This is a genomic window from Microbacterium sp. PI-1 (assembly GCF_004337555.1).
Classification (GTDB): Bacteria; Actinomycetota; Actinomycetes; order Actinomycetales; family Microbacteriaceae; genus Microbacterium; species Microbacterium aurugineum.
Genome location: NZ_SJYZ01000004.1, coordinates 1 through 56,964 on the forward strand (window position 1 = coordinate 1; position 56,964 = coordinate 56,964).

The 56,964-nt window shown below is 68.3% G+C and carries 53 protein-coding genes and 1 pseudogene; 33 read left to right on the forward strand and 21 right to left on the reverse strand.

The window, feature by feature from the left end; all coding sequences use genetic code 11:
* Positions 1 to 97: 97 nt before the first annotated feature.
* The 7 genes from E0W80_RS05225 to E0W80_RS05255 are packed head-to-tail and all read left to right on the forward strand — an operon-like array spanning position 98 to position 6,281.
* Positions 98 to 1,045 (forward strand): AAA family ATPase, encoded by a 948-nt coding sequence (locus tag E0W80_RS05225; RefSeq protein WP_131491718.1) that lies wholly within the window; start codon positions 98 to 100, stop codon positions 1,043 to 1,045.
* Between the two features lie 7 nt (positions 1,046 to 1,052).
* Entirely contained in the window at positions 1,053 to 1,940 is an 888-nt protein-coding gene (locus tag E0W80_RS05230; protein WP_131491590.1) for a DUF58 domain-containing protein, read from the forward strand.
* Positions 1,927 to 2,418, forward strand: a complete 492-nt coding sequence (locus E0W80_RS05235; RefSeq protein ID WP_131491591.1) for a hypothetical protein — start codon at positions 1,927 to 1,929, stop codon at positions 2,416 to 2,418. The genes E0W80_RS05230 and E0W80_RS05235 overlap by 14 nt, the downstream gene beginning before the upstream one ends.
* Positions 2,409 to 3,395, forward strand: a complete 987-nt coding sequence (locus E0W80_RS05240) for a VWA domain-containing protein (protein WP_240740460.1) — start codon at positions 2,409 to 2,411, stop codon at positions 3,393 to 3,395. Before E0W80_RS05235 ends, E0W80_RS05240 begins: the two co-directional genes overlap by 10 nt.
* A complete protein-coding gene (locus E0W80_RS05245) occupies positions 3,392 to 4,444 on the forward strand; it encodes a VWA domain-containing protein (RefSeq protein ID WP_131491592.1) in 1,053 nt (350 codons plus the stop codon). The genes E0W80_RS05240 and E0W80_RS05245 overlap by 4 nt, the downstream gene beginning before the upstream one ends.
* A gap of 2 nt (positions 4,445 to 4,446) precedes the next feature.
* Entirely contained in the window at positions 4,447 to 5,184 is a 738-nt protein-coding gene (locus E0W80_RS05250) for a hypothetical protein (RefSeq protein ID WP_240740468.1), read from the forward strand.
* A complete protein-coding gene (locus E0W80_RS05255) occupies positions 5,184 to 6,281 on the forward strand; it encodes a hypothetical protein (protein ID WP_131491594.1) in 1,098 nt (365 codons plus the stop codon). Before E0W80_RS05250 ends, E0W80_RS05255 begins: the two co-directional genes overlap by 1 nt.
* A 16-nt stretch (positions 6,282 to 6,297) precedes the next feature.
* Here the strand turns inward: E0W80_RS05255 and E0W80_RS05260 are convergent, their stop codons facing one another.
* Together E0W80_RS05260 and E0W80_RS05265 are read right to left on the reverse strand one after the other, a co-directional pair.
* Complete coding sequence (locus tag E0W80_RS05260) at positions 6,298 to 7,293, reverse strand: hypothetical protein (RefSeq protein ID WP_240740461.1); 996 nt, start codon at positions 7,291 to 7,293, stop codon at positions 6,298 to 6,300.
* A 132-nt stretch (positions 7,294 to 7,425) separates the two neighbouring features.
* On the reverse strand, positions 7,426 to 8,397 hold the full coding sequence (locus E0W80_RS05265; protein WP_131491596.1) for an alpha/beta hydrolase: 972 nt from the start codon (positions 8,395 to 8,397) through the stop codon (positions 7,426 to 7,428).
* Between the two features lie 204 nt (positions 8,398 to 8,601).
* Between E0W80_RS05265 and E0W80_RS05270 the strand changes: the two genes are divergently transcribed.
* A complete protein-coding gene (locus E0W80_RS05270) occupies positions 8,602 to 9,009 on the forward strand; it encodes a pyridoxamine 5'-phosphate oxidase family protein (protein WP_131491597.1) in 408 nt (135 codons plus the stop codon).
* Between the two features lie 31 nt (positions 9,010 to 9,040).
* Here E0W80_RS05270 and E0W80_RS05275 read toward each other — a convergent pair whose 3' ends face one another.
* Complete coding sequence (locus E0W80_RS05275; protein WP_227991905.1) at positions 9,041 to 9,757, reverse strand: hypothetical protein; 717 nt, start codon at positions 9,755 to 9,757, stop codon at positions 9,041 to 9,043.
* Between the two features lie 243 nt (positions 9,758 to 10,000).
* On the opposite strand from E0W80_RS05275, the gene E0W80_RS05280 reads away from it, so the two are divergent.
* From E0W80_RS05280 to E0W80_RS05315, 8 genes are all read left to right on the forward strand, one after another.
* Complete coding sequence (locus tag E0W80_RS05280; RefSeq protein WP_227991904.1) at positions 10,001 to 10,231, forward strand: AbrB/MazE/SpoVT family DNA-binding domain-containing protein; 231 nt, start codon at positions 10,001 to 10,003, stop codon at positions 10,229 to 10,231.
* Positions 10,215 to 10,631 (forward strand): PIN domain-containing protein, encoded by a 417-nt coding sequence (locus E0W80_RS05285; RefSeq protein WP_131491598.1) that lies wholly within the window; start codon positions 10,215 to 10,217, stop codon positions 10,629 to 10,631. Before E0W80_RS05280 ends, E0W80_RS05285 begins: the two co-directional genes overlap by 17 nt.
* 63 nt (positions 10,632 to 10,694) lie before the next feature.
* Positions 10,695 to 12,140 (forward strand): argininosuccinate synthase, encoded by a 1,446-nt coding sequence (argG, locus tag E0W80_RS05290; protein WP_131491599.1) that lies wholly within the window; start codon positions 10,695 to 10,697, stop codon positions 12,138 to 12,140.
* 410 nt (positions 12,141 to 12,550) lie between these two features.
* Complete coding sequence (locus E0W80_RS05295; protein WP_131491600.1) at positions 12,551 to 13,186, forward strand: TetR/AcrR family transcriptional regulator; 636 nt, start codon at positions 12,551 to 12,553, stop codon at positions 13,184 to 13,186.
* The gene (locus E0W80_RS05300; RefSeq protein WP_205802306.1) at positions 13,183 to 14,061 is read left to right on the forward strand and encodes a hypothetical protein; all 879 of its coding nucleotides are present in this window, start codon (positions 13,183 to 13,185) and stop codon (positions 14,059 to 14,061) included. The genes E0W80_RS05295 and E0W80_RS05300 overlap by 4 nt, the downstream gene beginning before the upstream one ends.
* The gene (locus tag E0W80_RS05305; RefSeq protein ID WP_131491601.1) at positions 14,058 to 15,893 is read left to right on the forward strand and encodes a YhgE/Pip domain-containing protein; all 1,836 of its coding nucleotides are present in this window, start codon (positions 14,058 to 14,060) and stop codon (positions 15,891 to 15,893) included. Before E0W80_RS05300 ends, E0W80_RS05305 begins: the two co-directional genes overlap by 4 nt.
* 135 nt (positions 15,894 to 16,028) lie before the next feature.
* Entirely contained in the window at positions 16,029 to 18,680 is a 2,652-nt protein-coding gene (locus E0W80_RS05310) for a penicillin acylase family protein (RefSeq protein ID WP_131491602.1), read from the forward strand.
* A gap of 59 nt (positions 18,681 to 18,739) precedes the next feature.
* Complete coding sequence (locus E0W80_RS05315) at positions 18,740 to 19,501, forward strand: alpha/beta hydrolase (RefSeq protein WP_131491603.1); 762 nt, start codon at positions 18,740 to 18,742, stop codon at positions 19,499 to 19,501.
* 82 nt (positions 19,502 to 19,583) lie between these two features.
* Here the strand turns inward: E0W80_RS05315 and E0W80_RS05320 are convergent, their stop codons facing one another.
* The 7 genes from E0W80_RS05320 to E0W80_RS05350 form a co-directional block, all read right to left on the reverse strand.
* Complete coding sequence (locus tag E0W80_RS05320; protein ID WP_131491604.1) at positions 19,584 to 20,465, reverse strand: hypothetical protein; 882 nt, start codon at positions 20,463 to 20,465, stop codon at positions 19,584 to 19,586.
* Between the two features lie 278 nt (positions 20,466 to 20,743).
* Positions 20,744 to 21,133 (reverse strand): monovalent cation/H(+) antiporter subunit G, encoded by a 390-nt coding sequence (mnhG, locus tag E0W80_RS05325; protein ID WP_131491605.1) that lies wholly within the window; start codon positions 21,131 to 21,133, stop codon positions 20,744 to 20,746.
* The gene (locus E0W80_RS05330) at positions 21,130 to 21,399 is read right to left on the reverse strand and encodes a monovalent cation/H+ antiporter complex subunit F (RefSeq protein WP_047523448.1); all 270 of its coding nucleotides are present in this window, start codon (positions 21,397 to 21,399) and stop codon (positions 21,130 to 21,132) included. The genes mnhG and E0W80_RS05330 overlap by 4 nt, the downstream gene beginning before the upstream one ends.
* Entirely contained in the window at positions 21,396 to 21,983 is a 588-nt protein-coding gene (locus E0W80_RS05335) for a Na+/H+ antiporter subunit E (protein ID WP_047523452.1), read from the reverse strand. The genes E0W80_RS05330 and E0W80_RS05335 overlap by 4 nt, the downstream gene beginning before the upstream one ends.
* Positions 21,983 to 23,533, reverse strand: a complete 1,551-nt coding sequence (locus E0W80_RS05340; protein ID WP_047523454.1) for a Na+/H+ antiporter subunit D — start codon at positions 23,531 to 23,533, stop codon at positions 21,983 to 21,985. Before E0W80_RS05340 ends, E0W80_RS05335 begins: the two co-directional genes overlap by 1 nt.
* Entirely contained in the window at positions 23,530 to 24,099 is a 570-nt protein-coding gene (locus E0W80_RS05345; protein WP_052193689.1) for a Na(+)/H(+) antiporter subunit C, read from the reverse strand. The genes E0W80_RS05340 and E0W80_RS05345 overlap by 4 nt, the downstream gene beginning before the upstream one ends.
* Complete coding sequence (locus tag E0W80_RS05350; protein ID WP_131491606.1) at positions 24,099 to 27,068, reverse strand: Na+/H+ antiporter subunit A; 2,970 nt, start codon at positions 27,066 to 27,068, stop codon at positions 24,099 to 24,101. The genes E0W80_RS05345 and E0W80_RS05350 overlap by 1 nt, the downstream gene beginning before the upstream one ends.
* A gap of 120 nt (positions 27,069 to 27,188) precedes the next feature.
* On the opposite strand from E0W80_RS05350, the gene E0W80_RS05355 reads away from it, so the two are divergent.
* On the forward strand, positions 27,189 to 28,691 hold the full coding sequence (locus tag E0W80_RS05355; RefSeq protein ID WP_131491607.1) for a hypothetical protein: 1,503 nt from the start codon (positions 27,189 to 27,191) through the stop codon (positions 28,689 to 28,691).
* A gap of 16 nt (positions 28,692 to 28,707) precedes the next feature.
* Here the strand turns inward: E0W80_RS05355 and E0W80_RS05360 are convergent, their stop codons facing one another.
* Positions 28,708 to 29,769 (reverse strand): LacI family DNA-binding transcriptional regulator, encoded by a 1,062-nt coding sequence (locus tag E0W80_RS05360; protein WP_131491608.1) that lies wholly within the window; start codon positions 29,767 to 29,769, stop codon positions 28,708 to 28,710.
* A 60-nt stretch (positions 29,770 to 29,829) separates the two neighbouring features.
* On the opposite strand from E0W80_RS05360, the gene E0W80_RS05365 reads away from it, so the two are divergent.
* A complete protein-coding gene (locus tag E0W80_RS05365) occupies positions 29,830 to 31,068 on the forward strand; it encodes an MFS transporter (RefSeq protein WP_047523467.1) in 1,239 nt (412 codons plus the stop codon).
* A gap of 3 nt (positions 31,069 to 31,071) precedes the next feature.
* Here E0W80_RS05365 and E0W80_RS05370 read toward each other — a convergent pair whose 3' ends face one another.
* Together E0W80_RS05370 and E0W80_RS05375 are read right to left on the reverse strand one after the other, a co-directional pair.
* Positions 31,072 to 31,728, reverse strand: coding sequence for a response regulator transcription factor (locus E0W80_RS05370; RefSeq protein WP_240740462.1), 657 nt, complete (start codon positions 31,726 to 31,728; stop codon positions 31,072 to 31,074).
* Positions 31,725 to 32,921 carry a histidine kinase gene (locus E0W80_RS05375; RefSeq protein ID WP_131491610.1) on the reverse strand — a complete coding sequence of 399 codons (1,197 nt, stop codon included), beginning with the start codon at positions 32,919 to 32,921 and terminating at the stop codon, positions 31,725 to 31,727. The genes E0W80_RS05370 and E0W80_RS05375 overlap by 4 nt, the downstream gene beginning before the upstream one ends.
* 115 nt (positions 32,922 to 33,036) lie before the next feature.
* On the opposite strand from E0W80_RS05375, the gene E0W80_RS05380 reads away from it, so the two are divergent.
* Both E0W80_RS05380 and nucS read left to right on the forward strand, forming a co-directional pair.
* A complete protein-coding gene (locus tag E0W80_RS05380; protein ID WP_131491611.1) occupies positions 33,037 to 33,861 on the forward strand; it encodes a GAP family protein in 825 nt (274 codons plus the stop codon).
* Between the two features lie 72 nt (positions 33,862 to 33,933).
* Complete coding sequence (nucS, locus tag E0W80_RS05385) at positions 33,934 to 34,629, forward strand: endonuclease NucS (RefSeq protein WP_047522024.1); 696 nt, start codon at positions 33,934 to 33,936, stop codon at positions 34,627 to 34,629.
* A gap of 9 nt (positions 34,630 to 34,638) precedes the next feature.
* On the opposite strand, the gene E0W80_RS05390 is transcribed toward nucS, so the two are convergent.
* Positions 34,639 to 34,899 (reverse strand): response regulator, encoded by a 261-nt coding sequence (locus E0W80_RS05390; RefSeq protein ID WP_131491612.1) that lies wholly within the window; start codon positions 34,897 to 34,899, stop codon positions 34,639 to 34,641.
* Between the two features lie 145 nt (positions 34,900 to 35,044).
* Here E0W80_RS05390 and E0W80_RS05395 point away from each other — a divergent pair, with 145 nt between their 5' ends.
* A complete protein-coding gene (locus E0W80_RS05395; RefSeq protein WP_047522029.1) occupies positions 35,045 to 35,713 on the forward strand; it encodes an HAD hydrolase-like protein in 669 nt (222 codons plus the stop codon).
* Between the two features lie 133 nt (positions 35,714 to 35,846).
* Here the strand turns inward: E0W80_RS05395 and E0W80_RS05400 are convergent, their stop codons facing one another.
* On the reverse strand, positions 35,847 to 36,053 hold the full coding sequence (locus E0W80_RS05400) for a cold-shock protein (RefSeq protein WP_017203899.1): 207 nt from the start codon (positions 36,051 to 36,053) through the stop codon (positions 35,847 to 35,849).
* A gap of 595 nt (positions 36,054 to 36,648) precedes the next feature.
* Here E0W80_RS05400 and E0W80_RS05405 point away from each other — a divergent pair.
* From E0W80_RS05405 to E0W80_RS05420, 4 genes are read left to right on the forward strand one after another with little or no spacing between them, the layout of a single operon-like run.
* The gene (locus E0W80_RS05405) at positions 36,649 to 37,473 is read left to right on the forward strand and encodes a shikimate 5-dehydrogenase (RefSeq protein WP_261811773.1); all 825 of its coding nucleotides are present in this window, start codon (positions 36,649 to 36,651) and stop codon (positions 37,471 to 37,473) included.
* A 32-nt stretch (positions 37,474 to 37,505) separates the two neighbouring features.
* Positions 37,506 to 39,344, forward strand: coding sequence for a substrate-binding and VWA domain-containing protein (locus tag E0W80_RS05410; protein ID WP_131491613.1), 1,839 nt, complete (start codon positions 37,506 to 37,508; stop codon positions 39,342 to 39,344).
* Positions 39,345 to 39,351: 7 nt separating this feature from the next.
* Positions 39,352 to 40,365 (forward strand): hypothetical protein, encoded by a 1,014-nt coding sequence (locus tag E0W80_RS05415; RefSeq protein WP_131491614.1) that lies wholly within the window; start codon positions 39,352 to 39,354, stop codon positions 40,363 to 40,365.
* Between the two features lie 7 nt (positions 40,366 to 40,372).
* Positions 40,373 to 41,077: an aspartate/glutamate racemase family protein gene (locus tag E0W80_RS05420; protein ID WP_131491615.1), complete on the forward strand. Its 705-nt coding sequence runs from the start codon at positions 40,373 to 40,375 to the stop codon at positions 41,075 to 41,077.
* A gap of 57 nt (positions 41,078 to 41,134) precedes the next feature.
* Here E0W80_RS05420 and E0W80_RS19485 read toward each other — a convergent pair whose 3' ends face one another.
* Complete coding sequence (locus E0W80_RS19485) at positions 41,135 to 41,269, reverse strand: hypothetical protein (protein ID WP_256535463.1); 135 nt, start codon at positions 41,267 to 41,269, stop codon at positions 41,135 to 41,137.
* Positions 41,270 to 41,467: 198 nt separating this feature from the next.
* On the opposite strand from E0W80_RS19485, the gene E0W80_RS05425 reads away from it, so the two are divergent.
* Together E0W80_RS05425 and E0W80_RS05430 are read left to right on the forward strand one after the other, a co-directional pair.
* Positions 41,468 to 42,619 carry a calcium:proton antiporter gene (locus tag E0W80_RS05425; RefSeq protein ID WP_131491616.1) on the forward strand — a complete coding sequence of 384 codons (1,152 nt, stop codon included), beginning with the start codon at positions 41,468 to 41,470 and terminating at the stop codon, positions 42,617 to 42,619.
* 46 nt (positions 42,620 to 42,665) lie between these two features.
* A complete protein-coding gene (locus E0W80_RS05430) occupies positions 42,666 to 43,616 on the forward strand; it encodes an isoprenylcysteine carboxylmethyltransferase family protein (protein WP_240740463.1) in 951 nt (316 codons plus the stop codon).
* Here the strand turns inward: E0W80_RS05430 and E0W80_RS19100 are convergent.
* The gene (locus E0W80_RS19100) at positions 43,556 to 49,579 is read right to left on the reverse strand and encodes a DUF5979 domain-containing protein (RefSeq protein WP_165875398.1); all 6,024 of its coding nucleotides are present in this window, start codon (positions 49,577 to 49,579) and stop codon (positions 43,556 to 43,558) included. The two genes, E0W80_RS05430 and E0W80_RS19100, sit on opposite strands and share 61 nt — an antisense overlap.
* A 180-nt stretch (positions 49,580 to 49,759) precedes the next feature.
* Between E0W80_RS19100 and E0W80_RS05440 the strand changes: the two genes are divergently transcribed.
* Positions 49,760 to 50,563 carry an SDR family oxidoreductase gene (locus tag E0W80_RS05440; RefSeq protein WP_131491617.1) on the forward strand — a complete coding sequence of 268 codons (804 nt, stop codon included), beginning with the start codon at positions 49,760 to 49,762 and terminating at the stop codon, positions 50,561 to 50,563.
* Positions 50,564 to 50,641: 78 nt separating this feature from the next.
* Positions 50,642 to 50,842, forward strand: coding sequence for a GNAT family N-acetyltransferase (locus tag E0W80_RS19345; protein ID WP_276320533.1), 201 nt, complete (start codon positions 50,642 to 50,644; stop codon positions 50,840 to 50,842).
* Positions 50,843 to 51,372: 530 nt separating this feature from the next.
* Here E0W80_RS19345 and E0W80_RS19540 read toward each other — a convergent pair.
* The 3 genes and pseudogenes from E0W80_RS19540 to E0W80_RS05455 form a co-directional block, all read right to left on the reverse strand.
* Positions 51,373 to 51,601 (reverse strand): annotated as a pseudogene (locus E0W80_RS19540) (hypothetical protein); the annotation flags it as partial.
* A 348-nt stretch (positions 51,602 to 51,949) separates the two neighbouring features.
* Entirely contained in the window at positions 51,950 to 52,447 is a 498-nt protein-coding gene (locus E0W80_RS05450) for a hypothetical protein (protein WP_131491618.1), read from the reverse strand.
* Positions 52,447 to 53,748 carry a hypothetical protein gene (locus tag E0W80_RS05455; protein WP_131491619.1) on the reverse strand — a complete coding sequence of 434 codons (1,302 nt, stop codon included), beginning with the start codon at positions 53,746 to 53,748 and terminating at the stop codon, positions 52,447 to 52,449. The genes E0W80_RS05450 and E0W80_RS05455 overlap by 1 nt, the downstream gene beginning before the upstream one ends.
* A gap of 293 nt (positions 53,749 to 54,041) precedes the next feature.
* Between E0W80_RS05455 and E0W80_RS05460 the strand changes: the two genes are divergently transcribed.
* The 4 genes from E0W80_RS05460 (at position 54,042) to E0W80_RS05475 (ending at position 56,230) form a co-directional block, all read left to right on the forward strand.
* A complete protein-coding gene (locus E0W80_RS05460; protein ID WP_131491620.1) occupies positions 54,042 to 54,338 on the forward strand; it encodes a hypothetical protein in 297 nt (98 codons plus the stop codon).
* 400 nt (positions 54,339 to 54,738) lie between these two features.
* A complete protein-coding gene (locus E0W80_RS05465; RefSeq protein WP_165875399.1) occupies positions 54,739 to 55,089 on the forward strand; it encodes a helix-turn-helix domain-containing protein in 351 nt (116 codons plus the stop codon).
* A gap of 71 nt (positions 55,090 to 55,160) precedes the next feature.
* Positions 55,161 to 55,748, forward strand: coding sequence for an RNA polymerase sigma factor (locus tag E0W80_RS05470; protein ID WP_131491622.1), 588 nt, complete (start codon positions 55,161 to 55,163; stop codon positions 55,746 to 55,748).
* A complete protein-coding gene (locus tag E0W80_RS05475; protein ID WP_131491623.1) occupies positions 55,745 to 56,230 on the forward strand; it encodes a hypothetical protein in 486 nt (161 codons plus the stop codon). Before E0W80_RS05470 ends, E0W80_RS05475 begins: the two co-directional genes overlap by 4 nt.
* Positions 56,231 to 56,232: 2 nt before the next feature.
* Here E0W80_RS05475 and E0W80_RS05480 read toward each other — a convergent pair whose 3' ends face one another.
* Positions 56,233 to 56,661 carry a hypothetical protein gene (locus tag E0W80_RS05480; RefSeq protein WP_131491624.1) on the reverse strand — a complete coding sequence of 143 codons (429 nt, stop codon included), beginning with the start codon at positions 56,659 to 56,661 and terminating at the stop codon, positions 56,233 to 56,235.
* Positions 56,662 to 56,964: the final 303 nt, after the last annotated feature.

Below are 56,964 nucleotides of genomic sequence, written 5' to 3' on the forward strand. Positions count from 1 at the left end.
CGCCGCGCCCGCCGCACCTGTCCCGTCCGCCGCCCCTGCCGCACCCACAGCGACGAAGGCCGCGCCGACCGACGCCGAGCTCAGGAGAGCCGCCGAGGTGCTGCGGATCATCTCCGACTCCTACTCCGCCAAGATGGTCGGCCAGGATCGGCTGCGCACGAGCCTCCTCGTCTCCCTCATCGCCGGCGGTCACATCCTGCTGGAGAGCGTTCCCGGCCTGGCGAAGACCACGGCCGCCAGCACTCTCGCCGACACCGTGAAAGCGCAGTTCAAGCGCATCCAGTGCACGCCCGACCTGCTCCCCAGCGACATCACCGGCAACCAGATCTACGACGCGGCGACGGGCTCCTTCCGCACCGTGCTCGGTCCGGTGCACGCGAACTTCGTGCTGCTCGACGAGATCAACCGCTCCAGCGCCAAGACCCAGAGCGCCATGCTCGAGGCGATGCAGGAGCACCAGACGACCATCGGCGGCGAGGTCCACCACCTGCCGAAGCCGTTCCTCGTGATCGCGACGCAGAACCCGATCGAGCAGGAGGGCACGTACGAGCTGCCCGAGGCGCAGATGGACCGCTTCCTGCTCAAGGAGATCGTCGAGTACCCGAGCCCCGCCGAGGAGCTCGAGGTCCTCAGCCGTATCGACTCCGGTGTGCTCGACCCCGACCGCCATGTGAGCAGCACGGTCAGCCTCGACGACGTGCACCTGCTGCAGGACGTCGCGAGCCGCATCTACGTCGACCCCGCGATCCGGAACTACATCGTGTCCATCGCCTACGTCACCAGGAACCCGGCGCCGTACATCGGCGAGGAGCGCGCGCGCTTCATCAAGTACGGCGCGAGCCCCCGGGCGAGCATCGCGTTCCTGCAGGCTTCGCGGGCACTGGCGCTGCTCAAGGGGCGCGCACACGTGCTGCCCGAAGACATCCGCGAGCTGCGGCACCTCGTGCTCCGCCACCGCGTGCTCCTGACGTTCGAGGCCGACGCCGAGGGCATCCGCAGCGAGGAGATCATCGACCAGATCTTCGCGTCGGTCCCCACTCCCTGACCCGTTCATGGCCAGCCTGATCACGCAGGTGAAGAGCAAGCTCTTCATCCACTCGACGCGCAAGTCGCTGCACGCGCTGGACGGCGCCTACGCGTCGCTGCTGCACGGGCGGAGCCTCGACTTCGAAGACCTGCGCAAGTACGAGTACGGCGATCAGGTGCGCGACATCGACTGGCGGGCGACCGCGCGGCTGGGCACTCCCCTGGTCAAGCGCTCGCGCGCCACACGGATGCACACCGTGTTGTTCGCCGTCGACACCGGCCGCTCGATGTCGGCCCTCGCCGCCGACGAACGCTCGAAGAAGGAACTGGCGATCCTCGCCACGGGGATGCTCGGCGTGCTGACGCTGCGCCACGGCGACGATTTCACCACGGTCTACGGCGACTCCGCGAAGGTGCGTCGACTCGCGCCGGGCCGCAGCGAGGGGGCGCTCGAACATGCCCTGCGCACGATCGACCGCGCGATCGACGAGACCTCCGCACCGAGCGACCGGGATGCACTGCTGTCGTTCATCACGCGCACGATCTCGCGCCGGATGATCGTGGTCGTCGTCACCGATGAGGCCCCCGTGACGAGCGAGACCGAGCGGATGCTGCGGCGCCTGCGCGTGCAGCACGACGTCCTGTGGCTCACCGTGCGCGACGCCGACCCCGTGCTCGACCACGCGACCGGGCGCATCCGCAGCGACGTGGACAGCCGCTGGCAGGTGCCGGACTTCGTGCAGGGCGACCGTGGCATCGTGCGAGAGCTGACCGCGCAGCGCGACGCCGACGCCGCGCACCTCGCCGAGCTCCTCACGCGGATGGAGATCAGCCACGCCTCTCTGGACGGACAGGACGACGCCGTCACGCAGCTCCTGCAGCTGCTGAATCGGAGGTCGAATGCCCGGCTCTGACGAGCTCTACCCGCCGGCACAGTACGGCTGGGGATGGATGCTGCTCGCGATCGGCATCCTGCTCCTGCTGATCGCGGGGGCCTGGCTCCTGATCCTCCTCACTCGCCCCCGGCGCACCCTGTCCGTCGGCGAGCACAATGCCGGACAGACACCGCTGATCGTCGACGTGCTCTCGCAGCTGCGCACCGAGTACCTGACGCGCATCCAGCAGATCGAGACCGACTACCGCGAGCGCCGCCTCTCCCCGCGGCAGGCGAACCTCGAGCTCAGCCGCGTCGTGCGGACGTTCGTCAACGAGTACAGCGGCTTGGAGGCTCCCGTTCTCGCGCTCGATGACCTCGTGGCACGGGGCGTCCATCCCGCGCTCATCGATGCGATGGGCAGGCACTACTACCCGAGCATCTTCCGGCAGGGACCCGCGATCGATCCAGTCGCCGGTGCCGAGGCCGCCCGGACGGTGGTGCGCTCATGGCACTAGCGAATCCCTGGGTGCTCTTCGCCGCCGCGGCGGTCGTGCTGATCGCGGTGGCGATCGGCCTCGTCCTCGGTCTGCGCCGGAGCAGCCGTGGTCGCGCGGCGGACACGGCCCGGATCGCCCGCGCCGAACGGCTCCGCACGCTGCCCACCTTCCGTCAGGCGCTGGCGCGGCGGGCGGTGGCGCTCTCGGGCATCCTCGCCCTGGGCGCGGTCACGGCGCTCGTGGCGGGGGTGGTGTCCGCCCGACCGATGTCGGCGCAGACCGTCCAACCGGTCAACACGAGCCGCGACATCATGCTGTGCCTCGATGTCTCCGGATCCATGACCGAGGTCGACGTCGAAGTGCTGACCGTGTTCGACGAGCTGCTGGACGGCTTCGAAGGTGAGCGGATCGGGCTGACGATCTTCAACAGCTCACCGGTGCAGATCTTCCCGCTCACCGACGACTACGACTTCGTCCGCGAGCACCTCGAGAGCATGACCCGGAGCTTCGACTACGGCGACCAGGTCCCGGAGCACTGGCTCGGCACACTCAACGGCGACGGCGCCTCGCTGATCGGCGACGGCCTCGCCGCCTGCACGATGGGCTTCGACCACCCGGACGATGACCGCTCGCGCTCGGTGATCTTCGCCACCGACAACGAGATCAACGGCGCCTCGATCGTCACGCTCGACGAAGCGGCTGCCTACGCGGCGTCGAAGGGCGTACGCGTGTTCGCCCTGAACCCGGTGCAGGGCAAGGACACGGCGGTGAGCGCGGAGCTCACCGCCGCCGCGGAAGCCACCGGTGGCGCCGCATTCGGCCTGCGCGACACGACGACCGTCTCCGACATCGTCACCCAGGTGCAGGAGCAGGAGGCCACCGAGCTGCGGGGAGAGGCGCAGGTGGTCTGGACCGACACCCCCGACCTCTGGATCGCTCTGCTCTCGATCTGCCTCCTCGCCTTCGTCGTGGTGCTGTGGAGGCTGCGACTGTGATCTTCCATCCCGTACTCGCTCCGTTGCTGATCGCCCTGATCTGCCTCCCGATCATCGCCCTGGTCGTGTGGATCCTGGTGCGACCGGCGAAGGCGACGGCTGCTGCCTCGTCCGCACCGGGCTCCCTCGCCGGACACCGCGCCCTGTGGGCCATGCGCCTGGTGCTGGTGCTCGCCTGCGTCGTGATGCTGCTGCGCCCCGGCATCCCGGGCGGCGCCACCCAGACGCTCGCGACCGACACCGACATCGTGCTCGTCGTCGACACCACGGCGAGCATCGTCGCCGAGGACTGGGGCGACGGGGAACCTCGACTCGACGGCATCCGCGACGACGTGCGCGCGCTGGTCGAGGAGTACCCGGGCGCGCGCTTCGCCCTGATCACCTCGGATGCCGCCGCCGAGTTGCGGATGCCCCTCACCACCGACACGACGGCCCTCCTGGGCTCGCTGGACGTGCTGCGCCCCGAGGTCACCAGCCAGTCGCGCGGGAGTTCGATCGGCATCGCCGCGCCGCTGCTCGCGGAGACACTCACCTCGGCGGCCCAATCCTCACCCGACCGGTCGCGGATGGTCTTCTACTTCGGTGACGGCGAGCAGACCGTCGATACCCCGCCGGAGTCGTTCAGCGCGAGCGAGAAGTACACCGATGCGGGCGGCGTCTTCGGCTACGGCACGACCGAGGGCGGACCGATGCGCATCACAACGGGCGAGCTCTCGGACAGCGGGACCGGCTATATCCAATACCAGGGGTCCGACGCCCTCTCCGTGATCGAGGAAGGGAACCTGGAGAGGATCGCCGACCAGCTCGGGGTGGACTACCAGCGTCGGACCGCGGACACCGAAGCCGTACTGCCCGAGGCGCCGTCGACGACGACCGACTACGCCGAGTCCGGAGAGGTCGGCAACGCCATCGAGCTGTACTGGGTCGCGGCGCTCGTCATCCTCCTCATCCTCGGCGTCGAGCTCGCGCGCGCCACGATGCTGATCGCACAGCTGCGGCGACTGCGCGCGCCCCGGGAATCCCCCCGGCAACCGGGAGGCACCTCGTGACGATGACGAACGATGCCGCCGCCGCACTCCTGCGGTCGAATCGGCGACGCCGCCGCGTCCGTCGATGGGTCGCCATCGGCACCCTTCCGCTCACTCTCGCCGCACTGTTCTTCGTGGGCAAGCTGCTGAGCATGTACGCGTTCGCGCACCAGGCGATCACCGCCTACGTGGTCGACGACTTCGCGGGCTCGGAGGCGGCGGCGCGCGGACAGAGCTTCCTCAACTGGTTCGAGCCGTACAAGGCCCCCTTCAACATCGGCACGGCGCTCGGAGCGGCCGAACAGCTGCCGCAGGCGAGGGCGGAGCTCGAAGAGGCGCTCCGCCTGGCCACCGGGCTCGAAGTATGCGGGGTGCGGATCAACCTGGCTCTCGTCGTCGAGCGCATGGGCGACGCCGCCCGCGCCGGCGGCGATGGCGCGACCGCGGCCCAGCTCTACGGTGAAGCCCTGACGATCACCGCCGAGACGCCGGAGGAGTGTCACAGCGAGGAGGCGCAGGAGCAGTCGTCCGATCCTCAGCGCGACATGTCCGACTCGCTCGACAGCACCGAGGACCGCCTGAAGCAGAAGCAGCAGGAGCAGGATCAGCAGCAGCCCCCGCCTCCGCAGCCGAACGAGGACGAGCAGCCGTCCGAGGACAAGCTGCAGGACCTTCAGGACAAGCTCGAGCAGGGCACCCAGGAGCGCGACCAGCAGCTGGGCGAGGATCCCGGCGGGTCGGGAACGGACAAGCCGTGGTGATGGATCACGAGAAGCAGAGGGCTCGCTACCTCGCGGGGACCGAAGGCGCGCCCCCGGTTCCCCCGCCCGGCGGTTACCGCGGCGCACGCCGCGAGGCCTTCGTGCCCTCCCCCCCTGCCGCGGTCTCCGTCGCCGTCGAAGAGGAGCCGAGGAAGCCCGCCAACGCACTCGGGTGGACGGCCCTCACCGTGGCGGTCCTGTTCGCCCTGACGCTCCTGGGCACACTGCTGGCCGGCAGCACCGACATCCTCTACAGCGTCACGATGGTGACCGCTCAGCTCGTCGTGGTCGCCACGGTCATCGCCGCTCTGCTCTCACCGCGGGGACGCCTGCTGGGGGCGATCGCCCTGGTCGTCACGATCCTGTTCAACGTCGCCACCGTCGGCGGGATGAGCGCCCTGCAGACGTCGGCCTCCGGCAACTACGAGGGCATGAAGTCCGCCGAGCAGAAGCACGCGGAGGCGTATCCCGGGATCAAGGGCACGGATCCGCAGCAGACGCTTGCACAGCAGTCCCTGGAAGACGTGCGGGCACAGTCGGAGTCGCTCTTCGCCGACATCCGTGCGCGGCTCACCGACGAGTTCGGGTACACCTGGGTCGCGGTGGGCGACGAAGACCTGCGGCCGGAGCGCAACGGGTACGGCGGGGAGTCGATGCTGGTGGAGTACACCTCTCAGGGCTGGGCCACCGAGCAGCCGATCCAGGACGACGATCGCAAGTACGCGGTGATGGCCGTCATCAACGAGGTGGTCATCGAACACGGGCTGTGGGAGCTGTACTCGTTCAACGACCCCGCCATCTCCGGCATCGACCCGGGGATGATCACGAAGCTGTACGGCAGCGACGACCCCCGCTCGCAGCACACGTGGGAGTACTACACCGAGAACTACCCGGATCCGCTGCGCTTCTACGCCGACATCCACGACCTCTCGAACGATCAGGACGGCGGATTCCTCGCGGCACGCGAGGCGCAGCAGGCCCGCACCGGGGAGCCACTCGAGGGCCTTCAGCTGTTCGTGCTCGCGAGTGGGGTGCTCAGCGACGCCGATCGCGAGGAGTTCGAGACGCGGCTGCAGGACTACCCGGGCTACGAGTAGCCGAGGCGCAGGGTCCTCAGGCGCTGAGCGTCAGCAGCATCCGGGCGAGCACGTAGCGGGCGTGTCCGCGGGAGGTCCGCGGGTCGTAGCCAAGAATCACCACGAGCGCCGCCATCCGCTCCTGCACGCTGGAGTGGTGTCTTCCCAGGCGCACCGCCGCCGCCCGCACGCTCTGCTCCTCGATGACGGCGTCGAGCAGTTCGCGGCTTCGGTCGTCGAGCGCGGCGAGCGCGGCCGCATCCGGGTGGAGGGGGCCGGCGTCCGCGGCCTCCGCGACGAGCAGGAGCCCTCCGAGGTCGGCGGCATCGACGACCGGTTCCGCGGGATCGGTGAGCCGGACTGCCACCAGAGCGGAAGACCACGATCGCGGAAGCTGCTCTCCCGTGCCGGCGACCCCGAGACCCAGCCGCAGCTCCGCACCGTCGGGCCAGGCGTCCCGCGCCTCGGTGGAGGCATCCAGGATCGTCGCCCGCGTGAGTCCGTGCCGGGTGGCGACCACGGCAGACGGATACTGCGGCAGGGGTGCCGGGTCGGGAGGAGAGGCGACCATCCGCAGCGTCGCGTCGGTGAGACGAAGGCGCGGCAGTGCGGCGGCCCTCTCGTCGGCACCGGCGTAGGAGCTGATCGCCAGTTCGACAGCGCTCTCCGGCCCCACCGCGCGACGAGCCCGGATGATGCCGAGCGCGAGGCTGAGCCGTTCCAGGATCATCGCGTCGTTGGTGTGGGGATCGCCGTCGCGCTCGATCCAGGCGACGGCGTCCGGGCCGCTCTCCCGGATGAGCCAGGTGGGCGACGGCTCGATGGGGTCGATGCGCACCCCGTCCGCGCGCACGCGCACGATCTGCCGACCGTCACGGTGTCCCGCGGTCGCGCCGCTGAGCACCGCGGCACCCCGCAGCATGCTCTCGACGCCGACGGAACGGGCCACGAGGGCGTCGAAGTACGTGACGACCTTGAGCGTCTCGCTGGCATCCGGGTCGAGGGCGGTGAGCCGCCCCAGCAGGTCTTGCATGTCGGGCTCCATCGCGCGGGGATTCCACCCTACGGGGTCGACGTGCCGTGCTCCCGTCGCACTCTCTGCCGCCCCGAGGGCCGGAAACGGGCAGGGAGTGCGACGGGAGGGGTCCGGGCACGGAATCCGGACTCAGGAGAGCAGGCGGTTCACCCAGTTGTCGCGGGCCGCGAGCATGGCCTGCGCGACGGCGGCGTGCGGGGCGAACATGTCGAAGCCGTGGAACCCTCCGGCCCAGACGTGCAGTTCGGCCTGGACGCCGGCTTCCCACAGCTTCGTGGCGTACGCGACGTCCTCGTCGCGGAACACCTCGGCGCTGCCGCAGTCGATGAACGCGGGCGGGAGGCCGGAGAGGTCGGTGGCGCGGGCGGGTGCCGCGTAGATCGACACGTCGTCCGTGCCCTTGCGGTCGCCGAGGAGCGCCGACCATCCGGTGACGTTCGAGCCGCGGTCCCAGACGCCGATCCCATCGATCTGATGCGTCGACACCGACGCATCACGATCGTCGAGCATCGGGTAGATGAGCAGCTGACCGATCAGCTCAGGACCCTTCCGGTCACGGGCGAGGAGGGCGGTGCCCGCCGCCAGCCCGCCCCCGGCGCTGCCGCCACCGATCAGCAGCCGCGACGTGTCGATGCCGAGCTCGTCGGCGTGCTCCGCGGTCCACCGCAGCCCCGCGTAGCAGTCCTCGACGGGATAGGGGTCGGGGAACTCCGGAGCGAGTCGGTATTCGACCGTGACGATGACTCCGTTGAATCGCTCCGCCCAGTCGAGGAATCCGACCACGCCGAGCCAGCGGTTGCCGATGATCATGCCACCGCCGTGCGTGTGGAAGAACCCGGGGCCGGTGCCCGTGCGGCCTTCCTTCTCGATCACGGAGACGACGATGTCATCGCCCTCGTGTCCGGCGATCGTGACGTCCCGCCGCGTGAAGCCCCGCTCCCCGAGCGCCGCGAAGATCTCCTCATCCCCGCTCACGGGCGACTGCCGGAGCAGCGGGATCATCTCGGGCGTCAGCGTGGGTGGCAGCTGGTCGCCGACGAGGGCGAGCGCGGCTTCGAGCTCGGGATCGAAGGGCGGTCGTGCCAGGGTCGTGTCCGTCATCAGAACTCCTTTGTCCTCGGCCGCCGTCGCGGCGGCGTCTCGCCAGACTCGCGCACGCGACACCCGAGGATAACCCGCCACCCGAGGCCGATCCGACGCATTCCGTCCGCCGGGTGGCGGGTGCCTCCCCTCCCCGGTGGAGGTGTCCCTTGAACACGCTTCCCCCCGTGGATAGCCTGGCGCCACAGGGAAAGGAAGGCGCGGATGATCCGAGTTCTCGATGAACAGCAGTCCGCCGAGTTGCTGAGCACCACCACGATCGGCCGCATCGGTTTCGTGCACGACGGCCGCGTGCAGATCCTGCCCGTGAACTACGTCGTCTCCGGCCACGACCTGCTCCTCCGCACCGCGCCCGAGGGACTGCTGGCCGAGCTGACGCACGAGCCGGCGGACGTCTCGTTCGAGGTGGACTATCACGACCCCCTCGGCAGCACCGCCTGGAGCGTCCTGATGCACGGGCCGCTGTCCCGGGTGCCCGAGGAAAAGGCGGCCGGCGCCGGAGCTCGCGTGACCCCGTGGGCCGGGAGCGAACGGGACCTCCCCCTGGCGTTCCACATCGAGCACATCACGGGGCGCATCGTCCGTCGAGACCAGGAGCACGGAGAGACCTGATCGCCGGCGGCGGGGTGTTCGCCGCGCGTCGTCAGCTCGCCAGGGCCAGCCCTGCGGCGAGCGCGAACCCCAGCACGGTCGCGAGGCCCGTGGACTCCTTCGCCTTCGACTGCGCCTCGGGGATCATCGAGTCCACGAGCATCACCAACAGCGCACCGGCCGCGAAGCCGCTCGCCGCCGAGCGGAAGTCATCCCCGGTCACGCTCGCCAGCCCGAATCCGGCAACCGTCGCGAGCGCGCAGATCACGGCGACGCCCGCCCACAGCAGGAGCACCCGGGACTTCGCCATCCCGCCTTCGAGCAGGTCAGCGGCCGAGCCGATCGATTCGGGAAGGTTCGACACCAGGATGGCGACCACGAGCGCGATGCTGACCGGCTCCCCCGAGGCGAGGCCGATCCCGAGCACGAGCTGCTCCGGGATGCCGTCGAGCAGCGCTCCGACCGCGAGCTGGCCGCCGCCCGCCTCGGCCTTGGTCTTCGCGGCACGGGCGTCGAGGATGCGATCGGCGATGTAGTAGCTGATCGCTCCGGCCGCGACACCGATCACCAGGGGGATGGGGCCGGCGAGATCCAGCCCCTCCTCCCAGAGCTCGAACGCGATCGACGCCATCAGCGCGCCCGCGCCGAAGCCCAGGACGATACCGAGCCACCGCGGCGGCCACTTCCGGAGCAGCGCGAGCACCGCACCGATGAACAGCGGTGCCGCCGCGACCGCACCCCACAGGATTGCTCCACCCATGTCCGCCATGTCCGACCTCCGTCGGCCCACTCTTGCACCTCTGGGGCCTCCCCGCCGCTCCGACTTCGGCCAAAACGGAGACGTGTCGTGCGTCCGTCGGCGAGTCGCGCCTCGACACGCCGCCCCGCGCCCGCCACTCCTCCGTTTTCGCCTCCAGCGGCCGAGGAGAGGACGAGACGACTGACGCTGCCTGCGCGTCCGCCGCCGATATGAAGCACTCGTTTGCCACCATTCGAATGGTACGGTCATGGCATGAGAGCAACCATGGACAAGGCAGGGCGGATCGTGATCCCGGCCGCGCTCCGTGAGCGCGTCGGATTGATCCCCGGCCCGGTCGATCTCCTCCTCGACGGCAACGGCATCCGGATCGAGATCGACGCTCCGGACAACCTCATCGAGAAGGATGGCCGTCTCGTCATCACAGGCGGCCCGACACTCACTGTGGACGAGATCCGGGAGCTCCGACTTGCCGATCAGCGCTGATCTCCTCCTCGACACCAGTGCCGCGATCGCGCTGGTCCATGACCGGCACCCGGCACACGAACGGATGCTCGAGCTCACCCACGGTCGCGTCATCGGGCTCGCCGGGCATGCGGCCGTCGAGACGTACTCGGTGCTGACGCGCCTGCCGGGCGCCGCGCGCGTCAGCCCCGGTCGCGCGCAGGAGATCATCGACCGGTCGTTCCCCGCCTCCGCACCGCTTTCGCCGACGACGGCGGCGGCTGCGATCACCACCTTCGCCGAGGCGGGCATCGCAGGGGGCTCGGTGTACGACGGACTCGTGGGCCTGGCCGCACGGGAATCCGCCGTCCCACTACTCACGTGCGACCGTCGCGCCCTGGGCACGTATGCCGCGCTCCGGGTGGAGGTCCTCCTCGCCTGAGGGCGGCATCCCCACCGTCATGCGGGACAGGGCGACACGCCGCCCGCGGATAGACTGGGAGCCATGTCCAAGGTCCTCCAGTCCCTGCCCGTCGGCGAGCGCGTCGGCATCGCCTTCTCCGGAGGACTCGACACCTCCGTCGCCGTCGCGTGGATGCGCGAGAAGGGCGCCGTGCCCTTCACGTACACGGGCGACCTCGGCCAGTACGACGAAGACGACATCGAATCGATCCCCGGCCGCGCGCTGGAGTACGGCGCGGAGGCGTCGCGCCTGATCGACTGCAAGACCGCCCTGGTCGAAGAGGGCTTCGTCGCCCTCTCCTGCGGCGCGTTCCACATCCGCTCCGGCGGCAAGACCTACTTCAACACGACGCCCCTCGGTCGCGCCGTCACCGGCACCATGCTGGTGCGCGCCATGAAGGAGGACGGCGTCGACATCTGGGGCGATGGCTCCACCTACAAGGGCAACGACATCGAGCGGTTCTACCGCTACGGCCTGCTCGCCAACCCGCGTCTGCGCATCTACAAGCCGTGGCTCGACGCCGACTTCGTCACCGAGCTGGGCGGCCGCAAGGAGATGAGCGACTGGCTGGTCGCGCGCGACTTCCCGTACCGCGACTCCGCCGAGAAGGCCTACTCGACCGACGCCAACATCTGGGGCGCGACGCACGAGGCGAAGACGCTCGAGCACCTGGACGTCTCGCTCGAGACCGTCGACCCGATCATGGGCGTGAAGTTCTGGGACCCCTCCGTCGCGATCGAGACCGAAGACGTCACCGTCACCTTCGAGTCCGGTCGTCCGGTCGCGATCAACGGCGTCGAGTACAGCGACCCGGTCGCCCTCGTCATGGAGGCGAACACCATCGGCGGACGCCACGGCCTGGGCATGAGCGACCAGATCGAGAACCGCATCATCGAGGCCAAGTCCCGCGGTATCTACGAGGCCCCGGGCATGTCGCTGCTGTTCATCGCCTACGAGCGCCTGGTCAACGGCATCCTGAACGAGGACACGCTCGCCACCTACCACGAGCAGGGCCGCCGCCTCGGTCGCCTCATGTACGAGGGCCGCTGGTTGGAGCCGCAGTCGCTCATGCTGCGCGAGTCGATCCAGCGCTGGGTCGGCCTCACCATCTCGGGCACCGTGACGATCCGTCTGCGCCGCGGAGACGACTGGACCATCCTCGACACCGTCTCCCCGAACCTCTCCTACGGTCCGGAGAAGCTGTCGATGGAGCGGGTCGGCGATGCCGCATTCGGACCGGTCGACCGCATCGGCCAGCTCACCATGCGCAACCTCGACATCGCCGATTCGCGCGCACGTCTGGAGCAGTACGCGGGACTCGGCCTCGTGGGGGGCGCGACCGGCGAGCTCGTGGGTCGCGTGACGGCCGGCGAGTCGAGCGAGATCACCGAGTCGGTCCACGGGTCGATCTCCGAGGCCGATGAGACCCTGGCGGATGCCGTCGACTCTGCCTCCGAGGGTGCGGCCTTCGACTCCGGCACCGACTGATCCCGGACGCCTGACCCGGGGCCCAGCACGCACTCGGGTCTGCGCCGCACGCGGGTCTGCGCCGCACGCGGGTTTGCCGCGCACCTGCATGATCCGGCGACGAATGCATGACCGGCCCATCCGGATCGCTCATGCATCCGGGGAGCAGTCATGCATGTGGGACGAGCCATACCTGCGGGCCGAGCCATACCTGCCGCGCCGCACTCGGGTTTGCCGCGCACCTGCATGATCCGGCGACGAATGCATGACCGGCCCATCCGGATCGCTCATGCATCCGGGGAGCAGTCATGCATGTGGGACGAGCCATACCTGCGGGGCCGAGCCATGCCCGCGGGGCGGCGATCCTGAGAGCCGACTTCGAATCCACCCTCTATCTTGCACACTAGTGTGCATGATCGTATCCTGGACCGATGACAACTCGTGCACCCCGTCGCGACGCCGTCGAGAATCGCGCCGTCATCCTCGCCGCCGCACGGTCGACCCTGGCGGTCGACCCCTATGCCTCGATCGATGTCATCGCACGCACCGCGGGCCTCTCCCGTCGCACGCTCTACGGGCACTTCGACGATCGCGACGCCCTGATCCGCGAGCTCATCTCGACCGGAGCACAACGATTCAACTCGATCGCCGCCTCGATCGATGACGAGGATGCCCGGATCACCCTCGCCCGCCTCGCCGCGCGGCTCTGGCACGAGGCGGCGCACGTGCACCTCGCTGCGGCACTCGCGCTCGATGAGACGCATGTGGAACACACCGCGGCGGCACTCGCACCCCTGCGTCGCACCGTCGCCGACCTCGTGCGCCGCGGCCAGGAGGACGGGAGCTTCCGCACGGATCTCGCCGCGCCCACGCTCGCACGCTTGATCGAGGAGATGGCCCGCACCGTCGTCTCGCGCACGGATGCCACCAGCTCCGACGCGGCCGACGTCGCCGTGCGCACCGTGCTGAGCATCGCCGGACTTTCCTGGCGTGAAATCGACGACCTCCTCACCGCTCACCCCGACATCGACGCCACCGCACCCGCAGATCGGACGGCCCGCGCATGAAGATCGCCCTGCAGGACGTGAGCAAAGGACGCGGCGGTCAGGCCCTTCCCGCGACGTCGTTGGAATTCCACACCGGTGCCGTGCGCTTCGCCCTCGCCGAGACCGAACAGCGTCCGACCGTGCTCGGACTGATCGCGAGCGGCCGCATGCGCCCCGACACCGGACGGGTGAGCATCGACGGTACAACCGACCCGAAGGCGCTGCGCCGGCACCTCGCGCTGGTCGATGCCCCGGATGTCAGCGATCCGCATCCCGACATCACGCTCGCCGGCGTCGTGGGCGAAGAGCTCATGTTCGCCGGCGTCGGCGCCACACCACTGCACGCACGGCGCTGGCTCGCCCGGTTGGGGTTCGGTGAGCTCGCCTCGGTGCCGATCGGGAACATCGATCCTGCCGCCCGCGTGCGCATCCTGTGCGAACTCGCCGTGTTGCGCGAAGGCGTCGAGGGCCTGGTCCTCGTCTCCCCCGACCGGCACGGCGGACGTCCGGACGGCTGGTGGCGCATCGCCGGGGAGTTCGCCGACCGTGGCTACGCGATGCTCGTGATCGTCGGCGGCTCGGCAGCGGTCGCTCTGGAGCGGATGCACGAGTTCGATGCGATCAACGCCTCCGGACCCGTCGATCCGCTTCCCACACCCGCGCCCGCGCCCGAACCCGACCCCGGACCGGACCCCGAACCCGAGCCCGAGCCCGACCCCGGACCCGAACCCGGACCGGTGGCCGACACGCCAGATGTCGGACCGGACGGGGCAGAAGGTCCTGCATTTGGCGTGTCGGCGGACGCCACGAACCTTGCGGCGGACGCCACGAACCATGACGCGGACACCCCGCTTCCCCTGCGCGAGGACCCCTCAGAGAACGGAGGTGGGCGATGAAGGTTCCCGCCATGATCGCCGCTGAGCTGCGGCGACTGACTGCGAGCAGGATGGGGATCCTCGCCCTGGTCGCGCTGATCTGCGTGCCGATCCTCTACGGCGGCCTCTACCTTTGGGCGAACCAGGACCCGTATGCCAAGTTCCCCGAGGTTCCCGTCGCTCTGGTCGTCGACGACGCCGGTGCGCCCGCCCCCACCAGCGGCACCGAGCCGGCGACCGGCGAAGATGTGAACTACGGCGAGGATGTGGCCGAGAACCTCCTCGAGGGCAATGCCTTCGACTGGCAGCGGATGACGGCGGACGACGCCTCCGAGGCACTGCGGACGGGTGCCGTCGACTTCACCGTGACCATTCCGGCGGACTTCTCCACCGCACTGACCTCCGCCGCCGGCACGGACCCCCACCAAGCACGGATCGTCCTCGAGACCAACGACGCGAACAACTATCTCGCCTCGTCGATGGGTACCCAGGCCGTCGAGAAGATCCGCAGCTCGGTGGCTGAGATGGTCGGGAGCCAGGCGGCCGAGCGACTGCTCACCGGCCTCAGTGACGTGCGCGACAACCTCGTCACCGCGACGGAGGGGGCCACGCAGCTCGCGGACGGCGCGGGGACGGCCGCGACGGGGAGCTCCACGCTCGCAGACGGCACCGCCAAACTCGCGGACGGCACCGCTCAACTCGCGGCAGGAGCGCAGACGCTCGCGAGCGGCGCACAGCAGGTCAGCGCGGGGAACCGCCAGTTGGCGGACGTCGCCGACCGTGCCGGCGCGGCAGTCCAGCAGGCGACCAACGCCCTCCCGCAGGTGCGCACCGACATCGCGAACGCCCTGACGGAGCGGGGTCTCACCCCGGAGGAGATCGACCAGGTCCTGGCCACGCTCGACCCGCTGGGCTCCCGCCTGGAGGAGGGCAACGCGCAGGTGCAGAGCGCGGTCGGCAAAGTCGACCAGCTCGCCGACGGCGCCGCATCCCTGGCGTCCGGTGCCGCCGATCTCGCATCGGGAGCCGGCACGGTCGCGACCGGAGCTTCGGCCGCGAACACCGGCGCGGTCCAACTGCGGGACGGGCTCGCGACGCTCGCATCCGGAACGACGGAGCTGCGCGACGGGCTGTCCGCCGGCGTCGACGCGATCCCGTCCTCCACACCGGAGCTGCGGACACTGCAGGCAGACACGATCGCCGACCCCGTGAAGGTGTCGAGCGACAAGGTCGCGTCCGCGGAGGACTACGGCGCCGGCCTCGCACCGTTCTTCGCCGCGCTCTCGGCCTGGATCGGCATCTACGCACTGTTCCTGATCGTGAAGCCGATCTCTCGGCGCGCGATCACCGCCCTGCACTCGCCCATCCGCATCACGCTGGCCGGGTGGCTGACCCCCGCGATGCTGGGCGCCGTGCAGATGGTCGGGCTCATGGGCATCCTGGCGATCACCCTCGGCTTCACCTTCGACCACCCGCTCGGCACCCTCGGCGTGATGATGTTCGCCTCGGCCACCTTCGCGGCGATCATCCTCGCCCTCAATGTCTGGCTCGGGTCGGTCGGGCAGTTCCTCGGCCTGGTGCTGATGGTGCTGCAGCTGGTCACCGCGGGAGGGACGTTCCCCTGGCAGACGCTGCCCGGCCCCCTCGCCGCCCTCCATCACGTCCTCCCCCTGGGCTACGTGGTCGACGCGATGAGGCAGCTCATGTACGGCGGAGACTACGCACGCGCCGGGTGGGATCTGGTGGTCCTCGGAGCCTGGCTCGCCGGTGCGCTGCTGCTGGCGATGATCGGGGTGACGCGCATGACCCATCGGCGCACCCTGCGCGACCTGCAACCGAGCTTGATCGGCTGACGATCCCGGGCGTTCGTCGCGGGACACGCCGCGACGAGCGCCCGGCCGGATATGATGCGAAGGCGCGACCCTGATACGCGCACTGGGGCTCGATGGGACTGAGTTCCACATGTCTACCCGAAAGAGTTCTCGACGATGACGACCGATTCACAGGCATCCGCCGCACCCGCACGCCCCTCCCTGGGAGTCCGGATCGGACGCATCGCGTTCCTGGTGGTGGCCGCTGTCGTCGTGGTCGCCGTGGCCGCGGCGTTCTTCGTGACCTGGACGATCCAACGCTCCTTCCCGCAGACAGCCGGCACACTGGAGCTCGATGGGCTCCAGGCCGAGGTCACGGTGCAGCGAGACGCCCGCGGCATCCCGACGATCACGGCGGACTCCACCGACGACCTCTTCTATGCCCAGGGCTTCGTGCACGCCCAGGACCGGTTCTTCGAGATGGACTTCCGTCGCCACGTGACCGCGGGTCGAGTCGCGGAGATGTTCGGTGAGTCGCAGGCCGCGACCGATGCGTTCCTGCGCACCCTCGGCTGGCGCGACGTCGCCGAGGCCGAGGTCGAGGCGATGGACGACATCACGCGCGGCTACTACGAGGCCTACGCCGACGGGGTCAACGCCTACCTCGCTTCCCGCTCCGGAGCGGAGCTGTCGCTTGAATATGCAGTTCTCGGCATACAGAACCCGGACTACGCACCCGAGCCGTGGGAACCCGCCGACTCGGTCGCCTGGCTCAAGGCGATGGCCTGGGACCTCCGGGGCAACATCGAGAACGAGACCGAGCGCTCGCTCCTCGCCGCCGAGTCGAGCGAGGCCGACGAGACGACCACCGAGACCGGCGACCTGCTCGCGCAGCTCTACCCCGACTATCCGTTCGACGAGAATCCGGTGATCGTCCCGAAGATCTCCACGGTGCCGACTCTCGACACCGGCGCGGAGCCCGCCGCCTACACGCTCCCCGAGACCGAGGGCCAGATCCAGCAGGCGACCACGACGATCGAGTGGACCGAGACGTCGAGCGTCATCGAGGCGGCGAGCGAACTCGTCGGCGATGTGGGCGAGGGGATCGGCTCGAACTCCTGGGTGGTCTCCGGCGACCTCACCGAGAGCGGTGCACCGTTGCTGGCGAATGACCCGCACCTCGGCGCCTCCCTCCCTTCGGTCTGGTACCAGGTGCAGCTCACCTGCTCGACCGTGGACGACGACTGCCCGTTCGACGTCAGCGGCTTCTCGTTCTCGGGCTTGCCCGGCATCGTGATCGGGCACAACAGCCAGGTCGCCTGGGGCTTCACCAACCTCACGACCGATGTGACCGACCTCTACGTCGAGCGCGTCGTCGGCGACGAGTACTGGCGCGACGGGAAGCTGGTCCCGCTCGAGCAGCGCACCGAGACGATCAAGGTCGCCGGCTCCGACGACATCGAGTTGACGATCCGCTCGACCGTGCACGGGCCGATCATCTCGGGGCTCACCGACGACTTCACAGCGATCGCCGACGACCCCGCGCCCGCCCTCGACGCCGGTGGTGCCACCACTCCCGCGCCCGGCGCAGAGGACGAGGCCGAGTACGCGGTCAGCCTGCGCTGGACCGCCCTCGACCCGGGCACGACAGCGACCGCGATCTTCGCCCTGGGCACCGCGCAGGACTTCGAGGACTTCCGCTACGCCGCATCCCTCTTCGACGTGCCGGCCCAGAACCTGATCTACGCCGACACCGAGGGCAACATCGGCTACCAGACGCCCGGCCGACTCCCGATCCGGGGCGCCGGCGACGGGTGGATGCCACAGCCGGGATGGGACAGCAGCTACGACTGGACCGGGTACATCCCGTTCGAGGAACTGCCGGTGTCGTACAACCCCAGCTCGGGGTACATCGTGACCGCGAACAACGCGATCGTGGCGGATGACTACTCCTACTTCCTCTCCCGCGACTGGGACTACGGGTACCGGGCGGCGCGCATCGCACACCTGATCGAACGACGCGCGGCGGCCGCTCCGCTGACCGCCCAGGACATGCGCGACATCCAGATGGACAACGAGATGTGGATCGGCAAGCACCTCGTGACCGTGATGGGCGACGTCGAGGTGAGCGGAGCCGGACCGAAGGACGCCGTGGAACTGCTGACCACGTGGGACGCCCAGAACTCGGCATCCTCCGCCGCGGCCGCCTATGCCAACGTGCTCTGGTCGAACCTCGTGCAGAACATCTTCGCCGAACGTGAACAGCCGCTCCCCATCGACGGGCAGGGCCGGCTCTTCACGGTGGTCGCCGACTTGTTCGAGGACCCGTCCGACCCGCTGTGGACCAACACAGCGCTCGGCGTCGACGGGATGGAGTCCATGCTGAAGCTCTCGGCGGAACAGGCCTACGAGGAGCTCGCCGCGCTGCAGGGTGAAGACGTCCTGCGGTGGAACTGGGGCGACCTCCACGCGATCACCCTCACGAGCGACACCCTCGGTTCCTCCGGCATCGCGCCGATCGAAGCTCTGTTCAACCGGGGCCCGTTCCCCGTGGGCGGCGGAGCGTCCGTGGTGAACGCGACCGGATGGGCGCTCGGCGTCTCGTACGCGACGACGACGGTGCCCTCGATGCGCATGGTCGTCGACCTCTCGGACTTCGATGCGTCGACCTGGAACCACCTCACCGGGGCGTCCGGCCACGCCTTCCACGCGAACTACACCGACCAGACCGAGGACTGGGCCGCCGGCGTGCAGACGCCGTGGGCCTTCACGGAGAAGGCCGTCGCGGCGGCGACCGTCGACACCCTGCTGCTGACCCCGGCCGGCTGAACCGTCGCGAGCGGCGGCGTCGGAAGCGGCGCCACAGGGTGCTCGGCTAGCGTGGGTGCGTGCCATCCAGTTACCTCGCCCCGAAGGGCACTCCCGCCACGCTCCTGGAGTTCGAGCACGGGGGTGCGACGCTCATCGCAGAGACGTTCGGGGAAGGCCCCCACACCTATCTGCTCCTGCACGGCATCGGCATGGGACGCAGCGTCTACCTCGACATCGTGCAACGGCTCGAGGGGCGCGTGATCGCACTCGACCTCCCCGGATTCGGTGAGGCGCCCGAACCGACGCGCACCCTCACCATGGAGCGGCACGCCGACCTGGTCGCGGCCTATCTGACGCACACGGGGGCGAGTCCGGTCATCGTGATCGGCCACTCGATGGGAAGTCAGATCGCGGCCGAGCTCGCGGCGCGGCATCCCTCCCTCGTCGAAGGCGTGGTGCTGGCCGGCCCCACGGTGAACAAGGCGGCGCGCAACGTCGGTGCCCAGGCGCGGTACCTGCTGCTCGACCTGATCGGCGAACGCCCGTTGGTGCTCTGGCGCGGGGCGAGGGAGTACCTGCGCGGCGGCCCGCACCTGATCCGGAAGATGCGCGCGACCATCGTGCACGAGCCCGAAGACGCGTTCGTCCGCATCGAGTGCCCCGTGCTCGTGCTCCGCGGTGAGAGCGACCCGTTGGCGCCGCTGAGCTGGTGCCGCGAAATCCTCGACGCCATCCCCGGCGCCGCCCTCGAAGTCATCCCCGACCACGGTCACGGCACCCTGATCAGCGACTCCGAGCCCGCAGCCCGACTGATCCACGAGTTCGCCGCTCGCCTCTGACCCCTCACCGACCGTCGGCGTTCACAACTCCTCAAGATCGGCGTGCCGGCCGCGTCCAAACCCTGCGCAGGGAGGATTCACCTCACTTCTTGAGGAGTTGTGCACGCGCAGCGTTCCGGAAGTGCGGGCCCAGACTCTGCACGACCGCATCGACCGCCTCGCGCAAAGCGGAATCTCTGCGCAAGATGTCTGAGGCGAGGGGACGGATGGTGATGTACCCCTTCGTCGCGGCAGCCAGATCGCGCCGACGATCGTCGACCTGTTTCTCCCAGCCCTCGTGGAACTCCCTGCTGTCGCACTCGATGATGAGCCACCCCTCGACGAGGAAATCCACTCGCCCCACTCCGTCGATCGCCACCTGGGTCTCGTAGGCGATTCCCAGCGTCCGCAGGATGAGCCTCATGAACGTCTCCGGCCCCGACTCCGCTGACGAGTCGACGAGAGTGAGCAGGATCCTGAAGCGCACCGGCAACCGCTCGAAAACACGCGCGATCTCCTCCCCCGTCATCAGACCGTGGTGCAGGATGCTGTCGAGTGTGGCGACGGCAGCCCGTGGGTGCTGACAGCGGACCGCTTGCATCAGTGCATCGCCGAGAGATGCCGCATGCAACGGTTCGGGATCGCCGGACCATGTGTTCCAGTGGAGCAGTGTGTGCTTCGACCGAGGGGGCCGCACTCGAGAGGATCCCGGTCGCACATGCACGTGCAGCACCCCTCGCAGATGGACGAAGACTCCGATCTCGGCGAGAAGGGAGACACACGACAGACGACCGCCGATCCGCACGGCCTCAGCCACCTCGGCAGACACCGGTTCGATCGCGTACCGGTCTCTGCGGAGTCGCCCAAGTCGACCACCCTCGACGGCACGAACGATGTCGCGCGACGTCATTCCCGATGCCACCAGGTCGGCGCGCGAGAAGACGGTCACGGCGTAGAACCGAGCAGTGCGTTGACGGACGGTCATAGGTCGCATCCGGGAAGCTTGGCGGACCGGCGCGGCGAGCGGGGCAGACTGCGCGGAATGGGGATGGATTTCCCCGATGCGGTCCCTTGGGAGGAACAGTCAAGCGCCGATGACACCCACCCCGCCGTTCACAACTCCTCAAGAACATGCAGATTCGGCAGGAAGAGCCACGAATCCAAACCTTCCGAGCTCGGATCTAGGGAGTTGTGAACACTCGATGGCTCTGCCCGGCCGGCTCTGCCCGGCCGGCGCGGCACCGGCGCGACACCGAGGGGAGGTCAGCCGGCGGCGGGCGGGGTCTGCTTCGACTCAGCGAGCTCGTCCACGACGAGGCCCCGCTGCTCGATGGTTCCGTTCCGGTAGGCCTGACGCCCGACGATGTGCGCCGAGAGCGGAGCGGTCGCGAACTGCATCAGCACGATCGGCGCGATGAGCGCGAGACCGACCAGGATGCCGCCGATCGACCGCTGCGACAGGGCGATCGCGATGCAGATGAGCAGGAGTCCGAGGACCTGCGGCTTGGTGGCCGCGTGCAGACGGGAGGGCACATCCCGGAAGTGCAGCAGTCCGACCGCCGCCGACAGGCACAGCACGGCGCCGAGCAGGATGAGCACCAGGACCGCCACGTCGATGACGGCATCCGGGATCATGAGACCGAGCACGTTCATGGTGTCGTGTTGTCCCTTCTCGCGACGAACCGGGCCACCGCGATCGACCCGAACACTCCGATGGCCGCGATGATGAGGAGGACGGGGATGTTCCGGGTGTGACCGTTGATCGCCATCTCCGCACCGATCACGCACATCACCTCGGTGAGGAGCACGTCGGAGGCGACGGCGCGGTCGAGGATCGACGGTCCGCGCACGATGCGGATCAGAGCGAGGATCGCGGCGATGCCGAAGACGACCATGATCAGCAGGAGCAGGATGTTCATCGGACACCGCCCTTCGCTCCGAGTCCGGCCCGTTCGTCGGCCTTGAGTGCACGGTACTGCGCGGGGTCGCCGAGCGCACGCACGATCCTGCGCTCCCACCGGAGCACCCCGGCGCGCTGCTTCTCCACGTCGTCGGTCGTCCGGACGCCGATGACGTGCAGGTACAGGATGCGTCGGTCTCGATCGGTCTCGACGACCAGCGAACCCGGGATCAGTGAGGACACCACGGCGACGTGCGTCATCACCAGGTCGTCGGCGTAGCGCAGGGGCACCGCGACGATGGCTGTGCCCGGTTGGCGGCGGAAGTCGAACACCTGCACCGTGACCGAGAGCGCGCCGTTGAGCACGGCGAAGAGGAACTGCACGACGAAGAGTGCCGCGTACCAGAGGTTGACTCGACCGGAGAGGGCGACGGTGGGCAGCCGGAAGACGCGGGTGACGAAGATCGCGACGATCAGTCCGGTGAGGAAGGACAGCACGGTGAACTGCGCCCACAACAGCATCCAGAGCACGACGAGCCACGCCAGGAAGGGCAGCTGCACCCGGATGTCGCGCCAGAGATGACGTCGGGTCTCGCGCACCATCAGCCCACCTCCTCTTCCAACTGCACCAGGCTCACCGGCTGCAGCAGGGCGGCACCGATACGGTCGCACAGGGCGTAGAGGGGACCGGCGAAGACGGTGAGGGCGAGGGTGACCGCGACCATCCCCCCGGTCGCGACGGTCATGATCTTCGGGATGCGACGACGCTCCTGCTGCTCGTCGGCGGCCGGGGCGTTGCCGAGGTAGGAGATGCGCCCCTCGGTCTCGGTGGAGTCCTCCTCCTCACGCCAGAACGCGAGGTTCCAGGCGCGCATGAGGGCGTACAGCGTGAGCAGCGAGGTGATGATGCCACCGAAGATCAGCACGAGCATGAGCGGGGTGCCGACGGAGGCCGCCGCCTCGAACAGTGCGAACTTGCCGATGAACCCCGAGAAGGGTGGCAGGCCACCGAGGTTGATCGCGGGCACGAAGTACAGCACGGCGATCACGGGGGCAACCTTGAGGAGTCCCTTGACCCGCAGGATCGATGTGCTGCCCGCTCGACGTTCCACAAGGCCGACTGCGAGGAACAGGGTCGTCTGCACGACGATGTGGTGGACGATGTAGTACACCGTCGCACCGATCGCGGCCGGCGTCGCGATCGCGAGACCGAAGATCATGTAGCCGACATGGCTGACGAGGGTGAAAGACAGGATTCGTTTGAGCTCCGCCTGCGCGACCGCACCGAGCACCCCGACGATCATGGTGGCGAGCGCGATGATGAGCAGCAGGGTGTCGATGCTGTTCGAGGCGAAGAGCTGCGTCTCGGTGCGGATCAGCGCGTACACGCCGACCTTGGTCAACAGGCCTGCGAACACCGCGGTGACCGGGGCGGGCGCGGTCGGGTAGGAGTCCGGCAGCCAGAAGGACACCGGGAAGATGGCCGCCTTGATGCCGAATGCCACGACCAGCATCAGGTGCAGCACCAGCTGGGTCTCCTGCGGGAGCTCCGACATCCGCTCGGCGATCTGCGCCATGTTGACCGTGCCGAGCGCACCGTAGATCATCGCGATCGACGCCAGGAACAGGATCGACGACACCAGCGAGACGACGATGTAGACCGCGCCGGTGCGGATCCGGGACTCGGTGCTGCCGAGGGTGATCAGGACGTACGAGGCGACGAGCAGGATCTCGAAGCCGACGTAGAGGTTGAAGAGGTCGCCGGCGATGAAGGCGTTGAAGATACCGGCGGCCAGGATCAGGTAGGACGGGTTGAAGATCGAGATCGGTGTCTCGTCGGTGCCGTCGGCCGCACCCTGGCCGACCGAGAAGAGCAGGACCGCGACCAGCACGATGCTCGAGATCAGCACCAGAAGCGCAGCGAGCCGGTCGACGTAGAGCACGATGCCGAACGGGACGGGCCAGCCGCCGACGGACACCGCGAGCGGCTCACCTCCGTCGACCACCACGAGGAGGATTGCGGCGATCACCGAGACCGCGGCGAGCGTCGCGACGGTGACGACGACCTGGAGCCGTGGGTTCCGGCCGAAGACGAGCGTGACCGCGGCTCCCAGGAGCGGCAGGGCGACGAGGAGCGGGACGAGGGCGGTCATGGCTTGCCCTCCTCGTTCTGTCCGTGGTCGTGACGTTCGTCGTGGTCTGCGTCGCCACCCCAATCGGTGGGCGCATCGAAGGGTGCGTCGTCGTGGATGGCGGAGTGATCACGCATGTGCAGCACCGTGATCGGCGACGTCTGCACCCCGACGAAGTCCGTGGTGGCCTCGTCGTCGTCGGTCTCGGACTCGTCGTCCATGAGGTCTTCGTCGGCGTCGGTGCGCTCGCGGAGCGCGATGTCGGCCTCGTCGTCCTCGACGGTGTCGGCTTGGCCGAGCTGCCAGGAGCGGTAGATGAGGGCGAGGAGGAAGGCGGAGACCGCGAACGTGATCACGATGGCGGTGAGGGTGAGCGCCTGCGGGAGCGGGTCGCTCATCTCGCCTTCGGTACCGAAGAACGGCGCGTTGCCCGGCACTCCCATCACGATCAGGAGCAGCAGGTTGGTCGCGTTGCCGAGCAGCAGGAAGCCGATCAGCACGCGGGTCAGGCTGCGCTCCAGCATCGCGTACACGCCGCAGGCGAAGAGCACGGCCATGATGATGATCAGGGTGAGGGAGACGTCCATCAGCGGCTCCTCCCCTCACGGGAGAGGAAGCCTTCGGGACCCGGTGTGGACCGGAGGGCAGCCTGCCGATCGACCTCGGCGCCGAGGCTGCGCAGGACGTCGAGGACCAGACCGATCACGACCAGGTACACGCCCACGTCGAAGATGGTCGAGGTGACGAACTCCATGTGCCCGATGCCGGGGATCTCCCATTCCCAGAAGGTGCTGGTCAGCGGTGCGAGGCCGAAGAAGAGCGGCACGACCGCGGTGCCGACGGCGAGGATCAACCCGGTGCCCAGGAGTCGCCCGGCGTCGGTGGGCGCCGCGGCGCCGAGCTCCCACCGGCCACCGGCGATATATCGCATGACCAAAGCCATACCGGCGACGAGTCCTCCGGCGAAGCCTCCGCCCGGAAGGTTGTGCCCGGAGAACAGCAGGAAGATCGAGACCACGATGATCGTGTGGAACAGGATTCGGACGATCACCTCGAGCAGGATCGAGCGGTTCTCGGGCTTCATCCTCTGTCCGCCGACGAGCCAGGCACGCGGGCTGCTCTCGTTCTCGGATGTCTGGAAGCGGATGCCCTCGGTGGTCTCGACGAGCGGGCGGCTGCGGGCGGCCTTGCGGGTGGCCCGCGGCAGATTCTTCGTGCCCGCCAGAAGGTCGGCCCGGTGCGTGACGAACACCAGGGAAGCCACACCCGTCGCGGCCAGCACAAGCACCGAGAGCTCACCCATCGTGTCCCAGCCGCGCAGGTCGACCAGCGCCACATTGACCACGTTCTTGCCGTGGCCGATCTCGTAGGCGATCTCGGGGAAGATCTCCGAGATCGGGTCGGCGATCCGGGACTGGGTCGCCACGACGGCGATGAAGGCCATTGTGACGCCGACGCCGATCGCGAGCAGCGCGCGCGGAACCCGGCCGACGGAGGCGTTGTGCTCGCCCATCCGCGCGGGGAGGCGACGGAGCACGAGTGCGAACGTGACCATCGTGACGGTCTCGATGAGGATCTGCGTGAGAGCGAGATCCGGGGCACCGCTCGTGGCGAAGAGGACCACCATCCCCAGGCCGGTGACCGACACCAGGACCACTCCTGTGTAGCGCTTCTGCGCACGGACCGCGAAGACTCCGGCGATCGCCATGATCGGTGCCACGACGATCTGGGCGGGGGTGTGCCATGCCGACAGGTTGTAGCGATCGATGTCACTCGCGATGAGCGCTGTCACCTCTGCGGAGACGAACACCACGAAGATGGTGCCGACGTACACCGGCAGGGAGCCTCGCTGGGTGAGCGTGGTGCTTAGGACCGACAGGCGGTCGACGCCGCGCATGACGAGGTAGTACACGTCCGCCGCCGTGAAGCGCAGCAGGCGGGCCTTGCGGTCCCACCCGGTCTTGCGGCTGAGCAGGAAGAGCCCGATGCCGAGCAGGATCGAGAGGATCGAGATGCCCAGTGCAGGTTCGACGCCGTGCCAGAGGGCGAGATGCCCCGGACCCTCGACGGCTTCTCCGGCATGGTCGAGCCCGGGGCTCGCGGTGAGCGCGTACCCCTGCAGGGCGACGTCGAGCGCAGGGGCGCCGATTCCCGCGGCGAGGGTGACACCGGCGAGGATGATCGGCGCCGACAGGAATCCCACCGGAGGGTCGGGCCAGGCGGTGTCCGGGAGCTGCTGTCCCTGCTCATCACGCTTCTTCCAGAAGGCCCCCCAGAGGAAGCGGGCCCCATATGCCGCAGTCAGCATGGAACCGAGGACCACCCCGATGAGCGCGACCAGACCCCACGGGGATCCTCCCAGCGCATCGTCGAGAAGAGCGGTGAGGGTCGATTCCTTCGCGACGAAACCGATGGTCGGAGCGATGCCGACCATCGAGGCGATGGAGATGAATGCCGCCGTCGCCATGACGGGAGCCTGGCGTCCGACACCGGAGAGCTCGGTGATGTCTCGCGTGGAGAGCTGACGGTCGATGACGCCGACGATCAGGAACAGGGCCGACTTGAACAGCGCGTGACCGATGACCAGGGCGAGGCCCGCGAGTGCCGCGGCCTGGGTGCCGTAGCCGACGACCACGGCGAAGAAGCCGAGCTGGCTGACCGTGCCGAACGCGAGGATGCGCTTGAGGTCGGTCTCACGCAGCGCCTGGATGCCGCCGATCAGCATCGTCAGGATGCCGAGGGTGATGACGATGGGGCGCCACGGCGCGCTGAACGCGAAGATCGGGGCGAACCGGGCGATCAGATAGATACCTGCCTTCACCATCGCCGCCGCGTGCAGATAGGCGCTGACGGGAGTCGGCGCGGCCATCGCGCCGGGAAGCCAGAAGTGGAACGGGAACAGCGCCGACTTGCTGACCGCTCCGACCAGCAGCATGACGATCGCGGCATCCACGATCGGTCCGGACGGCGCGATCTCGAGGATCTCGCGGATGCTCGAAGTGCCGGTGTCGACGACCAGCAGCACGACTCCGACGAACATCACGAGTCCGCCGAGAGTGGTCACGAGGAGTGCCTGGAGCGCTGCGCGTCGGCTGGCGGCACGGCGCCGGTAGTGACCGATGAGGAGGTAGGAGAGGATGCTCGTCAGCTCCCAGAACATGACCAGCATCACGAGGTCGTCGGTCAGGACGAGACCGTACATCGCGCCGGCGAAACCGAGCAGCACCCCGGCGAACTGACCGATGCCCGCGGTGTCATCGTGGAAGTACCACCGGCAGTAGAGCAGCACGAGGGCGCCGACCCCCGTGACGATGAGCGTGAGCACCCAGCCGAGCACGTCCATGTTCATGGACAGGTTGAGGCCGAGTTGCGGGATCCAGGCGACCGACTCGAACGGAACCGGACCGTCGAGGACCTGTGGCGTCATCACCAGCGCATGCACGAAGGCGGCAGCCGGGACGAGGGCCGCGATCGCGAACGCCTGAGCTCCGAGCCAGCGCACCAGAACGGGCATCAACAGCGACCCGAGGAGGAACACGGCGAGGAGCGTCAGCATATACGCGGCTCCCTCGGGGGTCGTCGGCCCCACAGCTCTCGCGGGGGTCTCGCGTCCAGTTTACCGGCGGGAGGCGCACCTCGCGCTTCTCGCTCTGCACGAACGTGCAAGAGTGGTCGCATGCGGGCGTGGGTGCGGGAGCTGGCCGGTGGGGTCGGAGCCCTCGAGCTGGCACTGATCACCGCCGCGCAGGTCGCTGCGTCCGCGCGTTCCGAGTTGCTGTTCCGTGACGCGGATTCCCTGGTCGTGGCGATGTTCGCGCGGTCCGTCCTCTCAGGACAGCCGATGGACTGGGCGATGTCGAGCGTGCTGTTCCTCCCCGAGACCGCGGTGTTCGCCGGCCTCGACACGATCCTGCCGTTCGAGGTGGACGGTCTGTTGGCCGTGAGCGCCGTGGTGAACCTGCTCGCCCTGTACGGAGCCGTTCGCGTCGTCGCCGGCCGTCGGTCCGAGCGATCGGCGCCCGTGACGTGGTCGTTGCTGAGCGTCGCCGCCTTCTCCGTGCTCGCCATGACCGCAGTATCGGCGTCTCGGGATGCGCTCGAGCTCGCGTCCTTGACGTTGACGACGACCTACTACGCCGCGACCGTCGTCGCCGTCGTGCTCTCGGTCGGACTGGCCCGGCGGGTGCTGGACCGGGGCGCGGGCGGCGCCGTCCCGCTGATCGCGCTCGGCGCCACAGCCCTCGTGTCGACCCTGTCGAATCCTCTCTACGCGGTGTGGGCGACGGCGCCGATCACCCTGCTGCTCGCCCTCCTCCTGATCCGAACGACGCAGCGGGCCCGGATCGGCGTGGTGATGGCCGTGCTTCTCGCCGGGACGATACTCGGATTCCTCGGACGCATTCCATTGGCGGCATGGATCGCTAACACCGGTGCCGGCTACGTGGAGCCCGAGCGGTGGTCCGAGTCTCTGCAGTACTACTGCGCGCTGCTGATCGGCCGACTGTCGACCCCCGGCGGGATCATCGCCGGGCTGCTCGTCCTCGCACTCCTCGTGCTCGCCGGCTTCCGCACGGCACGGGCCTCAGACGACGGCACCCGCTTCGTCGCCACGATCGCCTGGCTCATGCCGATCCTCGTCGCGGTCGGGGCGATCGCGGTCGGCACCCATGCGGCCCGCTACCTGCAACCCCTCGCCTTCGCACCCGTGCTCGCGCTCGTCGCATCGCCTCACATCGTGCGGGTGCTGGTACGGGTCCGCCCGATCCTCGCGGCCGCGTCCGTCGCGCTGCTGGTCGCGGGCGGCGCGGCGAGCGTCCCTCGGCTCTCCGCCGCCGCTCAGGTCAGCGACCCCGACCTGGCCTGCGTGACCGAGTGGATCGACGCGTCCGGCCGCACCGGCGCCGGCGCCGGGCAGTTCTGGACCGTCCGCCTGCCAAAGCTGCATCTGCAGAATCCCGCCCGACTCGTCCAGGTGGATCACGAACTGCGGGGCTACGCCTGGCTCGTGAACCGGCACGACTTCGACGTCGGCGAGGTGACGTTCCTGCTGGAGGACGCGCAGACCGTCCCGTGGAGCCTGCCGCTCCCGGCCGTGCCCGAGGAAGTGGTCGACTGCGGCCGCTATCGCATCCTCGATTTCGGCGAGACCGCTCTCCCGCTCGGACCGCAGCGCAGTTGATCCGCACCGTACCCGGTCAGCGCGGGGCGGGGCCCGTCGTGGTGCCGGCGTGGAAACGGCAGGTGAGATGCTGCGTGACGCCGGGTTCGCCCCGGAGCATGCGTGCGATCTGCTCCCCCGCTGCCCGCCCCTTCTCGACAGCCGGCTGCACGCTGGTCGTGAGGCTGAGGTCTCCGAGACCGTCGAGCGCGATGCCATCGAATCCGGCGACGGAGAGGTCCTCCGGCACGCGGAGTCCCGCCTCCTCCGCGGCGCGGATCACCCCCACCGCGAGCAGATCGCTCTGCGCGAGCACGGCTGTCGGCCGGGTGGCGGGATCGGCGAGGAGCATCCTTCCCACCAGCACCCCTTCGTCGATGAGGCTTCCGGCGGCGGATATCGCGAGGGCGTCGGGGAAGATCTCTCGTGTCCCGGCGAGCCGATGGATCGTGACATCGACGGTGGCGTTCGCGAGCCGCTCGGGAGTGATCGCCGTCCGTTCGCGCTCGGTGTCGAGGGGAAGCGTGACCAGGGCGACGTCGCGGTGGCCGAGGTCCCGCACATGGCGCGCGATGTCGGCGGAGGCTGCCGCGTTGTCCAGAGTGATGCGCGGGATCGACTCCCCCGCGTCTCCCTCGATCACGACGACGGGGAGGCCTCGCCCGACGACGATCTCGAGTGACGACCTGGTTCGTGCCGAGCAGCCGATCAGCACGACCGCATCCACCGGAGCATCGGCGATACCCGCACCCTCTTCCCCCGGCTCGTCGCGCATCAGCAGGATCCCCGCACTGAGTTCGGCCAGCCCGTCGGTGAGTCCGTCCATCAAGGCGGTCGTGACCGGGTCGAGGAAGGCCGCGCGGAGGTGACCTTCGAGCACGACCGCGACGATGCCGCTGCGTCCTCGCCGCAGGGATGCCGCTCGCGGGTCGGGGCCGGCGTACCCGAGGTCGGCCGCGGCGGCGAGGACCCGCTCCCGAGTCGCGGGGGCCACCTTCGCCTTGCCGCTGAAGACGACGGAGGCGGTGGAGGTCGCCACACCCGCCTCGCGCGCGACGTCAGCGATCGTGGGCCGACGTGGCGTCTCCTGACTGCTCATACTTCGAGGATAGCTCCCTTCGTTTCCGAATTGTCGAATCGATTCGATAGGCTGTGCGGCATGGATTCAGCCCTCACCCGATCGCAGTTCGTCCGCTGGCGTGCGGCGATCTTCGCCATCTTCCTGGCGAGCGGCCTCTCGATCGCGACCTGGGCGTCGCGCGTGCCCGGGATCAAGCAGGCACTCGATCTCGACAACGCGCAGGTCGGCCTGATCCTGCTCGGCATGGGCATCGCGTCGATCGTCGGCATCTCGACCGGCCCTGCCGTGATGGCACGCACCGGAGCGCGACGGGGGATGCTCCTGACGATGCTGACGTTCGCCACCGGCATCGTGCTCGTCGGGTTGGGCGCGAACGTCTTCGGCTCCGTCACGGTGGTCCTGATCGGCATGGCGCTGTTCGGCTTCGGCAATGGCTCGGTCGACGTGATGATGAACGTCGAGGCGACGGCGATCGAGCAGCAGATGAGGCGCACGATCCTTCCCGTGTTCCACGCCTTCTTCAGTTTCGGCACGGTCATCGGCGCGGCGATCGGCGCGCTGGCGGCCCAGCTCAGGATCGACGTCGCCACTCATGCCACCGTCATCGGCGTACTCATCGCCGTGATCGCGGTGGTCTGCTTCTTCCAGGTGCCGTCGCGAGAGGCAGCTCTCGACCCGACGGATCACGAGAAGCCGCCGTTCCGCGCACGCATGCACACGGCGTTGGAGGCATGGCGCGAGCCTCGGACGTACCTGCTCGGCATGGTGATGCTCGGGATGTCTTTCGCCGAGGGAGGCGCGAACGACTGGATCGCACTGGGCACCGAACAGGGGCACGGGTTCGCGGAGGGCACGGGGGCGGTATCCCTCGCGGTGTTCTCGATCGGGATGACGACGGTGCGACTGTTCGGCGGGCCGCTGGTCGACCGCTTCGGTCGCGTCCTGGTGCTGCGCATCCTCGCCGTCGCCGCGGCGTCCGGCATCCTGCTGTTCATCCTCGCGCCGACCTTCCCTCTCGTGCTCGTCGGTGCGGCGCTGTGGGGGGTCGGTGCATCGCTCGGCTTCCCCCTGGGCATGTCCGCGGCCGCAGACGATCCGGCCAAGGCCGCGGCGCGGGTGAGCGCCGCCGCCACGATCGGCTACGTCGCCTTCCTCGGCGGCCCGCCCGTCCTCGGGGTCATCAGCGAGCACATCGGTCTGCTCAACACGCTGTTCATCCTGGTCGGGCTGGTCGTGCTGTCGGGGCTGTTCTCCGGAGCCGCCCGTCCACTCCGCGAAGACGAGAAGACACCGGTGGCGCGCACGGAGCAGGGCTGAGGCTCAGCCCTCGCGCCCCCGCACCAGAGCGGCCGCGTGAGAACGGCTGCGCGCGCCGAGTTTCGTGAGCACGTTGGACACATGCGTCTTGACGGTGGGCACCGAGATGCGCAGTCGCGCCGCGAGCTGAGCGTTCGACCACCCCTGGAGGATGCCGTCGAGCACCTCCTGCTCGCGCACGGTGAGGTCGTCCTGCGCCCGCCTGCCCGGCGCCTGCGTCCCCGGTGCCGGGTGATCGGTGCTCCGGACGACCGCGGCGAGCGCTCGTCTGGTCACCCGCGGATCCAGCGCCCCCTCCCCCGCAGCCACCGAGCGCACCGCCTGGACGAGGGTCGGCGCATCGACCGTCTTGAGGAGGAAGCCCACGGCGCCGGCACGGATCGCCCCGAACACGAGCTCGTCCTCATCGAAGCTCGTCAGCACGAGGACGTCTCCGAAACCGCGCTCGACGATCTCCCGGGTCGCGGAGATCCCGTCGCGACCCGGCATCCGCAGATCCATGAGCACCACGTCGGGTCGCAGAGCAGCCACGTTCCGGACGGCCACGTCACCGTCCGCCGCTTCCCCGACCACGGTGATGCCTTGCGCCTCGAGCATGATGCGCAGACCGGCTCTGATCGCCCCGTGGTCGTCGGCCAGCAGCACCGTGGGGGCCGTCACGCCCGCACCTCGACCGGGATGCGGCCTTCGACGGACCATCCGTCCGCGACCCGGCCGGCCGAGAATTCACCGCCCAGTGCCCCGACACGTTCCCGCAGCAGTTGCAGTCCCCATCCCTCGTCGCCGTGCGCGGCTGCCGCACTGGCGACCCCTCCTCGCGAGTGCACCCCGACGCGGACCCCGGCGTCGTCCCCCTCGATCGTGATGTCGACCTCGGCACCACTCGCGTGCCGGATGCAGTTCGTGAGGGCTTCGCGCACGATGCGGACAACGGCCTGCTCGGGGCCGGCACCGAGGTCGGGGAGCTCGCCGGCGGTGAAGCGGATGAGGAGACCCGTCCGCTCCGCCTCCCGCACGATGCCCGCCAGGTCGGACCAGCGCGGTGTCGGGGTGAGACTCCCGTTTCCGCGACGCAGGACCGAGATCATGGACCGCAGGGCGCCGTGGGCGTCGAGACCTGCATCGCGGACGGCCCGCAGCGCATCCCGGTCCGTCGTGCGGTCGGGCTCCATCGACAGCGCGGCCTCGGCACGGATCGCCATCGCCATGACGTGGCCGGCCACCACGTCGTGCAGCTCCCGCGCCATGGTCTCCCGTTCGCGCTGCACGGCCTCGACGCGGTCCCTCTCCGCGGCGGCGGCGGCCTCTTCCGCGCGCTGGCGGTGCAGCTCCGCGAGCTCATGGGCTTGGGACACGGCGACGGCCCACCAGTAGTCCGTGCCGAAGATCGCGCCGAACTGCACGCCGATGAGGAAGGCGACGGGGAATCGCACGTCGGTGAAGAGCCAGGCAGCCAGGAAGAGGAGGATCGTCGACGCCCCCAGCAGCCCGAGCAGTACGCGGCGCCCGTGCGGTCCGGCGAGGAACGCCGCCGTCCACAGCACGTCCAGCAGCACGACGAGGGTGCCGAGGCCGCCGACGGTGAGCAGATCGATGACGAAGAGCAGCGTTACCAGGACGAGCACCGTCGTCGGCATCCGCCTCTTGGCCAGCGCGAGCGCGCATGCCGGCAGCGCGAGCACCAGAGACCACCAGGGTGAGAACGGCTCGGGGAGAATCGAGAACGGCCCCCAGATACCGCGGAACCCGAGCGCGGCCATCACGATCGCGAGAAGGGCCATGCCGACCGGATCGGCCCACCAGCGGTGACGGCGATACCAGGCGCCGAATCCGCCGTCGACCTGCTCATGCATGCCCTCATGCAACCACGGTGCGCGTGCCGGCGCATCCGACGAAGGGATGAGGAGGGCGGCGAGAACGGTACTTTCGCCCGATCCGTCACGGCTGTGTATCGGCGAACGTGAAGCCATGGAACTCTTCGGCGGGCTGCCGCTCCCCCTTTCCCTCGCGCTCCTGGCGCTGATCGACGGGTTGAGCGTCGGCACTCTCCTCATCCCGGTCTTCCTCCTGCTGCATCCGGGACGAATCCGTGCCGGTCGCATCCTCCTCTACCTCGCCACGATCGCCACGTTCTATCTTCTCGTCGGTCTCCTGTTCCTCTGGGGATTGGTGAACCTCGTCGACGTGGCTTCCGCCTTCCTCGCGTCTCCGGCCGGGCTCATTCTCCGTCTCCTCGTAGGAGGCGGGCTCCTGATCACGGCCTTCGTGATGCCGACGGGCGAGAAGACGGCGAAGAGCGGGTCCACCGAGACGATCGCTCGGCCGAGCGTGCCCGCCGCACAGGAGGAGGCCGGCGGCCGGTCGCCGATGACACCCGACCCACCCACCACGACGACGACGGCCGGCACCCGCCCCGGACGCATCACGCGGTGGCGGGAGCGTCTGCTCGATCCGCGCACCCGGGGGACCGCGGTGATGGCGGTGGCGATCGCCGCGGGTGTCGTGGAGATCGCCACGATGCTCCCCTACATCGTCGCGATGACGATGCTCGCGGACGCCGGGATCGACACCCCGCTGCGTGTGATGTCGCTCGTCGGATACTGCGCGCTGATGATCCTGCCCGCGATCATCCTGCTCCTCCTCCGCCTCGTCGCCGCGCCTCTGGTGCAGCGACCGCTCGAGCGCTTCGCCGCGTGGATGCAGCGCACCGGCGCCGAGAACACCGCCTGGATCATCGGCATCATCGGATTCCTGATCGCGCGTTCCGCCGCCACCGAGCTCGGACTCTTCTAAGCCATCGGCTCGTTCCCGGCCGCCGCCGTCGACGGTGCGGCGAGGCACCTCCCGACGAAGTAGGCTCGACGGGTGCGTCTCGTCATCGCCCGCTGCTCGGTCGACTACACCGGTCGGCTCAATGCCCATCTCCCGCTCGCCACGCGTCTGCTCGTGCACAAGGGAGACGGGAGTCTGCTCGTGCATTCCGACGGCGGAAGCTACAAGCCGCTGAACTGGATGAGCCCGCCGTGCTCGCTGTCGAGCGAGGTTCCCGGCGAGGAAGAAGCGAGTGCCGGCGTCGTCGAGGTGTGGCGCGTGACGCACAAGAAGACCGGTGACGCACTGCGCGTGCAGATCTACGAGATCATCCACGACACGTCTCACGAGCTGGGCGTCGATCCCGGACTGCAGAAGGACGGCGTCGAGGCCGACCTGCAGCGGCTCCTCGCCGAACAGGTCGAACGCATCTCGGAGGGCGCGACGCTGGTGCGTCGCGAGTACCCGACGGCGATCGGACCGGTCGACCTTCTGGTGCGGGATGCCGACGGGGCCGCGATCGCCGTCGAGATCAAGCGACGCGGCGACATCGACGGCGTAGAGCAGCTGACCCGTTACCTCGAGCTGCTGGGCCGCGACCCCCACCTCTCCCCCGTCCAGGGTGTCTTCGCCGCGCAGGAGATCAAACCCCAAGCCCGTGTTCTCGCCGAAGACCGGGGCATCCGCTGCCTGGTGCTCGACTACGACGACATGAAGGGCATCGAGTCGGGCATCCCCCGCCTTTTCTGAGTCGTTCCGTCAACGCGCGGCCATAAGCCGCGGCGTCGGTCCTTCCAGCCGCGCGATCGCGATCTTCACCTCGAAGATCTCCTGCTCGATGCGCGTGAACCGCACGTCGAACTTCGCATCTTGCGCGTCGAACCTTGCGTCGAACCTCGCGTCCACTGCCGCGAACCGTGCGTCCATGCGACTGATCATCCAGCCGAATCCGCTGACCGTGGCCACCAGAGTCGTCGCCCCGGTCGCCAAGATCGTGATGATTTCCATCGACACGTACATGCCCCCCATTCTCACCCGCGAAACCGCCGTTGTCACGACCTTATATGGAGACATTTCGTGTTCACATAAGGTGTGCATAAGGTCCTTAGGTGCACACCTGTGCAGGAAGCACGGTCATCCTCTCGCGGCACCCTAGGCTGGGAGCATGTCCCACTCCCCCTACTCCTGCGTACTGTGGGACGTCGACGGCACCATCGTCGATGCCTCCGTCGGCATCCTCCGTCGGCTGAACACCGCGCTCACGCACTTCGGCCACCCCGCGCCGACACGCGAGGAGCTGGTGCACTGGATCGGGCCTCCGATGTTCCAGTCGTTCCAGGACCAGGCCGGGATGACCCCGGAGCAGTCCGCCGAGGCAGTCGCCTTCTACCGCACACTCGGCAAGGCAGACGGGTACACGACCGACGTCGCGACCTACCCGGGAGTGACCGAGCTCATCAACGAGCTCCATGCCGCGGGTGTCCCCCAGGCGACGGCGAGCTCCAAACCCGAGAACCAGGTGGACGCACTCGTCGACCATTTCGGCCTCCGCCCGGCATTCCTCACCACCGTCGGCGCGACGCCGGATGAGGCGACCCTCGCATCGAAGACCGACATCGTCGCCGAGGCCCTGCGTCGCCTGCGCGACCTGGGCGCCGACACCTCGAATCCGGTGCTCATCGGCGACCGGCACCACGACGTCGAGGGAGGCGCGGCCAACGGCGTGCCGGTGATCTTCGTCGAGTGGGGCTTCAGCGACCCCCATGAAGGAGACGACGCCGCATTCCGCGTCGGCTCCGTCCCCGAACTGCGCACGCTGCTGATCGGCAGCTGACCGCGAGCCGGCGGTCAGCGGGCACGTCGCTCATCGTGCCCGTGCGACCTCATCGCCCGGCAGAAGCACAGAACTCCCCGACGGAGTGCGCTCGTGACGCGCTCCGTTCGGGGAGTTCTGTGTCTCGCCCGTCTCAGACGGGGCGAATGTTCTCTGCCTGCAGGCCCTTGGGGCCCTGCGCCACATCGAACTCGACTCGCTGGTTCTCTTCGAGAGACCGGTAGCCGGATGACTGGATGGCGGAGTAGTGCGCGAAGACGTCAGCGCCTCCGTCGTCGGGGGAGATGAAGCCGAAGCCCTTCTCCGAGTTGAACCACTTGACCGTGCCCTGGGTGCTCATGTACTGCCTGTTCTGCTGGGTAAAAAGCCGACGCAGGGATGCCCCGACACCGCTAACGCTAGTGGAGGAGGCCCGGAGAGGAATAGCCGCGGCAAGAAGGTAATCCAAATGTTGCATGAGCGGCACACGGCCGTGATCCGGCAGGCGGGCGCGTGGGAGGGGGCATGGACGCCGCCCGGAAAATGGTGTGGCCCTCACCGCGGGGGGAGCGATGAGGGCCGAAGACGACCGGAGGGTGCGTCAGAAACAGCCTAGCTCCTTTTCGGAGGTCTTGTCCCCCTTTTGGGGGACAAATCCGAAAATCGGTGAGGACGACGATAGCGGCCCCCTCGAGTAGCCCATTGGGGACTGAACTACTCGAGAGGGCCCAATCGCATGCACGGATCGTCTTGGCCCTGGGGTGGCTCTTCCGTCTCCTGGGGAGAGACGGGGACGATCAATCCCCGTGTGCATGCACCTTCACCATAGGGGAGGAGGCCCGATCCCGCCACGGACGCCACCCCGGTGAGCTCGAACACGGCCGGAGTGCGGATCCCGCGCGGATCATGGGTTCCGGGCGGAGATGGAGCGAACAGCACGCGAGTAGCCTGAAGCGGTGACGCTGCTCAACAAGGACATGACACTGTGCATCTCGCTGTCGGCGCGGCCGAGCAACAACGGGACACGGTTCCACAACCACCTCTATGAAGCGCTCGGGCTGAACTGGATCTATAAGGCCTTCGCGCCGACCGACCTCGCGCAGGCCATCGCCGGGGTGCGGGGACTCGGCATCCGCGGCTGCGCGATCTCGATGCCCTATAAAGAGGACGTCATCGCGCTGGTCGACCGGATGGACCCCTCCGCCACGGCGATCGACTCCGTCAACACCATCGTCAACGACGAGGGCGTGCTCACGGCGCACAACACCGACTACACGGCGATCGCGCAGTTGATCGCCCGCAACGAGCTCGATCCCGCCGCGTCGGTCCTGCTCCGCGGTTCGGGAGGCATGGCCAAAGCGACCGCGGCGGCTTTCCGCGACGCCGGGTTCGGCGAGGTCACGATCGTCGCCAGGAACGAGACGAACGGACGCGGACTCGCGGCGTCGTACGGCTTCGACTGGCGTGCGGACGTCGCGGACGCGACCGCCGACATCCTGGTCAACGTCACGCCGATCGGGATGACCGGCGGACCGGACGAGCACGCGCCGGCGTTCTCCGACACTGCCGTCTCGACGGCTTCCGTCGTGTTCGACGTCGTCGCACTCCCGGCGGAGACGCCCCTGATCAGGGCGGGACGAGCAGCGGGAGCGACGGTGATCACGGGTGCGGAAGTGGCTACCCTGCAGGCGCTCGAGCAGTTCGTCCTGTACACCGGCATCCGCCCGACCGCGGCGCAGGTGCAGGCCGCGGAGGAGTTCATGCGCGCGGGGACGCCGTGATCGCCGCGACGATACCTGGGTAGCCTAGGCGCATGAGCGCGCCTCGCACCGTACGAAGAGACATCCCCCGACGGACGACCGCCGCCCTGGCCACGGCAGCGGTCATCACCCTGACGCTGGCAGCCTGCACGGGCGGGGAAGCGACGCCGACGCCCGACGGGAGTCAAGGATTCCCCGATGACGGGTGCACGCACATCGCCATCGCGACGTCGTCGGAGAAGGTCAACATGCTCGACGAGCTCGCGACCGCCTTCAAGGACTCACCGGAGCACGAGGCGCTCGACACGTGCGCCACGGTGCGCCCGACGAACGTGTCGTCCGGAAACGCCGCGCGCTACCTCACCTCGGGCGAGGACTGGCCGAGCGACGACCGCGCCCTGTGGCCGACGCTGTGGTCGCCGGCGTCGACCGTCTGGACCGATCGCGTGAGCGCAGCCGCCTCGGCGAACCTCGTCGGCTCGCCGGCATCGTTCACGCGCACGCCGGTCGTGTTCGGGATGCCCGAGCCGATGGCCAAGGCCCTCGGCTGGCCGGACGAGCCGATCAGCATCACCGACCTCGAAGGCCTGTGCCAGGACCCCGACGGGTGGGGGAGCGTCGGAAAGGACATCTGGGGCGCGTTCAAGATCTCGAAGACGAACCCGAACACCTCGACCACCGGACTCTCGACCATCCTGATGCAGTCCTATGAGGCATCGGGCAAGGCGGAGGGACTCACGTCCGCAGACGTCGACGCCGCTGCCGACTTCTCGCGCGTCTTCGAGGAGTGCGTGATCCACTACGGCGACACCACGGGAAACGTGCTCTCGACCCTGTACGACGAAACGCAGAACGGCGCCAACGGCTCCGCGTACGTGTCGGCCGTGGCGCTGGAGGAGACGTCCCTGCTCAACTACAACAAGGGCAACCCCGACTCCCACACCGTCCAGCCGGGCGAGACGCTGACTCCGCCGAAGACGAAGCTCGTCGCCGTCTACCCGTCCGGGGGCTCGATGTGGTCCGACAATCCCGTCACCGTGCTCGGTGCCGACTGGGTGACAGCGGAGCAGCGCACCGCGGGTGAGGCCTTCGCAGCCTTCCTGCAGACCACGGCGGCTCAGGAGATCCTGCCCGAGTACGGCTTCCGCCCGCTCGACGAGTCGGTCCCGCTGGGCGACCTGTTCACCGCCAACTTCGGGGTCGACCCGGCACAGCCCCGCGTGACGCTGCCCAAGCCCGAGGTCGACGTGATCTCGACCGCGATCGACCAGTGGACACAGGTGCGAAAGCCTTCGTCGGTGCTGGAGCTCATCGACATCTCGGGCTCGATGGACGAGCCGATCGGCGACGGACGCTCGCGCCTCGACGGTGCGATCCAGGGCGCGCAGACGACCCTCGACCACTTCCGCTCGACCGATGAGGTCGGGGTCTGGGCCTTCACGACGGATGTCGACTCCCCAGAGGGCGAGGGCATCCAGGTGCTGCGCCGCGTCACGCCGCTGGGCGCCGACGGCGAGAAGCTCGACTCCTCGCTCGATGACCTCCGGTACGCGCAACGCAACGGGACGCCCCTGTACGACGCCGTCCTCACGGCGTACGAGGCCATGAGCGAGCGGGCAGAACCCGGACGCATCAATGCGATCGTCGTCCTGTCCGACGGGGAGGACACCGACTCCTCCACGTCCCTCGACTCCCTGATCGCGAAGATCGGCAAGAGCACGAAGGAGGGGGGCACCGACGCACCGGTGCGCATCTTCCCGATCGCCTACGGCTCCGGTGCCGACACCTCGGCCCTGCAGCGCATCGCCGACGCCACCGGAGGGCAGATGTTCGACGCCTCGGACGCCGAACGCATCGACCTCGTCTTCGCTTCCGTGATCAACAACTTCTGAGGTGGGCATGATCAGCACCACGACATCCGGTTCCGGCTGGATCGATGACGCGATCGCTGGTCTCGGCGCGGGTGACGTGTACGTGTCGCCGGATGTCTCCGACAGCTCCGGGCTGACCGAAGCGCTGACGGGAGTCGTGCCCTCCGACGGATCGGTCGCGGTCGTGGTGCTGCCGAAAGACGCCGGCATCGACAGCCCGTACAGCACCTACATCCTCGAGAAGCTCGTCGGTGCGACCGATCAGCCGACCGTGGTGCTCGCCATCGGAGACGACCTCCAGGCCGCCTCGAAGGCGATCGAGAGCGAGCAGGCCCTGTTCATCGCGAACACGAACGAGACGGCCGCAGACGGCGACACGCAGACCGCGCTGGTCGAGACCGTGCAGCAGATCGTCGACGAGACGCCGTCCGCGCCGGGAGCGGGTGCCAGTGGGGGAGGAGCGGACTGGCTGCTCCCCGTGATCATCGGCGGCGCCGTGCTGGTGGCCGCCGCGGGGACGGCGATCGGCGTGCTCGCCCGGCGACGTCGCAAGCCCGAATCCCCTGCGACGGCGGATCCCGTGCCTCCCGGCATCCGACTTCGGGTGAATCGTCTGCGCGAACTCCGCAGCGACTACGCGAATCTGCCGAACTCCCCGACCTCTGCGGAGACGGCACACGGCATCGATACCCTCGCCTCGCACGTCGAGCAACTCTTCGTCCGCCTCGACGCCAAGGCGGAGGCCGACCAGATCGTGCTCGCGGAAGCCGAGTACTCCGACAAGCTCGCACGCCTCGTCGCGGCGCTGGAGCCCGACTACCTGCTCGATCTGCTGACGCGACCCGACCTGTGGGACGCCCCGGACGAGCGCATCGGCGAAGTGCGCGAGGCACTGACAGGCGTGACCACGCAGATCGTCGACAACATCAAGCAAGTCAACGCCCGCACGGGTCTGCGCTTCCAAGTGTCGTTGGATTCCCTCATCGGCCGCTCGGAGTTGCGCGACTGGGAACGGCGGTTCCGGCAGAGCTCGGGGGAGTGAGGGTGAGATGAAGACCATCGGAGTGCTCGGAGGAATGAGCTGGGAGTCGTCGCTCGAGTGGTATCGGCTCGCGAACGAGCGCGTGCACGGGCGGCTCGGCGGTCACCACTCGGCGCGCATCCTGCTGGACTCGCTCGACTTCGCCGTGATCGAGGATATGCAGGCGCGGGACGACTGGGACGCGGCGGGTGCTCTGCTCGCCGATCGTGCACGAGCGCTCGAGGGCGCCGGCGCCGAAGTGCTGGTGCTGTGCACGAACACGATGCACCTCGTCGCGGATCGGATCCAGAACGCGGTGACCATCCCCTTCCTCCACATCGCCGATGTCACCGCCGAGGCGATCGCCGCCTCCGGGATGCAGACGGTCGGGCTGCTCGGTACGGCGTTCACGATGGAGCGTCCGTTCTACGCCGAGCGCCTCGCGACCCACGGCATCCGCACCATCGTGCCGGAGGAGGACGACCGGGTGGCCGTGCACTCCGTCATCTACGACGAGCTCGTCCACGGCGTGATCCGCGAGGAATCACGCCGACGCTACGTCGAGGTGATCGAGCATCTGGTGTCGCGGGGAGCCGAGGGCATCATCCTGGGCTGCACCGAGATCGAACTGCTCATCTCGGCCGCGGACGCCCCCGTTCCGGTGTTCCCGACGACGGCGCTGCACGTCGACGCCGCGGTCGATCTCGCCCTCGGGAACTCATCCACGCCGTGAGTGCCCGGCGGAGGCGACGCGACTCGGCCCCGTCACCCCCGCCGAACGGGAGTTCACTCAGCCCTTCGCGCCTTTGCGGGGCTTCAGGAACTCGTCTGGTGCATTCTTCTCGCGCTTGGCCGCGCGCTTCTCCTTGAGCGTGAGCTGCGGCGCCTTCTTGCTTCCTCGACCCTGGATGGACTTGCCTGACATGGTTGCTCGCTTCCCCTTCTGTGGCTGGCGTAACCTCTGACCATAGCCCGTTGCCTGCGGAAGTCAAATTACTTTCTGACCGGGTTGTTTTTGCTACACTGGACACCGCTGAGCACGACGTGGACACAGCGCTGCGACGGGGACGACCCCGGCCGCGGTCACCAGTCGGGGACGACCCCACCTCGAAGGAGTCCAGCGATGTCACGCACAGCGCTCAGACAGTTGATCAGCGGCACGGACATCGTCCGCATCGTCCTCGGATGGGGTGCCTTCGCGGCTCTCCTCCTGCTGCACCCGGTGTTGGCCGCCCCCGTGGCCGCCCCGGTCCTCGTGATCGCCCTCGGCGCGATCATCGCCGTGATCCTCGTGTGCGCGTTCGGTGTGGTGAAGCAGGCCGAGGCCCTCGCCCATCGACTCGGCGACCCCTACGGCTCGCTCGTCCTGACGCTGTCGATCGTCCTCATCGAAGTCATCCTGATCTCGGCGGTCATGCTCGGCCCGGGAGAGCACGCCACCATCGCGCGCGACTCCGTCATGGCCGTCGCGATGATCATCCTGAACCTCGTGATCGGGCTCGCCCTCCTGCTCGGCGGTCTCCGCCACCGCGGCATGGCGCACAACCGCACCGGCACGTCGGCGTACCTGTCGATGCTCATCGTCCTCCTCGCGCTGGCCTTCGGCCTCCCGGCCCTCATCGGCACGGACGGGTCGTTCACGACCGCGCAGGAGATCCCGATCATCATCCTCACCGTCCTGCTGTACGCGTTCTTCCTGTACCGGCAGATGGGTGCGCAGGCGAGCGACTTCACCGAGGTCGATCCACGCCTGCTGCAGAGCCCGCAGCACCAGGAAGAGTCCGAAGCCGGCGGAGGCATCCGTCAGGTCGTGGCCGAGCACCGCACCGAGGTCCTCGTCCGCCTCGCGCTTCTGGTGGTCACCGTCATCCCGATCGTGCTGCTGTCGCACGACATGGCGGCACTCCTCGATGACGGTCTGGGTCGCCTGGGCGCCCCGGTCGCCCTCGCCGGAGTGCTCATCGCGGGCATCGTCTTCCTCCCCGAGTCCATCACCGCCGTGCGAGCGGCCCTCGGCGGAGAAGCCCAGCGGGTGAACAACCTCTGCCATGGCGCCCTGGTGTCGACGGTGGGACTCACCATCCCCGCGGTGCTGATCATCGGCATGTTCACCGGCCAGACCGTGGTCCTCGCTGAGTCGCCGGCGAACCTGCTGATGCTCGCCGTCACCCTGCTGCTCTCGGTGACGACCTTCGCTGCCCGGCGCGTGACCGCGACGCACGGTGCCGCACACCTGGTGACTTTCGCCGTCTACCTCGTCGTGCTGTTCAGCTGAGGCGTCGACCACCGATCGAACGGAACGTCCACCTAGACTGGCCGCTGTGAGGGCGACCCAACCACCATCGGCGTCTGCCACGATCGGCGCCGTGACGTGGGGACGCCTCTACTTCGCCGTCCAAGCCGCCGCCGGCACCGCCTGGTGGGTCGCGGTGTTCGCCCTTCCGGCCGTCCGCACCGCGACGCTGGGCGCGCTCGACTTCCGGATCGTCGCCGCACTGGACATCCCGTTCTTCGTGATCGCGTCGGCCCTGGTCGCGTGCGGTGTGCGGATGGCCGTCTGGATCGCGGCACCGTGGACCGTGCTGGTCGCGATCGGAATGGTCGCATATGCCACGGTGACGGCGACCGCGGGCTGGGGTGCCCTCCTGATGGTGGCGGCAGCGGCGGGATCGTCAGCGGCCGCGGTCGTCCTCCTCCTGAGGCGCGTGCCCTCGGAATGGCTGCTCATCGGGCCGTTCCGGTTCCGTCCGGCGGCGGAGGCCAGTGCCAGGACGCTCGTGTCGAAGACCACGCTCCAGACCCTGGTCTTCTCGGGGACGTTCCTCGTGGCTCTGCCCGCGATCATCGCCGGTTTGGAGTGGCGCTGGGGACTGCATCTCGCCTTCCCCCCTGCCGCCCGCGTCGGCGGAGCCGTCCTGTTCGTCGCGGCGTTCGCGCTCTCGACCTGGTCCTCCACTGCGATGGCCGTGCAAGGGGCCGGCACACCGTTGCCGTCCTCGACGCCGCGCCGGCTCGTGATCACGGGCCCCTACCGCTTCGTCCGCAATCCGATGGCGATCGGCGGGATCGCACAGGGCGTGGCCATCGGTCTGATGGTCGGCTCCTGGCTGGTGATCGTCTATGCGCTCAGCGGCTCCCTCGTGTGGAACGCGCTGGTCCGCCCGCTCGAGGAGGCCGACCTCGAGGAACGTTTCGGATCGGCGTTCCGCACCTACCGCGAACGGGTCTCCTGTTGGATCCCGCGACGACCGCTCATCGCGTCCGCGGGCTGAGCGGTACCGAAGCGCCGCCGACCGATCAGAAGTCCGCCCGCGAGGAGGAGCAACAGCCCGATCCCGGCGAACAGAGACGCGGAAGGCCCATCGAGACCCGTCGACGGCAAGCCACCGCCACCTCCCGGATCCTGATCCGGATCCGGAGGCAGGACCGGATACACGTTCGTGATCGCGGCGATCTGCGAGAACGGCGGTTCCGCTCCCTCCGTGGCGGGCGTGGTGATCGTCACGGTCTGTCCGTCGTTGATCCGGGAATCCTCTCCGAACGCGCCGACAGCTCCGGTCTCGGAGACCTGACACACCGACCCGAGAGGAAGTCCGTCCAGACGCGTGCGCAGGTCGCTCGCGCTCGAGACGCTGAGGATGCCGTCGTCCGGCAGCACCAGCGGGACCCCGGCGACCGTGCACTCGACCAGGAACTCGAAGACATCCGGCGCGCGGTCGGCGTCACCGGCCACGACCTTCTGCACCGCGAGGTCGCCGTCCAACAGCGTCACCCCGGCCTGCACAGGGGCCACGGAGTACTCCCGCCCGCCCGCATCCGTCCCCACGGCGCCCATCTGGTTCCACGCGAAGCCGCCGGCGTCGGGAACGGTGATCGGAGCGAGGTCCGGGTACGCGGTCGACTCCGGGACGTTCTGCGTCTCGTAATGCAGCGCGAGCACCTGACCCGGCGCGAACGCCCCCTGGGCGGTGCCCGTGAAGTCGATCGTGACCCGGATACCGGTGACCTCCTCCCACGCTCCCGTGTACGAGAGCACCGGCACCCAGGTGGCGGTGGTCTCACAGAGCAGATCACCGAACCACGCAGAGCTCGAGCCGGTCCCCACGCACGGCGACGCGGACGTCGTGACATCGAGCGTCAGGGTCGCTCCGCTGGGGAGGACGTTCGCGGCGAGCGACTCCGGAAGGAGCACCGGGTCGAACGTGCTGTTGCGTGCGCCACCCGTCGCGAGCATCCGGTCGCCGATGCGCGGCAGGGGATCCACGATCGACACGGTCTCGAAGCCGACGGTCCCGCTGTTCACGACGGACAGCCGCCAGTCGTCGGTCGCGCCGACCGCCGTGTAGGCAGCGCACGGCGTGCGGGTGTATCCGTCGGGGTCCAGCGGGCAGGCCGCGTCGGGGTTGTTCAGGTTGACCTGACCGTCGACCAGATCACCGTAGATCTCACCCTTGACGTACTTGTACGCGGCGAGGGATCCGCCCGGCGACGGCTGCACGTAGTTGGTCGTGCCGCACTGATCGGGGCCCAGGTCGGGCACCGTGCCCTCGCCGTTCCCGGACGCGTTGGTGCACGCGGTGAGCTCTTCCTCGGTGGTGACGACGAACGTGTTGGTCGTGAAACCGTCGAGAGCGAGTCCCGGAGCGAGCACGAGGTTCACGGTGATCGTGAAGACCTCACCGGGTGACATCCGGTTCCCGCCGTCCGGCCAGGTGAACGTCACGTTCTTCCCGGTGTCGTCGATCAACGCGGACACGTCGGTCGACAGCGTTCCACCTGCCGAGGTCTGGTAGATCGGAGGGGAGAAGTCCCAATCGAGGTACTCGGGGAGCGTGTCCTCGAGCTGGTCGATCGTGAGGAACCCCGTCCCGGTGTTCGTGAACTGCAGCGTCCACGGGAGGCTCGCACCGATGGAGACGACGTGACTCGATCCGGGCTGCGACTTGACGACGTCGATCTGGTGCGTCCCGGGGTCGATCGCCAGTTCGGCGTCGGCGTCGGCATCTGCGTCGGCGAACAGCCCATCGAGCCTCTCGCTCACGACCGTCGCCGCGTTCGGCAATGCGGACGGAAGAACGAGCGCGGATCCGTCGCGCTGGGTCGCCAGCACAACGACGTCGAAGGCGAGCTGCGCGGTCCAGTCCTCCGGAGGGGCCGTTCGTGAGAAGACCTCGCCGGCGGCGTTGCGGAACACCGCCCGGAGACCGATGATCTGCGCCGGGTCCGTGCCCGCGGGGAGTGCCGCGGTCGCCGCGAACGCCCCTTCCACCCAGGTGGCGCCCACGAGTGCATCGACCCGCACCTGATCGGCGCCGGCGGGCAGCACGGTGCTCAGCGCCGGGTCGGGCGCGAGCTGCACGCCGTTCCAGAAGTCCGCGTCGGCGTCCGTGATGGTCACCTGCTGGGTGGCCGCGGTCGACGCGCCATCCGTCGCCTCCAGCGTCACGGTGACGGGGTCGTCGAGCTCGGTCTCGAGGATCGCATCCGGATCGATGCTCTTCGCGAGGGTCGCGTCGAGCAGAGCGCTGACGAGGACCACCGTGTCGTTCGCTGTGTCGCTCGGAGTCGAGGCGTTGCCGGAAGGCGTCAGCACGGGGTCGTAGGACTGGGCGATGACGTCGTTGGCGACGGTGCCGGGCTCGACGAGCTGATCCGCATCCGAGCGCTCGAACTGTCGCACCTTGGTGACGATCTCGATACCCAGATCCTCGCCGGCACGGATGCTGCCGCCCTCGGTCGCCGGATCGATGCCGTGGAAGACGACGCTGACCCCGACCACCGTCGCGAGCGCATCCGTGGCGAGCGCTCCCGCGTCGGTGAGGGAGAGCGTGCGGGTGCTGAGCGTCCCGTCCGCCGCGCGGTCCCACAGGGTGACGGTCGAGGCGTCCGGGTCGACCTGGTCCGCCGGGTAGGTGAAGGAGAGCGACTGCACGTCGACCCGCTCGTACGGGTTGGTGTCCGGGTCGTAGTCCGCACCGTCGAACGGATCGTCCGCCCAGGCATCCGGTGCGCTCACACACTGGTCCGCCGCACCGGCGACACAGGGGATCGGGTCGGTCACCCGCACGTAGGAGGCGCGCGCCGTGCTGTCGTTCCTCGCCTCGATGTCGAAGGTCACGTTCGGATAGTTCGCGGGATCCACGTCGGCGGACTCCGGAATCGTCACCGTCGCGGGGGTGACCGTCTTGTCCACCGAGACGAGGGGAGGCTGGTCGATGAGGGTGATGTTGTCCTGCTCGATGTCGCTCCCGTTCCCCGCCGCCGACGTCCAGTCGCCGCGCAGGCTGTTCCAGACGATGCCGGGGTCGGGGTCGTTGAACGTCTCATCGGCGCTGACCCACCGGTCCGCCGTCGCGGTCTCGTCGCGGACGACGTTGCGCAGCTCCCAGGTGAGGAAGGTCGGCCGGTACTGCCCGACCGCCGACGTCGCCAGTCCGGAGCCGGGTTCGGGTCTCGTCGGATCCGTGCTCGCGGCCCGTGCGGCATCGTCCGGCTCATAGATCATCAGGACACCCGTGGTGCCGGCGGTCTGTTCCGGCGTGAGGGTGTAGCCGACGAACCCGTCCGCCCCCATCCAGGAGCCCCCGGGTGCGGCGATCGGGGTCCATGCACCGTCCACGAACAGCCAGACCTCGGTGATGTCATCCCACGCGAGCAACGGGTCGTCCTCGAGGGTGACCGGATCGACGCTCAGCAGATCGAAGGCCTGGAAGACGGTGCTCGCCGGCCCGGGCGGATCCGAGTCCGGGGTGGTGGCGGGATCGGTGAGCACGAGGGTGTCGATGCCCCTGGTCCCGGTCCGCCACTCGTTGCGCGTCGAGACGATCGCGCCGGACTGCGCATCGAGGAAGTCGACATCCGTGGTCTTGTCGCTCGTCTGGACCCACCGCTTGTTGGCGTCGATGCCCACGCCCTCGTCCGTGGCGGGGGTCTGGACGCCGATCGTGTCCTGATCGGTGACGACATCGCTGTCGATCCCGTCCGGAAGACCGTCGACCTCACCGTGGCTCTGCGCGCTGGCCTCGTTCTCGTAGACGGTGGGCACCTGTGCCGACTGTTCGTCCTCCGGGTCGTCCCGGGGGTCGGTGGGGCCGGATCCGTCGCGCAGATCGGTCCGCGCATCGAACACCAGGTTCGGCACGACGCTGAACCCCTGCGCGAACCCGTCGGGGTTGTCGAACGTGAAGCGGATGCCCGTGACATCCGAGGGCACGTCGGGTGGGGTGAGTGCGGCGGCGAACTCCGCGCGGCTCATCTGGAACGTCTCCGCAGTCGCGCCCGTGCTGACCGTGGCGAGAGTGACCCAGGAACCGTCCGGACGCTGGTACTCGACGGTGGCCGTGGTGTTCGGCGGAACCTGGGTCGGCGCGATCGCCACGATGTCGAAGGCGTTCCAGAAGTCGTCGGTCTGGTCGTCGCGCCAGGAGTCCTCGACGACGATCTGGGTCGAATCGACCTGTGCGACGCCGGTCTGGGTGGTCGCGGTCAAGCTGGCGACGACGCTGTTGCCCGGCTCGACCGCGCCTCCCGGTGTGATCTGCTTGTCGAGCGCGACGCCGATCTGCGGATAGTAGACCCCGATGTCATCGGACGCCTCGCTGTCGGCGGTCCCCACGTCGTTCGTCGCCGTGACGTCGATCGTGTTCGTGCGCTGATGCGTCGGTGCCGCCTCACTGACGAGTGACAGCCCGGGCTCGATGGCGACATCGACGGTCGCCACGGTGGTCGCCGGGATCTGCCCCGTGAACTCGATCACGAAGCCGGTGACCGTGCCCGCGGGCGGTACCGGGGAGGAGCCGTCCGCGAAGGCGACCGGGGCCTGCGGAACTCCGTCGATGTACCAGGTGATCGTGCCTCCGGTGGCGCCTGCCGGGTAGTCGATGCCGGAGGGGAAGCCGCCGAAGACCATGTCGGCGTCGAAGAAGCCCACGTCGGAGATCGTCAGGCTCTGCACGGGGCCGTTCGACGTGTTCGTCGCCGTCAGCTCGGCCGAGGCCTCTCCGCCCGCAGCGAGTTCGGCGGGGGTGATCGTCTTGCCCGCGAGCACATCGACGGTCAGCGCTCCGATCTCGTAGGGAGCCGTTGCGACATCGCTCTCCGTCGCGCCGCCGGGAGCGTTCACGGTGGAGGTGATGCTGTTGGTGACCGTGTCGCCGCCCGCCAGCGAACTGTCGTCGTTGCGATCCGTCTCGCGCTGTTCCACGACGAAGGCCGTCGAGGCGGCGGCGTCGGACTCGACCGTTCCCCCGGCGTACGTCAGCCGGATACCGCCGACATCCGCCGGATCCGTCCCTGCCGGAAGAGCCGGGGTGGCGGCGGGCGTGCCCGGCTGCCAGCTCCAGGTGCCCGCGACCTCGTCGTAGGTGTAGACGTCGACCTGCACCGTGGTGGCCGCAGGAGGCAGACTCGTCGCGCCGAATCCCTGGAAGTCGACGATGCGGAAGGGGTTGTCCGCGCCGAGCGTCGTCGCCCCGTCCACCGCGCTGGTGGGCTCCTGGATCACGAGCGAATCGGCCCCGACGTTCGACTGGTTCTGCGCACCCATCGTGATGGTCGAGGTCACGCCCGGGTCGAACTGCTGGGATTCGGGCAACCAGCTCTTGCTGGCTTCGACACCGATGACCGTCTCGACCGTGACGACGGCGTCCGCACTGTCCTGGATGGTCGCCGGAACGTCTCCGGGACCGTTGTCCCAGTCCGCGGTCGCGGTATTGGTGACGGTGTCGCCGTTGTACGCCCAGTCGGCCGGAAGATCCAGGGGCGCGCGCAGCACGACGCTCAGCTTCAACGTCCCGCCTGCTTCGAGTCCGATCCCGCCGTCCACCGGCTGCTGGAAGACGACCTGGACCGTGCAGTCGTCGCTGACCTCGACCGGCACGCCGCCTTCTTCGACGCACCCGGTCGTCGTCGCGGTCAACGGGAGCGTGGAGGGCGTGTACGAGGAGCCGACGAACTGGAAGCCCGCGAACTCGGCGGGCAGCGTGTCCGTGAGAACGACGTTGAGGCAGTCCACGTCGTCACAGACCAGGTCGACCGTGTAGGTGAACTCGTCGCCGGGTTGGAGACTGTCCTGCGTTTCCAGATCGTCGACGCGCTTGTCGATCCGCAGCGACGACTCCACGGCCTGCGCGGCGAGGGGAACGGCGAACCCGGCCCCGACGAGTCCGAAGATCGCGACGAGAGCGAGCAGGAGGCGGCGCAGTCGGTGTTCAACGGGTCGAGACGTCGTGGACATGGTGCTCGTTTCGTGGGGAAGCCGCAGGGCAACGAAGGCGTGCGTGTCGTCTGGAGTTTAGGAGCCGAGATGGTTCTCTACCAGGGGTTGTGGACGCTCTCTCACCCGCGCGGGGTGAGGACGACCACGACCTCTGGGATAGTGGCCTCACACGTGACGTTCCGCACTCCAGGAGGACCCATGACCCGCACATACGTCATCACCGGCGCGGCATCCGGCATCGGCGCCGCGACCGCAGAGTTGCTCCGCGCACAGGGACACACCGTGATCGGCGTCGATCTCGCAGGCGTCGAGGTGTCCGGAGACCTGTCGACCGCCGAGGGTCGCGCCACCGCGGCGGAGGATGTGATCGCTCTTGCAGGCGGCAGCATCGACGCGGTCATCGCCTGCGCCGGCATCTCCGCACCGATCGCGAAGACGGTGGCGATCAACTACTTCGGCGTCACCGAGTTCCTCACTGCACTCCTGCCGAAGCTGAGCCTCGCGGATCAGCCGCGCGCCGCGGTGGTGTCATCGATGGCATCGCTGCACCCGGTGTCGGCCGAACTCGTCGATGCGGCTCTGGCCGGCGACGAGTCCCTGGCGCTGACGATCGGCGACCGACTCGCAGCCACCCCCGAGACCGGCTACGTCAACTACTCCTCGAGCAAGCGCGCCCTCTCACGCTGGGTGCGCCGCGAATCCGTCTCGACGGCGTGGGCCGGAGCCGGCATCCCGCTCAACGCCGTCGCCCCCGGCACGGTCACGACGCCCATGACCTCAGGCCTGCTCGCGAGCCCCGAGGGCCTCGCCCAGGTCGACGCCGCGGTGCCGATGCCGCTCAACTACCACCAGCCGGCTTCGTCGATCGCCGAGCTCCTGGTGTGGCTGACGAGCCCGGCGAACACGCACATGGCCGGCCAGACGATCTACTACGACGGCGGGGCCGATGCCGTCCTGCGTGGAGACGACATCTGGTCCTGGAACGACGCCCCGCGCGGGTGATGTCGCTTGATCGATCCTGCGTCGGCGACAGGAGGTGACTGTGGGTGAAGTGAAGATCGAAGTGGTCGATCCGCAGACATCGACGGGGTCGCGGTCGGCGCGGCCGAAGCGCACGTGCACCCTGGCGATCCCGCCGAGGTCGAGATCGCTGTCCGCGATGATCACCGGCGGCGCGGGATCGGCGGGGCACTGCTCCGCGCCGTGAGGGAAGCACTGCGACCCTCGGCCACGGTGATCCGCGCCGAGACGTATTCCGATGACAGAGTCTCGTTCGCCTAGTCCGCTGGACTGAGGGTCGGCAGCCGCGAGAGCCGACAGATCGTCGGCCTTCCGATATCCGAAGGAACGCTTGCCGACCAGGACGAACATCCTGACGACATCGACATCCGCTCGTGGTCCGGGCCCTGTCCCGATGAGTTGCTCGAAGGGTGGGCGCGACTTCGATCACGCGTGTCGGACGAGGTGCCGATGGGCACTCTCACCCGCGCGACGATGCGCCCTGATGTCCAAGCCGTCCGCCGCAACGAGCAACGTATGTCCGAACAGGGATACATCCTGGTGCGGAGTCTGGCGCGTGCGGGCGAGGAATCCGTCGGGTACACGGAGATCCTGCTCTCCCGCTCTGATCCCGAGATCGTGCATCAGGACGACACCTTCGTCGAAGAGCGGGTGCGCGGTCGCGGCGTCGGACGCGCGCTGAAAGTCGCCAACGCCCGTCTGCTCATGGGCCTTCCGGAAAGCGCCGGATCACGGATCCTGCAGACCTACCCCGAGCCGACGAACACACCGATGCTCACGACGACGTCTGGTCATGCGACCGCGGTTCCCTCGAGTTCGGCCATCTGCCCGGGGATGGCGAGGCGTGCGACGCCGAGCATCGTGGTCGTAGGGGCGACGCCGGCAGCGCCGAGCCTCCCGGCCAGAACTCCGTAGTGCGGAAAAGTGCGTCCACATGTACATCGAGCCGACCAGTAACGTGCGTGTGGTGCACCTCGAAGAGGCCTGGACGAGCCTCAGCGCCAGCCGGCTCTCCGAGAGGCTCGGCGCCTAACACCCCGTTAAGGTCACGAGAGGGCCACGCTGGGCCTCAGGTACCTCCCTCAGGGAAGTTTTCATCCGCCAGAGATGACTCCGAGCGCGCTGGAGCGCGAACTCGCGCAGGCTCGGGAACGGCCCCGCCTCCTCTTCGGCCCCCCCGCTCAAGGCGGCGGAGGCCGTCCTCGCCTACGTTATGCCGGGCTGCGCCCACTATGCCTCACATCGGATCCAGATGGTCTGAATCCCTGCAATGAGTCCAAGCCTGGCACTTCAGCGGGCTCAACTCGCGCAGTCCGCCCCAAACGCTGCGGAACAGGCCACCCGCCCAGAGTTACCGGAGCTTGCGACTTACCTCCAGGCCAGTGCGCCGTACCCGACCAGGCTCGCGGCGAAGAGCGACAGCGCCCCGGCGTAGACCACCAGACGCACCCTCGTGTGATGGGTCACGAGAGCAACGAGCGGAGACAGGACTGCAACAGCCGGCAAGAGAAACCCGAGTGTCGTGACGACCGTGAGTGTCCCAGATCCCGAGGAATCGTGGAGGACGCTTGCTGCCAGCACGACGGCTGCGGCGATGAGGACGGCACCCAGGTCGCCGAGCAGAATGACTCCGATTCGATCAGAGAACCGCGTGATCAGCCCGCCCAGTGCTCGTACGCCCGCGCCGGCCGCGAACGCGGACATTGCCGCCGTCGCTGCCGACGAGAAAGTTGCCAGCGAAGCCCCGGCCGCCGCCCAACTGACGAGACTGATCACGCCCGAGATGACTGCAATCGCCGCCCCCGCAGTGAGGACATGCTCTGCGCTCGACGCATGTGGCTGCAGCCGGGGTTCGCTAGTACTCATCAGTAAACGGCACTCATTTCATAGAAGTCGAGCGGGCAGAAGGCGTTGCCCAGAAGGCACTGGAAGCCCTGGTTCGCCCGCCGAGAGATCACGCGCCAGACGTTGTTGCCGGTAGCGTTCGTGAACGCACCGTACAACTCGTGAGCTGGGGCCGGAAGCCGGTACCCGTTCGCGGTGATCGTTCCGCTGCGGTAGAACTGTACCCATTCTCCGTAGCTGATCTTTCCACCGTAGGCCACGTCGAAGAACTGGCATCCGGGGTTCCCCGCGTTGTGCCGCAGGTAGATCTGCGCGTAGGAAGCGCCGGCCGACGGCTCCTCGAACTTCATGTTGTCCATGTTCGCGTAGAGGGTGCGTTCTACGACACCGTTCTTGAGGACTCGTGTCGGGCCGACGTTCTTAACGGTCAGGACGTCGTACGGTGCAGGGTTGTCCCAGTTGATGTTCACGAACATCAGCGTCCGGTAGTTCGCGGGGCCCCACGGCTCGTCGATACCGGGCATCACCCACGAACGATTATCGCCGCCGAACTCATAGGCGAAGTTGACCCAGTTGCACTGCGCTCCACCGACGCGTGCGTCCGGAATGAACGTCTTGTGCACGAACTGGTTGTAGTAGGGCTGGTACGTCAGCGGCGAGATCAGGCGGTCCTCGTCCCTCGCCTCTGATCCGGTGAAGGTGGTGACACTCATAAGCCGACTAGACGTCTGCTCGAGGCCATCAGCGGTCCGCGCCGCCCCCGACGTCGCCAGGAGCTCAACGGAGTACTCCTGCCCCGGGTTGAGATCAGTGAGCACGAGCTCGCCCCCGCGGCTGGAGCCCTCGAAAGCCCCGTCAACGATGGCATCGAACCCTGCGTTGTCCGGCCAGGCAAATGATGCAGTGCTCGAAGTTGTCGCGACCACACTGACGGTCGTCCAGTTCTTCGGATCGAGGTCGAGCGGGGCTGCCTCGAGGGTCTCCTCCTGGGGCCCGGGCTCAACTTCGCTATACCCGCTCGGCGCCTCGTCGGCGCCGGAGTCTGCGTCCTCCTGCAGTCGTTGCATGTCCTCATCGGAGAGCCCTGAGGACTGGATGATGATCTGCACCGGCTCTCCGGAGGCCGTGCGACCGGTGATGGTGCGCTCGGCGATGTCACCAGCCTCGGTTTCAACCTCAATGGGTTGCCCGTCTTCCGTCTGGTAGACGCCGTCCATCGCACTCATCGCGTCAACCGTGATGCTGTCGGTTCCCTCCGCTTCCTCCGCCTGGGCGGACTGGATGCCGCCTCCGATGAGCGCGGCAACAATGGCAGCGCTCACCCCCATCGCCCAAGGTCGCATTCGTCTGTCGGTGCGCACGTGCCCTCCTCAACGGATCCCCCTGTGGGATTCCTCCCGGCACGCTAACGGCGTAAGGGTTTCGGGCGCTGTCCACCATTTGGCCGACATTGGGAGAGGGCACCCAGCCTTGCCAGGCGACGAGCGCTCTCCGCAGGAAAGCAGAACGAGCTATCTGTCTCAAATTCTGCGCTCACATCTTCGGGCGCGTGTACCTGTCGATGCTTACCCCCCAGTCGCCGGTGAAGGTGGTTGTCACGAGGTCGGAAGACTCCGTGCCACGCTGCACCATCAGCGCTCTGACGGAGCGGGTGATGACCTTCTGCCCATCTCCCGCCCGGCTGTCGCAGATCATCTCCGAAATGATCTCCGGGCTCGGGGCCATCGACCACGGCACGTATGAGCCGGCACTGAGCGCTCCCGGAAAGCTCGTCGGCGCCGACGCCAGCAAGCCTACCGGCGTCGCCCGAACGGACTCGCAGTGGTGCTGGGATGATCACCTCTGGCTCAGCCTCGAAGCGAAGAGTGAGCACGCTCCCGCAGGCCTCATCGGCGCGGACGACGTACGGTAGGTCAACGGGCATCTCGGCCTTGTCGCCCATGACCGCGACGTCGCAGCGATCCCCACGGGAAGCGCCGCAGTGATGATCTCCCCGCGAACTCTCGTGAACCGGACAGCCATGGCTCTCGCCGAGCCCGGTACATGGCGAGTCACGCCGGCAAACGTGCTCGCGCTGGCCGTCGACGTGGAGCGTTTGTGGTCTCACCTCCAGACGCTGCGACCCTGGACGTCAAGGCGCGGCGCGCGCCGGTCGCAGAAGCATTGAAGAATGCTCGACTGACGCCGGAGGACATCGTTGACCGCCTGACTCTGACGCCCCTGGGCGACGAGAACAGCGCCAGCGAATAGCCTCACCGCATGTGTGTGCGTCGATTATGGAACCAGACGGTGACTGCCGGACATCTCGAAGTATGGGGTCCACTGATCTAGTAGCTCTTCGGGAGCAGTGCTTCGCCCTCATCGAAGCGCACTTCAAGCGACCGGACGTCAATCCGGTCTGGCTCGCCCAGGAACTGTACGTGTCCCGACGGCAACTGGACCGGGCGTTCGCGGGCGGTCCCGGTGTCGCGGAGATCCTCGGGCGGCGCCGCCTGAAACAGGTGGTGATCATGGCCGCCCGCAACCCCACAGTGTCGATGTCAGTCATCGCCGTCCATTGCGGCTACGGCACGTACGAGACGTTCCGTGCGCAGTGCCACCGGTACCTGCACAGGACACCTCGTCAGGCACGCCGCGACCTCAACGTCACCCTCGCCGCCTGAACCGTGCCTCTCACACGCGTCATAGACTCGAAGAAGGTCTGGATGTCGGCCGAAGCGTGTGAGGTGAGATCGTGTCAGAGTCGGGTAGATCCACAGACGGCGAGCTCCTCTTCCGACTATCCCGCGGTGACGAGCCGGCGTACCGGTTGCTGCACGACCGCCATCAGGCACCGGTGTTTCGGATGTCGCTCGTGCTGATGCAATCCACGTGGGATGCCGAGGAGGTCGCCGCCACCGCCTTCTTCGAACTCTGGCGCAAACGCGACAAGGTGCGCATCGTGGACGGCTCGGTGTTGCCGTGGCTGCTCGCGACGACGTCTTTCGCTGCCAAGAACAGTCAGAGAAGTCGCCGCCGCTATCAGCGATTGCTCAATCGGATACCGCACGACGACCACGTGCCCGACCATGCCGACGAGGTCGCACAGGCGATGGATTCCCTGAAGATCTCGCAGAGCGTGCGTGACGCACTCCTGGAGCTGAACCACCGCGAGGCGAGCGTCGTGATCCTCTGCGTCATCCAGGAGGTTCCGCTTGCAGAGGCTGCCGTCGTCCTCGGCGTGCCTGCGGGGACGGTGAAATCCCGGCTGTCCCGAGTGAAAACCAGGCTGCGGGGAGCACTGCAGCAGTACGCTCCCACATCAGAGGAGGCCCGCGCGTGACAGACCGCATGCCGCATCATCGCGAAGTCCAAGGTCTCCTCATCGAGCAGATGCGCCACGACCTTTCCCGTCCGAAATGGTGGAAGACCATCTGGGGCCGTGCCGCCATCGCCGGCGGTATTCTCGCTGTCGCCGGCGCAGGTGTCGCCGCTGTGGTGCTGCTCGAGGAGAAGCCCGTGACTGAGACCAGCGTTGTTCACTGTCTCGAAGGCCCGTATCGCAACTCCGACGGCACGCTGTCTGGTGCAGCGGCGAGTGTCGCCACACCAGACGGCGTTATTCCCATCACGGACGCCGAGGCACTCTGCGTCGATATGTGGGAAGGGGGCGCCTTCGAGGATCATGACCCGCTGGACGCCACACCGTCGTCTGCAGTCGCGCCGAAGGAGTTCACCACGTGCGTCACCGACGAAGGTGAGGCTGCGGTCGTTCCCGGCATCATCGAATGCTCAGTGCTGAGACTGCACCCGTTCCAGGATTGAGGTCAGGGCCAGGTCCCCACAGGCCGGTACACGATGGACGAGGTCTTTGCGGCGAAAGATCCGAGGGTGGCGCAATAGGGCGTGCAGGTGATCACGGAACCGGTGTAACTGGTCCCGTCGTACTGAGACGACCAGCAATTGCTCAGTCCTTCAGCAGATCGGATGTTGTTGTTCCAAGTTGACGCGATGGTCGGGAACCCGAAGGTGACGCCGTAGCACCCCGTACCGGATCCGTAGTGGATGAGCACGGTGCCGGAACGAGAGGTTCCCGTCCACGCCCTGCCAACGACGACCGTCGCGGCCGCCGCACGTGAGGTCGGGCCGGCCTCGGTGACCTGCTCAAGGTCGTCGGGAGCGCCATCTTCGATGAACTGCTCGGCTTCCTCCATCGAGTCGAAACAGGACATCACCGTCGGGATCTCCTCAGGCAACGGATCACCGTCTGGGACAGCGACGCCGGCGACGGTGCAGGCAGCTGGTTCAGCTGTTGCAAGGGCAGAGGTCGGGGTGGCGAACGCAAACGTTGCGATGACTGCAGCGGTCGCGAACCATGGTCGTAGGGACACGGGAAGCTCCTCCGATAGGGGTTGGATTCGCTTCGGTATGTCCAACCCGTGTTCGGGGGTTCCGGCGTGACCGGAGGGTTCTGCTGTGGTGCCGCGGAATTACGCGGGAGCGTCAGGCAAACCTGGCGGGATTCCTGCATTCCATACGGGCGCGGAGACACAGAGTTT

Coding starts and splice junctions, on each gene's coding strand:
- E0W80_RS05230 (WP_131491590.1), top strand. CDS start 1,053: ATGGCCAGCCTGATCACGCAGGTGAAGAGCAAGCTCTTCATCCACTCG.
- E0W80_RS05235 (WP_131491591.1), top strand. CDS start 1,927: ATGCCCGGCTCTGACGAGCTCTACCCGCCGGCACAGTACGGCTGGGGA.
- E0W80_RS05240 (WP_240740460.1), top strand. CDS start 2,409: ATGGCACTAGCGAATCCCTGGGTGCTCTTCGCCGCCGCGGCGGTCGTG.
- E0W80_RS05250 (WP_240740468.1), top strand. CDS start 4,447: ATGACGAACGATGCCGCCGCCGCACTCCTGCGGTCGAATCGGCGACGC.
- E0W80_RS05255 (WP_131491594.1), top strand. CDS start 5,184: ATGGATCACGAGAAGCAGAGGGCTCGCTACCTCGCGGGGACCGAAGGC.
- E0W80_RS05260 (WP_240740461.1), bottom strand. CDS start 7,293: ATGCAAGACCTGCTGGGGCGGCTCACCGCCCTCGACCCGGATGCCAGC.
- E0W80_RS05265 (WP_131491596.1), bottom strand. CDS start 8,397: ATGACGGACACGACCCTGGCACGACCGCCCTTCGATCCCGAGCTCGAA.
- E0W80_RS05270 (WP_131491597.1), top strand. CDS start 8,602: ATGATCCGAGTTCTCGATGAACAGCAGTCCGCCGAGTTGCTGAGCACC.
- E0W80_RS05275 (WP_227991905.1), bottom strand. CDS start 9,757: ATGGCGGACATGGGTGGAGCAATCCTGTGGGGTGCGGTCGCGGCGGCA.
- E0W80_RS05280 (WP_227991904.1), top strand. CDS start 10,001: ATGAGAGCAACCATGGACAAGGCAGGGCGGATCGTGATCCCGGCCGCG.
- argG (WP_131491599.1), top strand. CDS start 10,695: ATGTCCAAGGTCCTCCAGTCCCTGCCCGTCGGCGAGCGCGTCGGCATC.
- E0W80_RS05295 (WP_131491600.1), top strand. CDS start 12,551: ATGACAACTCGTGCACCCCGTCGCGACGCCGTCGAGAATCGCGCCGTC.
- E0W80_RS05300 (WP_205802306.1), top strand. CDS start 13,183: ATGAAGATCGCCCTGCAGGACGTGAGCAAAGGACGCGGCGGTCAGGCC.
- E0W80_RS05305 (WP_131491601.1), top strand. CDS start 14,058: ATGAAGGTTCCCGCCATGATCGCCGCTGAGCTGCGGCGACTGACTGCG.
- E0W80_RS05310 (WP_131491602.1), top strand. CDS start 16,029: ATGACGACCGATTCACAGGCATCCGCCGCACCCGCACGCCCCTCCCTG.
- E0W80_RS05320 (WP_131491604.1), bottom strand. CDS start 20,465: ATGACCGTCCGTCAACGCACTGCTCGGTTCTACGCCGTGACCGTCTTC.
- mnhG (WP_131491605.1), bottom strand. CDS start 21,133: ATGAACGTGCTCGGTCTCATGATCCCGGATGCCGTCATCGACGTGGCG.
- E0W80_RS05330 (WP_047523448.1), bottom strand. CDS start 21,399: ATGAACATCCTGCTCCTGCTGATCATGGTCGTCTTCGGCATCGCCGCG.
- E0W80_RS05335 (WP_047523452.1), bottom strand. CDS start 21,983: ATGGTGCGCGAGACCCGACGTCATCTCTGGCGCGACATCCGGGTGCAG.
- E0W80_RS05340 (WP_047523454.1), bottom strand. CDS start 23,533: ATGACCGCCCTCGTCCCGCTCCTCGTCGCCCTGCCGCTCCTGGGAGCC.
- E0W80_RS05345 (WP_052193689.1), bottom strand. CDS start 24,099: ATGGACGTCTCCCTCACCCTGATCATCATCATGGCCGTGCTCTTCGCC.
- E0W80_RS05350 (WP_131491606.1), bottom strand. CDS start 27,068: ATGCTGACGCTCCTCGCCGTGTTCCTCCTCGGGTCGCTGTTGATGCCC.
- E0W80_RS05355 (WP_131491607.1), top strand. CDS start 27,189: ATGCGGGCGTGGGTGCGGGAGCTGGCCGGTGGGGTCGGAGCCCTCGAG.
- E0W80_RS05360 (WP_131491608.1), bottom strand. CDS start 29,769: ATGAGCAGTCAGGAGACGCCACGTCGGCCCACGATCGCTGACGTCGCG.
- E0W80_RS05365 (WP_047523467.1), top strand. CDS start 29,830: ATGGATTCAGCCCTCACCCGATCGCAGTTCGTCCGCTGGCGTGCGGCG.
- E0W80_RS05375 (WP_131491610.1), bottom strand. CDS start 32,921: ATGCATGAGCAGGTCGACGGCGGATTCGGCGCCTGGTATCGCCGTCAC.
- E0W80_RS05380 (WP_131491611.1), top strand. CDS start 33,037: ATGGAACTCTTCGGCGGGCTGCCGCTCCCCCTTTCCCTCGCGCTCCTG.
- E0W80_RS05390 (WP_131491612.1), bottom strand. CDS start 34,899: ATGTACGTGTCGATGGAAATCATCACGATCTTGGCGACCGGGGCGACG.
- E0W80_RS05395 (WP_047522029.1), top strand. CDS start 35,045: ATGTCCCACTCCCCCTACTCCTGCGTACTGTGGGACGTCGACGGCACC.
- E0W80_RS05400 (WP_017203899.1), bottom strand. CDS start 36,053: ATGAGCACCCAGGGCACGGTCAAGTGGTTCAACTCGGAGAAGGGCTTC.
- E0W80_RS05410 (WP_131491613.1), top strand. CDS start 37,506: ATGAGCGCGCCTCGCACCGTACGAAGAGACATCCCCCGACGGACGACC.
- E0W80_RS05415 (WP_131491614.1), top strand. CDS start 39,352: ATGATCAGCACCACGACATCCGGTTCCGGCTGGATCGATGACGCGATC.
- E0W80_RS05420 (WP_131491615.1), top strand. CDS start 40,373: ATGAAGACCATCGGAGTGCTCGGAGGAATGAGCTGGGAGTCGTCGCTC.
- E0W80_RS19485 (WP_256535463.1), bottom strand. CDS start 41,269: ATGTCAGGCAAGTCCATCCAGGGTCGAGGAAGCAAGAAGGCGCCGCAG.
- E0W80_RS05425 (WP_131491616.1), top strand. CDS start 41,468: ATGTCACGCACAGCGCTCAGACAGTTGATCAGCGGCACGGACATCGTC.
- E0W80_RS19100 (WP_165875398.1), bottom strand. CDS start 49,579: ATGTCCACGACGTCTCGACCCGTTGAACACCGACTGCGCCGCCTCCTG.
- E0W80_RS05440 (WP_131491617.1), top strand. CDS start 49,760: ATGACCCGCACATACGTCATCACCGGCGCGGCATCCGGCATCGGCGCC.
- E0W80_RS05450 (WP_131491618.1), bottom strand. CDS start 52,447: ATGAGTACTAGCGAACCCCGGCTGCAGCCACATGCGTCGAGCGCAGAG.
- E0W80_RS05465 (WP_165875399.1), top strand. CDS start 54,739: ATGGGGTCCACTGATCTAGTAGCTCTTCGGGAGCAGTGCTTCGCCCTC.